52 protein-coding genes and 1 tRNA gene (2 of these 53 only partly in view) are annotated in these 56032 nt (G+C 69.3%); 25 read left to right on the top strand and 28 right to left on the bottom strand.

The window, feature by feature from the left end; translation table 11 throughout:
- On the top strand, positions 1–783 hold the 3' portion of the coding sequence (locus ACX938_RS09420) for a flagellar hook-length control protein FliK (RefSeq protein ID WP_459430846.1). The gene continues 507 nt to the left of window position 1, outside the view; only the last 783 of its 1290 coding nucleotides appear in the window; its start codon lies off the left edge, out of view; the stop codon is at positions 781–783.
- Positions 784–796: 13 nt separating this feature from the next.
- Positions 797–1483 (top strand): flagellar hook assembly protein FlgD, encoded by a 687-nt coding sequence (locus ACX938_RS09415; protein WP_459430845.1) that lies wholly within the window; start codon positions 797–799, stop codon positions 1481–1483.
- 3 nt (positions 1484–1486) lie between these two features.
- On the opposite strand, the gene ACX938_RS09410 is transcribed toward ACX938_RS09415, so the two are convergent.
- The 5 genes from ACX938_RS09410 to flgF form a co-directional block, all read right to left on the bottom strand.
- A complete protein-coding gene (locus ACX938_RS09410; protein ID WP_232752026.1) occupies positions 1487–2077 on the bottom strand; it encodes a hypothetical protein in 591 nt (196 codons plus the stop codon).
- 81 nt (positions 2078–2158) lie between these two features.
- Positions 2159–2914 carry a flagellar basal body L-ring protein FlgH gene (locus ACX938_RS09405; protein WP_232752025.1) on the bottom strand — a complete coding sequence of 252 codons (756 nt, stop codon included), beginning with the start codon at positions 2912–2914 and terminating at the stop codon, positions 2159–2161.
- Positions 2911–3579 carry a flagellar basal body P-ring formation chaperone FlgA gene (gene flgA / locus ACX938_RS09400; protein WP_232752024.1) on the bottom strand — a complete coding sequence of 223 codons (669 nt, stop codon included), beginning with the start codon at positions 3577–3579 and terminating at the stop codon, positions 2911–2913. The genes ACX938_RS09405 and flgA overlap by 4 nt, the downstream gene beginning before the upstream one ends.
- The gene (flgG, locus tag ACX938_RS09395) at positions 3576–4361 is read right to left on the bottom strand and encodes a flagellar basal-body rod protein FlgG (RefSeq protein ID WP_232752023.1); all 786 of its coding nucleotides are present in this window, start codon (positions 4359–4361) and stop codon (positions 3576–3578) included. Before flgG ends, flgA begins: the two co-directional genes overlap by 4 nt.
- Positions 4362–4372: 11 nt before the next feature.
- The gene (flgF, locus tag ACX938_RS09390) at positions 4373–5116 is read right to left on the bottom strand and encodes a flagellar basal-body rod protein FlgF (RefSeq protein WP_232752022.1); all 744 of its coding nucleotides are present in this window, start codon (positions 5114–5116) and stop codon (positions 4373–4375) included.
- 87 nt (positions 5117–5203) lie between these two features.
- Here flgF and ACX938_RS09385 point away from each other — a divergent pair, with 87 nt between their 5' ends.
- The 4 genes from ACX938_RS09385 (at position 5204) to ACX938_RS09370 (ending at position 10948) form a co-directional block, all read left to right on the top strand.
- A complete protein-coding gene (locus ACX938_RS09385; protein WP_459430844.1) occupies positions 5204–6988 on the top strand; it encodes a hypothetical protein in 1785 nt (594 codons plus the stop codon).
- A gap of 131 nt (positions 6989–7119) precedes the next feature.
- On the top strand, positions 7120–8424 hold the full coding sequence (locus ACX938_RS09380; protein WP_459430843.1) for a flagellar hook protein FlgE: 1305 nt from the start codon (positions 7120–7122) through the stop codon (positions 8422–8424).
- A gap of 32 nt (positions 8425–8456) precedes the next feature.
- The gene (flgK, locus tag ACX938_RS09375; RefSeq protein ID WP_459430842.1) at positions 8457–9872 is read left to right on the top strand and encodes a flagellar hook-associated protein FlgK; all 1416 of its coding nucleotides are present in this window, start codon (positions 8457–8459) and stop codon (positions 9870–9872) included.
- A gap of 14 nt (positions 9873–9886) precedes the next feature.
- Positions 9887–10948, top strand: a complete 1062-nt coding sequence (locus ACX938_RS09370; RefSeq protein WP_459430841.1) for a flagellin — start codon at positions 9887–9889, stop codon at positions 10946–10948.
- Here ACX938_RS09370 and ACX938_RS09365 read toward each other — a convergent pair.
- Positions 10905–11663 (bottom strand): response regulator transcription factor, encoded by a 759-nt coding sequence (locus ACX938_RS09365; protein ID WP_459430840.1) that lies wholly within the window; start codon positions 11661–11663, stop codon positions 10905–10907. The two genes, ACX938_RS09370 and ACX938_RS09365, sit on opposite strands and share 44 nt — an antisense overlap.
- Positions 11664–11827: 164 nt before the next feature.
- Here ACX938_RS09365 and ACX938_RS09360 point away from each other — a divergent pair, with 164 nt between their 5' ends.
- From ACX938_RS09360 to ACX938_RS09330, 7 genes are all read left to right on the top strand, one after another.
- Positions 11828–12949 carry a flagellar basal body P-ring protein FlgI gene (locus tag ACX938_RS09360; protein ID WP_459430839.1) on the top strand — a complete coding sequence of 374 codons (1122 nt, stop codon included), beginning with the start codon at positions 11828–11830 and terminating at the stop codon, positions 12947–12949.
- A 1-nt stretch (position 12950) separates the two neighbouring features.
- Complete coding sequence (locus ACX938_RS09355) at positions 12951–13277, top strand: rod-binding protein (protein ID WP_459430838.1); 327 nt, start codon at positions 12951–12953, stop codon at positions 13275–13277.
- On the top strand, positions 13274–13660 hold the full coding sequence (locus ACX938_RS09350) for a hypothetical protein (RefSeq protein ID WP_459430837.1): 387 nt from the start codon (positions 13274–13276) through the stop codon (positions 13658–13660). The genes ACX938_RS09355 and ACX938_RS09350 overlap by 4 nt, the downstream gene beginning before the upstream one ends.
- A gap of 103 nt (positions 13661–13763) precedes the next feature.
- Positions 13764–14630, top strand: a complete 867-nt coding sequence (locus ACX938_RS09345) for a flagellin N-terminal helical domain-containing protein (protein WP_459430836.1) — start codon at positions 13764–13766, stop codon at positions 14628–14630.
- Positions 14631–14734: 104 nt separating this feature from the next.
- Positions 14735–15133 carry a flagellar biosynthesis regulator FlaF gene (locus ACX938_RS09340; protein WP_232752012.1) on the top strand — a complete coding sequence of 133 codons (399 nt, stop codon included), beginning with the start codon at positions 14735–14737 and terminating at the stop codon, positions 15131–15133.
- 3 nt (positions 15134–15136) lie between these two features.
- Positions 15137–15649 (top strand): flagellar biosynthesis repressor FlbT, encoded by a 513-nt coding sequence (locus tag ACX938_RS09335; protein WP_459430835.1) that lies wholly within the window; start codon positions 15137–15139, stop codon positions 15647–15649.
- Positions 15646–16449 (top strand): DUF1217 domain-containing protein, encoded by an 804-nt coding sequence (locus ACX938_RS09330; protein WP_459430834.1) that lies wholly within the window; start codon positions 15646–15648, stop codon positions 16447–16449. Before ACX938_RS09335 ends, ACX938_RS09330 begins: the two co-directional genes overlap by 4 nt.
- A 440-nt stretch (positions 16450–16889) precedes the next feature.
- Here ACX938_RS09330 and ACX938_RS09325 read toward each other — a convergent pair whose 3' ends face one another.
- From ACX938_RS09325 to fliF, 5 genes are read right to left on the bottom strand one after another with little or no spacing between them, the layout of a single operon-like run.
- Positions 16890–17951, bottom strand: a complete 1062-nt coding sequence (locus ACX938_RS09325) for a flagellar motor switch protein FliG (RefSeq protein ID WP_459430833.1) — start codon at positions 17949–17951, stop codon at positions 16890–16892.
- 16 nt (positions 17952–17967) lie between these two features.
- Positions 17968–18780: a flagellar type III secretion system pore protein FliP gene (gene fliP / locus ACX938_RS09320; protein WP_232752008.1), complete on the bottom strand. Its 813-nt coding sequence runs from the start codon at positions 18778–18780 to the stop codon at positions 17968–17970.
- Positions 18781–18784: 4 nt separating this feature from the next.
- Positions 18785–19240 carry a FliM/FliN family flagellar motor switch protein gene (locus ACX938_RS09315; RefSeq protein WP_459430832.1) on the bottom strand — a complete coding sequence of 152 codons (456 nt, stop codon included), beginning with the start codon at positions 19238–19240 and terminating at the stop codon, positions 18785–18787.
- Entirely contained in the window at positions 19233–19928 is a 696-nt protein-coding gene (locus ACX938_RS09310; protein ID WP_459430831.1) for a FliH/SctL family protein, read from the bottom strand. Before ACX938_RS09310 ends, ACX938_RS09315 begins: the two co-directional genes overlap by 8 nt.
- Before the next feature lies 1 nt (position 19929).
- Positions 19930–21630 carry a flagellar basal-body MS-ring/collar protein FliF gene (fliF, locus tag ACX938_RS09305; RefSeq protein ID WP_459430830.1) on the bottom strand — a complete coding sequence of 567 codons (1701 nt, stop codon included), beginning with the start codon at positions 21628–21630 and terminating at the stop codon, positions 19930–19932.
- Between the two features lie 136 nt (positions 21631–21766).
- Between fliF and ACX938_RS09300 the strand changes: the two genes are divergently transcribed.
- The 4 genes from ACX938_RS09300 to ACX938_RS09285 are packed head-to-tail and all read left to right on the top strand — an operon-like array spanning position 21767 to position 24283.
- Positions 21767–22324 (top strand): flagellar basal body-associated FliL family protein, encoded by a 558-nt coding sequence (locus ACX938_RS09300; protein ID WP_459430829.1) that lies wholly within the window; start codon positions 21767–21769, stop codon positions 22322–22324.
- Entirely contained in the window at positions 22321–23241 is a 921-nt protein-coding gene (locus tag ACX938_RS09295; RefSeq protein WP_232752003.1) for a FliM/FliN family flagellar motor switch protein, read from the top strand. Before ACX938_RS09300 ends, ACX938_RS09295 begins: the two co-directional genes overlap by 4 nt.
- Entirely contained in the window at positions 23238–23636 is a 399-nt protein-coding gene (locus ACX938_RS09290; protein WP_459430828.1) for a flagellar motor switch protein, read from the top strand. The genes ACX938_RS09295 and ACX938_RS09290 overlap by 4 nt, the downstream gene beginning before the upstream one ends.
- Complete coding sequence (locus ACX938_RS09285) at positions 23633–24283, top strand: MotE family protein (RefSeq protein WP_459430827.1); 651 nt, start codon at positions 23633–23635, stop codon at positions 24281–24283. The genes ACX938_RS09290 and ACX938_RS09285 overlap by 4 nt, the downstream gene beginning before the upstream one ends.
- Positions 24284–24679: 396 nt before the next feature.
- On the opposite strand, the gene ACX938_RS09280 is transcribed toward ACX938_RS09285, so the two are convergent.
- Genes ACX938_RS09280 through ACX938_RS09245 form a run of 8 tightly spaced genes read right to left on the bottom strand, consistent with a single transcriptional unit; the run spans position 24680 to position 30929 of the window.
- Positions 24680–25804, bottom strand: a complete 1125-nt coding sequence (locus ACX938_RS09280; protein ID WP_459430826.1) for an EscU/YscU/HrcU family type III secretion system export apparatus switch protein — start codon at positions 25802–25804, stop codon at positions 24680–24682.
- A gap of 10 nt (positions 25805–25814) precedes the next feature.
- Positions 25815–26570, bottom strand: coding sequence for a flagellar biosynthetic protein FliR (locus tag ACX938_RS09275; RefSeq protein ID WP_232751999.1), 756 nt, complete (start codon positions 26568–26570; stop codon positions 25815–25817).
- Between the two features lie 5 nt (positions 26571–26575).
- The gene (gene flhA / locus ACX938_RS09270) at positions 26576–28672 is read right to left on the bottom strand and encodes a flagellar biosynthesis protein FlhA (RefSeq protein ID WP_232751998.1); all 2097 of its coding nucleotides are present in this window, start codon (positions 28670–28672) and stop codon (positions 26576–26578) included.
- A 3-nt stretch (positions 28673–28675) separates the two neighbouring features.
- A complete protein-coding gene (locus ACX938_RS09265) occupies positions 28676–29479 on the bottom strand; it encodes a lysozyme family protein (protein WP_459430825.1) in 804 nt (267 codons plus the stop codon).
- Complete coding sequence (locus tag ACX938_RS09260; RefSeq protein WP_232751996.1) at positions 29476–29745, bottom strand: flagellar biosynthetic protein FliQ; 270 nt, start codon at positions 29743–29745, stop codon at positions 29476–29478. Before ACX938_RS09260 ends, ACX938_RS09265 begins: the two co-directional genes overlap by 4 nt.
- A gap of 12 nt (positions 29746–29757) precedes the next feature.
- The gene (locus tag ACX938_RS09255) at positions 29758–30078 is read right to left on the bottom strand and encodes a flagellar hook-basal body complex protein FliE (RefSeq protein ID WP_459430824.1); all 321 of its coding nucleotides are present in this window, start codon (positions 30076–30078) and stop codon (positions 29758–29760) included.
- 8 nt (positions 30079–30086) lie between these two features.
- On the bottom strand, positions 30087–30497 hold the full coding sequence (gene flgC / locus ACX938_RS09250; protein ID WP_459430823.1) for a flagellar basal body rod protein FlgC: 411 nt from the start codon (positions 30495–30497) through the stop codon (positions 30087–30089).
- 15 nt (positions 30498–30512) lie between these two features.
- Positions 30513–30929, bottom strand: coding sequence for a flagellar basal body rod protein FlgB (locus ACX938_RS09245; protein WP_232751993.1), 417 nt, complete (start codon positions 30927–30929; stop codon positions 30513–30515).
- A 71-nt stretch (positions 30930–31000) separates the two neighbouring features.
- Here ACX938_RS09245 and ACX938_RS09240 point away from each other — a divergent pair, with 71 nt between their 5' ends.
- Positions 31001–32347 (top strand): FliI/YscN family ATPase, encoded by a 1347-nt coding sequence (locus ACX938_RS09240; protein WP_255702728.1) that lies wholly within the window; start codon positions 31001–31003, stop codon positions 32345–32347.
- A gap of 787 nt (positions 32348–33134) precedes the next feature.
- Here the strand turns inward: ACX938_RS09240 and ACX938_RS09235 are convergent.
- The 5 genes from ACX938_RS09235 to ACX938_RS09215 form a co-directional block, all read right to left on the bottom strand.
- Positions 33135–34949 carry an ABC transporter ATP-binding protein gene (locus ACX938_RS09235; RefSeq protein ID WP_459430822.1) on the bottom strand — a complete coding sequence of 605 codons (1815 nt, stop codon included), beginning with the start codon at positions 34947–34949 and terminating at the stop codon, positions 33135–33137.
- A gap of 1 nt (position 34950) precedes the next feature.
- Positions 34951–35880 carry an ABC transporter permease subunit gene (locus ACX938_RS09230; RefSeq protein ID WP_459430821.1) on the bottom strand — a complete coding sequence of 310 codons (930 nt, stop codon included), beginning with the start codon at positions 35878–35880 and terminating at the stop codon, positions 34951–34953.
- Positions 35881–35892: 12 nt separating this feature from the next.
- On the bottom strand, positions 35893–36816 hold the full coding sequence (gene oppB / locus ACX938_RS09225) for an oligopeptide ABC transporter permease OppB (RefSeq protein ID WP_232751989.1): 924 nt from the start codon (positions 36814–36816) through the stop codon (positions 35893–35895).
- 69 nt (positions 36817–36885) lie between these two features.
- Complete coding sequence (locus ACX938_RS09220) at positions 36886–38523, bottom strand: peptide ABC transporter substrate-binding protein (protein ID WP_232751988.1); 1638 nt, start codon at positions 38521–38523, stop codon at positions 36886–36888.
- Positions 38524–39022: 499 nt separating this feature from the next.
- Complete coding sequence (locus ACX938_RS09215; RefSeq protein ID WP_459430820.1) at positions 39023–40252, bottom strand: GAF domain-containing sensor histidine kinase; 1230 nt, start codon at positions 40250–40252, stop codon at positions 39023–39025.
- Between the two features lie 406 nt (positions 40253–40658).
- On the opposite strand from ACX938_RS09215, the gene ACX938_RS09210 reads away from it, so the two are divergent.
- A tRNA-Thr gene (locus ACX938_RS09210) sits at positions 40659–40734 on the top strand.
- Between the two features lie 100 nt (positions 40735–40834).
- On the opposite strand, the gene ACX938_RS09205 is transcribed toward ACX938_RS09210, so the two are convergent.
- The 4 genes from ACX938_RS09205 to ACX938_RS09190 form a co-directional block, all read right to left on the bottom strand.
- Positions 40835–43405 carry an HWE histidine kinase domain-containing protein gene (locus ACX938_RS09205; protein WP_459430819.1) on the bottom strand — a complete coding sequence of 857 codons (2571 nt, stop codon included), beginning with the start codon at positions 43403–43405 and terminating at the stop codon, positions 40835–40837.
- On the bottom strand, positions 43402–43980 hold the full coding sequence (locus tag ACX938_RS09200) for a heme oxygenase-like domain-containing protein (RefSeq protein ID WP_459430818.1): 579 nt from the start codon (positions 43978–43980) through the stop codon (positions 43402–43404). The genes ACX938_RS09205 and ACX938_RS09200 overlap by 4 nt, the downstream gene beginning before the upstream one ends.
- Before the next feature lie 110 nt (positions 43981–44090).
- Entirely contained in the window at positions 44091–47165 is a 3075-nt protein-coding gene (locus ACX938_RS09195; protein ID WP_459430817.1) for a valine--tRNA ligase, read from the bottom strand.
- Positions 47166–48176: 1011 nt separating this feature from the next.
- The gene (locus tag ACX938_RS09190; RefSeq protein ID WP_232751983.1) at positions 48177–48386 is read right to left on the bottom strand and encodes a DUF1127 domain-containing protein; all 210 of its coding nucleotides are present in this window, start codon (positions 48384–48386) and stop codon (positions 48177–48179) included.
- Between the two features lie 1221 nt (positions 48387–49607).
- Here ACX938_RS09190 and mraZ point away from each other — a divergent pair.
- The 6 genes from mraZ to ACX938_RS09160 all read left to right on the top strand — a co-directional run.
- Positions 49608–50087 carry a division/cell wall cluster transcriptional repressor MraZ gene (mraZ, locus tag ACX938_RS09185; protein ID WP_232751982.1) on the top strand — a complete coding sequence of 160 codons (480 nt, stop codon included), beginning with the start codon at positions 49608–49610 and terminating at the stop codon, positions 50085–50087.
- Position 50088: 1 nt separating this feature from the next.
- Complete coding sequence (gene rsmH / locus ACX938_RS09180; protein WP_459430816.1) at positions 50089–51084, top strand: 16S rRNA (cytosine(1402)-N(4))-methyltransferase RsmH; 996 nt, start codon at positions 50089–50091, stop codon at positions 51082–51084.
- Positions 51084–51431, top strand: a complete 348-nt coding sequence (gene ftsL / locus ACX938_RS09175; protein ID WP_232751980.1) for a cell division protein FtsL — start codon at positions 51084–51086, stop codon at positions 51429–51431. The genes rsmH and ftsL overlap by 1 nt, the downstream gene beginning before the upstream one ends.
- Positions 51428–53209: a peptidoglycan D,D-transpeptidase FtsI family protein gene (locus tag ACX938_RS09170; RefSeq protein ID WP_232751979.1), complete on the top strand. Its 1782-nt coding sequence runs from the start codon at positions 51428–51430 to the stop codon at positions 53207–53209. The genes ftsL and ACX938_RS09170 overlap by 4 nt, the downstream gene beginning before the upstream one ends.
- A gap of 109 nt (positions 53210–53318) precedes the next feature.
- Positions 53319–54803, top strand: a complete 1485-nt coding sequence (locus ACX938_RS09165; RefSeq protein WP_459430865.1) for a UDP-N-acetylmuramoyl-L-alanyl-D-glutamate--2,6-diaminopimelate ligase — start codon at positions 53319–53321, stop codon at positions 54801–54803.
- Positions 54800–56032 carry the 5' portion of a UDP-N-acetylmuramoyl-tripeptide--D-alanyl-D-alanine ligase gene (locus tag ACX938_RS09160; RefSeq protein WP_459430815.1) on the top strand. It continues 198 nt past the right edge of the window, so the window shows 1233 of its 1431 coding nt (coding positions 1–1233); the start codon lies at positions 54800–54802; its stop codon lies off the right edge, out of view. The genes ACX938_RS09165 and ACX938_RS09160 overlap by 4 nt, the downstream gene beginning before the upstream one ends.

Below are 56032 nucleotides of genomic sequence, written 5' to 3'. Positions count from 1 at the left end.
GCGGAAACCTCCGGCGCGCCCGTCGCCGCCAATCTCTCCGCCCCGCCCTCTGTCCCGCAGAGCCCCGTGCAGCCGGGCCCGGAGCCCCGCGTGCCGCTCGCCGGGTTGGAGACCGCCCGCATCACCGCAAGGCCTGCGCAAAGCGCCGGGCAGGCCACCCCCGCCGAGGCGCTTTTCGGCAGTCCCAAGGGCCCGCAGGCCCCGAGCAACACCTCCATGCCCGCCGCCACGCCCGGCCCGATCCTCACGACCGAGGCGCCCGCAGCCCTGCGGTTCGAGACTCCGGTCCCGGTCCTGCCTGTCACCTCCGCCCCGCAGGGTGCCGCCCTGCCGCCCATGCCTTCCGCCGTGCCCGAGATGGCCATGGCGCCCGCCGTGGAGATGCCGCGCGGGGTGCTCGACCAGATCCGCCGCGCCGGCATCACCGAGGGCCGCACCCGCATCGAGCTTTCGCCCGCGAGCCTCGGCGCGCTGGAGGTCGAACTGGCCACCGACGAGGCCGGGCAGCTGCGCGTGGTGATCCGCGCCGAGAACCCCGCGACGCTGGCCGCCCTGCGCGGCGACCGGCAGGGGCTCGAGGCGATGCTCGCCGAAAGCGGCGTCGAGCTGAGCGGCGAAAGCCTGGACTTCGAGGGCTTCGAGCACCGCGAGGAAGCCTCCCCCGAGGCGCCCGGGGCCAGCGCCCGCACCTTGACCGAGACATCCGAGACCCCGCCCGATACCCCGGAGACGCGGCCCGCCCCGGGCCCGCGCGCCGACGGGCGGCTCGACATCCTGACCTGAAGGGAGACACGCGATGACCACCGATCCCACCGCCCTCAGCGCCGCCAGCGCGGCGGCCACGGGCAGCGGCACCTCGGTCTCGAGCGCGGCTTCGGCCTCTCTCAGCGCCGATTACGAGGCCTTCCTGCAGCTCCTGACGGCGCAGGTCGCCAACCAAGACCCGCTGGAGCCGATGGACAGCACCACCTTCGTGTCGCAGCTCGCGCAGCTGAGCCAGGTGGAACAGGCGATCCAGACCAATTCCAACCTCGAGACCATCGCGTCGCAGCTCTCCTCGGCCTCCTCCTTTGCCGATGTGGCGCTGATCGGGAAGACGGTGTCACTCTCCTCCTCGTCCTTCGAACTGGGCGAGGGCGGCGGGGCGGAGCTGTCCTACCGGCTGGCCGACAACGCGAGCTCCGTCTCGGCCACGATCCTCGCCGCCGACGGCACCGAGCTGCGCCGCATCGAGGGGCTGCCGACCTCGGCCGGAGAGGCCCATGGCTTCACCTGGGACGGCAATGACTACGCCGGCCTGCCGCTGCCGCCGGGCCGCTACGAGGTGGAGATCCGCGCCACGGGCGCCGACGGCAAGGCGGTCAGCTACGAGACCTTCACCCAGGCCACCGTCGACTCGGTGGTCTTCGAGCAGGGCCAGAGCCTCTTGAGCCTCGATAACGGGGAAACGGTGGCGGCCAGCAGCGTGCGCGCGGTCGAATAGGGCTCAGACCCGCGGGACCTCGGTCACGAAGAAGGACAGAAGCAGCATCTCGTCGATGGTGCCGACCTGCATCTCGAGCGCGGATTTGAGCCGCGCCGAAAGCGCCTCGGTGTCGACCGGCATGTCGCGCAGCGCCTTGCCGGTGGCGGCGGTGCGCAGCTCGGCCAGCACGGTGTCGCGCAGTCGGATGCCCGAGGCGACGGTGCGCAGCTCCGAGGCGGCGGCGGCGTCGGGCATGGCCAGCCCCAGGTCGGTCACGATGTAGGCGGTGGCATCCACAAGATCGACGGGAATGGTCATCCGGCCCAGGAAGACGATGCGGTCGATGGCGACCGTGCGCTCGCCCTCACGCTCGAGCTCGCCGGCGGCCATGGCCTCCTTGGCGGCGCGCTCCATCTTCACCTGCTGCATCGAGACCGGCTCGGCCTTGGCCTGGGTCACCGCCTTGGCGGCGCGGGTCTCGGGCGCGGCCTCGGTCATGCCGGCGACGGCGCCTTCGGTGCCCGAGAGCGAGGCCAGCGCGAATCCGCCCCCGAAACCGGCCGTAACCGCGGCGACGGACAGTCCGGTAAGGATTTTCGACAGGCTGGGCATGGGGCTCTCTTGGCTCGGGTGGTCAACTCAGAGCCAAGAGATGTCAGCGAACCGTGTCGAAAACGGGGAAAGACCTGAGGCTTAATAAGGCAATATTACGTCCATCAGCCCTTCGCCGTAGCCGATGCGCTGCTGCTTGGAGAGCTGCCCCTGGCCCCCGTAGGTGACCCGCGCCTCGGCGATCTTGTCGTAGGAGATGGAGTTGTCGCGCTGGATGTCGGCGGGGCGGATGATGCCCGAGACGCGCAGGTCGCGCAGCTCCTGGTTCACCTTCACCTCCTGGCGCCCGGCGACCACCAGGTTGCCGTTCGGCAGTTGCTGCACCACCAGCGCCGCGACGCGCAGGTTGATGCGCTCGTTGCGGTCGATCTCGCCCGAGCCCGAGACCTCCTGCCCGCCGCTCACCGCGACGATATCGGCCTGTTCGAGGTCCTCGGCGGCTTCCTCGTCGCCCAGGAGGCTGCCGAGCTGCTTGCCGAAACCGAAGAGCGAGGGCGTGCCGAAGTTGGTCTTGCCGTCGCGGCTGCGGCTGGTCTCGTTCTTCAGCCGGGCGTTGTCGTCGATCTCGATCACGATGGTCAGCAGGTCGCCGACCTTCTCGGCGCGCTGGTCGGCGAAAAAGCCGCCGCTGCCGGCCTCCCAGAGCGAGGCCCGCTCGGCGCGCAGCGCCGGGGCCTGGATCTCGGGCGGGGGCATCGGCACGGCCACGGTCTCGGCGCCCTGGGCCCCTGTGCCCACCTGCGAGGGCTGCGGGTCCATGTCGAGCGGGCCGCCGCTGCAGGCGGAGAGCAGGCTCAGCGCCGCCAGGGGCGCGGTCAGCCGCGGGGAAAACGTCATCTCAGGATCTCCACATCGCCGTTCTTGGTGGCGTAGCCGGTGACGGTCGTGTTGCTCACGGTGTTCACCACCTTGATCTCTTCGCCCGCATGGGCGTCGCGCAGGGCCCGGCCGGGCGCGGAGAGCACCAGCCGCCCGTCGTTGAGCCGGATCGCCACGCTTTGGCCGCGGCGGATCACCAGGGGCTCCTGCACCGCCTGGGCCATGACCGCGCGGCCTGTGGTCAGAAGGCTGCGCACCTCCATGCCGATCAGCTTGTCCCGGTCGGTCAGGGCGAAGCTGCCGACCCGGGCGCGGGGCAGGGAGATGACCCGCAGGTCGGCCTCGGTCAGGATCTCGCCGGGCAGGATCTGCCGCACCGGCACGGCTACGGGCACGGTGGCGATGGCATAGCCGCCCAGCCGCACCTCCTCGCCGCCCTCGGTCAGCGCATTGGCCAGGAACTGGCCCGACTTGCGGTCGATCCAGAAGGCCGAAAGCAGCATCGCCTCCTCGATGGGGGCGGTGGTCATGGTGACGGTCAGCTCGGCCTCGGCGGGCAGCGCCTCGCCCAGGTGGATGCGCGCCTGTTCCTCGACCAGGGCGGCCACGGCCTCGGCGCGCAGCGCGCCGGGCAGGGCGGTCAGCGCCGCCGCGGCCAGGGTCAGGAGCGCGCGGGGGATCATTTGACCTGGTTCGCGGTCGACATCATCTGGTCGGCCGTCTCGATCGACTTCGAGTTCATCTCATAGGCCCGCTGGGCCGAGATCAGGTCGGTGATCTCCTTGATGATGTTGACGTTGGAGTTCTCCAGGTAGCCCTGGCGCACCACCCCGAGCCCCGGATCGCCGGGGTTGGCGGGCAGGGGATCGCCCGAGGCCTCGGTCGCCTGCAGAAGGTTGTTCCCCAAGGCCCGGAGGCCGCTTTCGTTGACGAAGGTCGTCAGGGTGAGCTGGCCGAGCTCCACCGGCACGGGGTCGTTCTCGACGAAGGCGCGCACGGTGCCGTCCTCGGCGATGTCGAGCTGCACGGTGTTCTCGGGCAGGACCACGCCGGGGTCGACCTCGAAGCCCTGCAGCGTCACCAGCTGCCCCTCGGGCGAGATCTGGAAGGAGCCGTCGCGGGTATAGGCCTGCTCGCCGTTGGGCATCTGCACGGTGAAATAGCCGCGCCCGTCGATCGCCAGGTCGGTCTGGTTCTCGGTCTGCGCGAGCCCGCCCTGGGTGGTCAGCCGGGCCACGCCCGCGGTGCGCACGCCCAGGCCGATGTCGACGCCGGTCGGCCGCGCGGTGCCCTCTTCCGAGGTCTGGGTGCCCTCGCGCTGGCGGTTCTCGTAGATCAGGTCCTGGAACGCCGCGCGGCGGGTCTTGTAGCCGGTGGTATTGGCGTTGGCGATATTGTTGGAGATCACGTCCACATTGGTCTGCTGTGCCAGCATCCCCGTCGCTGCGATACCGAGTGCCTTCATGCCGTCCCCCTTCAGGCTGGCCGCGACAGGCGGCTCAGCGCGTCCTGCCGCAGATCGTCGGCGCTTTGACTGACCGTCTGCGCGCGTTCATAGGCTTTCTGGATTTCCATCAGCCGGGTGATCTCGGTGATGGCCTGCACGTTGCTGCCCTCGACCGCGCCCTGGATCAGGACGCTGCTGTCGTCGAGCTCAGGCGCCACGCCGCCGCCCGGCGGGGCGCGGAACAGCCCCGACCCGGCGCGTTCGTAGGCCTGCAGGTCGTCGATGCGGAAGACGCCGATCTGGCCGAGCGCCGCGCCGTCGGGGCCGGACATGGTGCCGTCCTCGGCGATCTGCAGCCCGGCCACGGCCTCGGGCGCGAGGTTGATCGCCGCGCCGCCCACGTCGAGGATCTGCGCCCCGTCGATGGTGACCAGCGTGCCCTGGTTGTCGAGCGTGAGCCGCCCGTCGCGGCCGTAGGCGACGCCGCCCTCGCGGGTCTCGAAGGCGAACCAGCCCTCGCCCTCGAGCGCGATGTCGAGCGGGTTGCCCGTGGCCTGCAGCCGGCCCTGGCTGTTGTCGAGGTAGGAGCCGCCGTCGACGACGAAATGCACGTCTTCCATGTCGCCGGTGTCCTCGTGCAGGTAGCTCTCGAAGGCCACCCGCTCGCGCTTGAACCCGACGGTATCGGCATTGGCGATGTTGTTGGCGGTCACGTCCAGATCCCGCTGCAGGGCGGAGACCAGGGAGATCGGGATATAGGACGCACTATCCATGCAATAACACCGGTTTGGTGATTTTATTCTTGCTCAAGCCAAGAAATAAGGCGATTTTAGCTACAAAAGCAAGAAGAGATTATGCGCTTGGCATTCAAACCTTGCATCCCGGTGCTTGTGGCGGCGCTGGCCCTCGGGGCGCCCGGCGCGGCCCAAGCCGATGTGCCCGAGGGCGGCGGCGTGCCGCCCCGCGAGGCCGCGCCCCTGGCGGCGCCCGAGCTGCGTCTGAAGGCCCAGGCGCGGGGCGATTTCGTCGCGCGCCGGCTGGCGCTGCTCGACGCGCTTGGTGCCGCCGCGCCCGACGCGCTGGGGCCGCCGCTTCTCGACTTGGCCGAGTTCCACATCGCCCGCGGCCTGGGCTACGAGGCGGGCTCCTACCTGGCGCGCGCCCAGGCCGAAGGGCTGCCCGCCGAGGAGGCGCCCCGCGTCGCCGCGCTAACCCTCCTGCAACGCATCCTGACCGGCCGGGCCGACAGCCTCGGCCAGAGCGATCCGCTCCTGTCGCATCCCGACTGGCCCGCCGCGCCGCATCTACGCGCCATGGTCGCCGTCTCGGGCGGGGCGCGGCTGAGCGAGCTCGCCATGCTCGAGGCCGAGGAGGCCGCCGGGGCGCTGCCCGACCGCATCCTCGAGGTCACCCTGCCGGTGTTGCTCGAGGCGGCGGTGGAATCCGACTACTGGGAGATCGGCCATGCGCTGGCCGCGCGCATGCTGGCGCATTCCGCGCTCGGCGACAGCGCCGCCTTCCATTACCTCCTGGGCCGGGCGGCCGAGCGCGGAGGCGAGGAGGTCGCCGCCTTCGACAGCTACCTGCGCGCCGCGCGCGGCTCGGATGCCTGGGCGCACAAGGGCCGGCTGGCGATCATCTCGCTGGCGGTCCGCACCGAGGCGCTGGCGCCGCGCGAGCGGCTGACGCTCCTGCGCCAGGCACGCTGGCGCTGGACCCGCGGGCCCCTGGGCGCGCGCACGCTCATGGCGCTGGCCGAGGCCGAGATCGCCCTCAGCCACCGGATCGCCGCTCTCGAGGTGTTGAACGCCATCGGCCACAGCTACCCCGAGACGCTGTATGCCCAGAAGGCCGCGACGCTGGCGGAGGCGCAGATGGATGCCTTCTACGCCCATGGGCTGGCGGGCGACCTGGCCATCGCCGATTTTGTCCGGGGCCACGCGCGCATTGCCACGGATTACCGGATGGAGCCCGGCTTTGCCGAACGCGCCGAGGCTTTTGCCGACCACATGCTGGCCAATGGCATCACCGGGCTCGCGGCGCGGGAATACCTCGAGACCGCCGAATTCCTCGCCGTGGGCCAGGATCTGGGGCTCTTCTCCGAGACCGAGGCCATGCGCGACCGGCTGCGGCTGAAGCGCGCCGAGGCGCTGTTCGCCGGGGGGCAATACGCGCTTGCGGTCGAGGTGACGCGCGGCCCGCTGCTGGTGCCCGATCCCGAGATCGCCGCACGGCTCGCGGCCCTGCGCACCGATGTCTATGCCGCCACCGGCCGCGACCGCGAGCTGCTGGACGAGGCCCCCGAGGATCCCGCCCGCGACTACCTGCGCCAGCGCGCCGAGGCGCTCTTTGCGCAAGGTGACTGGACCGCCGCGCTCGCCGCCTACGAGGACGTCTGGGCCGGAGAGGGCGCGGCCATGCCGCCCGCGCTGGCCGCGCATATGCTGCTCGCCGCCCATCGCGCGGGCCAGGCCGAGCGGGTGCGCGAGCTGGCCGAGGCGCTGCCGCGGCTCGACGAGGCGCCGGGCTGGGCCGCCATCGCCGCGCGGCTCGGGCGTGAGAGGCCCGACATCTTCCCGCTGCGCCGGGGCGTGATCGAGGCCGCCATCGGCGAGGGCCGGGACGAGGGCGACACCGGCGGGTGAGTCCTTCCAAGGATAAGAAGAATAAATCCCGTTTTCTTTAACCCGCCCGAAACTGTGCCGGACAATATCATGGAATATGCCGCAAAAGCTTGTTTGCCGGGCAAGGCCGCACAAGCAGAAGGGACAGACAGATGAGCATTTCGCAATCCATGCAGATCGGCGTGAGCGGGCTGAATGCCAATGCCGAGCGCGTCGGCGACATCTCGAACAACATCGCCAACGCCAGCACCGACGGCTACAAGCGCAGCTTCTCCTCCATGGTCTCCGAGACGGTGGGCTCGGACCAGACCGCCGAGGGCGCGGGCGTCCGGGCCGAGCAGCGGCACGATATCTCGACCACCGGCGCGGTGCGCGGCACCACCAGCGCCACCGACCTCGCGATCGAGGGCTCGGGCTTCTTCGTGGTCTCCGAGAACGCCGACGAGGCCAACCAGGCCAATTACGCGCTGACCCGCGCGGGCAGCTTCTCGCCCGACGACGAGGGCAACCTGGTCAACGCCGCGGGCTACTACCTCGCGGGCTTTCCGGTCGACGAGAGCGGCGCCATCGGCGCGGTGGACACCAATTCCTATTCCGACCTCGAGACGGTGAACATCGGCGACCAGACCATCGCGGGCCAGGCCACCAGCGCCATCGACGTGCGCGCCAACCTGCCCTCGCAGGCCACGGGGCTCGCGACGCCCGGCGATCCCTTCATCTCCTCGGTGGAGTATTTCACGCCCCTGGGCGAGGCCGAGCGCATGAGCGTCGCCTTCGCGCCCTCGGGCACCGAGGACCTCTGGACCATGACCTTCAGCGACAACGAGGGCGCGGTCCTCGGCAGCGCGGATGTGACCTTTAACGACAGCGGCGCCAATGCCGGCTCGCCGGCGAGCTACACCAACGTGCAGAACCTCGCGACCGCGCCGGCCGCCTTCGCCTTCGATCCCGCCACCGGGACGGCGACGGTGACGCTCGACACCGGGGCGATCCCCCAGGACGTCGAGATCACGCTCGGCGCGCCGGATGCCTACGGCGGGCTGACCCAGTTCGCGGGCGATTACTCGGGCCTGACGATCAGCTCCGACGGCGCTAGCGCCGGGACGCTGGTCTCGGCCGACATAGATGCCGACGGCATGGTCTACGGGGTCTTCGACAACGGCGCGCGCAAGGCGCTCTACCAGATCCCGCTGGCCGATGTGGCCAATCCCGACGGGCTCGCGCCCGGGGACGGCAATACCTACAAGATCTCGCTCTCGAGCGGGCCTTTGAACCTGCTCTTCTCGGGCGGCGGAGCGGTCGGGCCGATCTCGGCCTTCGCGCTGGAATCCTCCAACGTGAACGTGGCCCAGGAGCTGACCGACCTGATCCAGGTGCAGCGGGCCTATTCCTCCAACGCCAAGATCGTGACCACCACCGACCAGATGCTCGAGGAAACGCTGCAGATCAAACGCTAGGCCCGGGCCGCGCGCTGAAGGGGCGCTGAGACATGACGATTACCTCCGCTTTGACCGCCAGCCGGATGGGCCTCGATTCGATCGGGGTCCGCGCCGAGGTGACCTCGAACAACATCTCCAACGCCGACCGCCCCGGCTACGTGCGGCGCGGCGTCGATCTGACCAGCGGCACCAATGGCAACGGCGTCCGGGCGACCGGCGTCACCCGCCAGGTGGACAGCGTGCTGCAGGGGCGCCAGCGCTCCGAGACCTCGGCGGGCAGCTACCACGACCGCATGGCTTCGGGGCTGTCGATCTACACCGCGCAGCTGGGCGCGCCGGGCGAGCCGGGCACGCTGCCCGACCGGGTGGCGGCGCTGCAGACCGAGCTCGACCTGCTGACGGTCGATCCTGGCGCGCGCAACGTCCAGGCGGGCGTGCTGCGCCGCGCGCAGGACCTGGTCGCGGGTCTGAACAGCGCGCATCGGGCGCTCGGCGACGCCACCGCGCGGGCCGAGGCCGCGATCGGCTCCGAGGTGACCTCGGTCAACGCGCTGACCGCCGAGATCGCCGAACTGAACACCTATATCTCCTCGGCGAGCGCGGGCTCGGTGGAGCGCGCCGACCTCATGGACCAGCGCGACATGGCGATCGACAAGCTCTCCCAGCATGTCGACCTGCGCGTCATCAGCCGCGGCGAGGGCACGGTCGACGTGATGACCGGCAATGGCGCCAGCCTGATCGAGGGCAGCCGCGCGCATCCCTTGGACTACGACCGCGCCAGCGGCACGCTGACCGCGGGCGGCGTCGACATCACCCCGGGCCGCCCCGGCGGGCGCGGGCTGACCAGCGGTGCGCTGGCCGCCGAGATCACCCTTCTGACCGACCGGCTGCCGCAGATGGGCGATCAGCTCGACGAGCTGGCCCGCGCCATGGTCACCACCTTCGAGGACGCCGACGCGAGCCTCGGGCCGGGGCAGGCGGGGCTCTTCACCGATGCCGGCTCCGCCTTCGATCCCACCGCGCAGGAAGGGCTCGCCGGGCGCATCGCGGTCAATACCGCGGTCGACCCCGAGCAGGGCGGCGACCTCTGGCGGCTGCGCGACGGCATCGGGGCCGCGGTCCCGGGCGACAGCGCCGACGGCACGCAGGTCCTCGACTTCGTCGCGGCGCTTGGCGCGCGGCAGGGCTTCGACCCGGCGCGCGGGCTGGGCGACATGATGACGGTTTCGGAATATGCCGCGAACCTCCTGTCGGGCCAGAACGCCGAGGTCAGCGCCGCCGAGCGCAAGGGCGCGGCGGCCGATACCGCTGCGCGCGCCATCGCCAACCAGCGCTCCGCCACCGAGGGCGTGAACGTCGACACCGAAATCCAGACCCTTCTGCAAATCGAACAGGCCTTCGCGGCCAATTCGCAGGTCATCGCCGCGTTGAACCGGATGATGGACGACCTGCTCGAAGCCTTCTGAGGACCGGCGCGCCCATGACCTACGGCATCCTTCCGAAATCCACCTTCCAGGCCTTCACCACGCGGCGCGACATCATCGGCCAGCTCAACGCCGAGGTGAACCGCGCCTCGACCGAGCTGTCGACCGGGCGGCACGCCGATCCCTACGGGGCGCTCGGCTCCAAGGCGGCGCGGGCCTTCAACGTCGGCGCCGAGCTGCAGCGCACCGAGTCCTTCCTGACCTCGAACAAGCTCCTGGAAAGCCAGTTCGACACCACCGCGACGGTGCTGCAGGACCTGCGCACCATCGCCGAGGAGTTCCTGGCCTTCAGCGTCGGCAGCCGCGACAGCGAGGGCGCCACCACCAGCGAGCTGCAGGCGGCGGCCAAGGCGGCTTTCACCCAGATCGCCAACCTCTCGAACACCACCTATGCCGGCAAGAAGCTCTTCTCGGGGGTGGCGGCGGACCAGCCGGCGCTGACCGAATGGAACCGCGACGGCGGGGCGGGGCTCAGCCCCGAGGACGCCATGGCGGCGGTCCTGGGCGGCGGGCTGACGACTGCCGCCGATGCCGCGGCCAAGGCCGACACCGTGGACGCCATGTTCGCGAGCGATCCCGCCGCCCCGGCGGGGCTGCGCTTCGAGGAGGTCTTCTACTACGGCGCTGACGGCACCGGCCCGCGGGTCGCCGCGCAGATCGACGCCGACACGCGACTGAGCTACGGGCTGCAGGCCGACGACCAGGGCTTCCGCGACCTGATGCAGGGGCTTGCCATGCTGGCCGGGACCGACGCCAGCCAGATCGGCGACGAGGGCGCCTACAGCGAATGGGTGGGCCGGGCGGTCGACAAGGTCAGCGAAGGGGTGGGCGGCGTGCTCGATATGGAGGCGCGGCTGGGCTTCTCGCAGAACCGGCTGGAGCTGGCGACCGAACGGCTGTCGGAGCGGCGCAACGTGCTGACCTCGGAGCGCTCCGAGCTGGAGGGCGTCGACGCCTATGACGCGGCGATGCGTCTGACCGAGCTCGAGTCGCGGCTGCAGGCGACCTACACGGTCACCGCGCGGCTCGGACAGCTGAGTTTTCTGAACTACCTCTGAGGCTCCATTCCGCCGTGCCGGCCTCGGTGAGGCCCGGTTCGGTCAGCTTGTAGCCGCGCCCGTGCACCGTCTCGATATAGGGATGGGCGAGGTCCGAAGCCTGCGAGAACTTCTTGCGGATCTTGCAGATGTAGACGTCGATCACCTTGTCGAAGGGCCGGTCTTCGAGCATCCCGTAGACCGCGTCGTAAAGCGCGCTTTTCGACACCACGCGGCCCGCCCCGAGCGCCAGCTCGTGGAAGATCGCGTATTCGCGCCGCGAGAGCGGCACCGGCTGGCCCGAGATCTCGGGGTTGCGGCCGTCGAAATAGATCACCGCCTCGCCCAGCGTCACGCTTTCGGCCGCATGGCCCGCGGCGCGGCGCGCGATGGAGTTGATCCGGCTCTTCAGCTCGATGGATTTCACCGGGATCACCAGGTCGTCGTCGGCGCCTGCGTCCAGCGTCTCGGCGGTGGCGCGGGCGTTGCGCATGTCGCGCATCACCAGGATCGGCGCGTCGCAGCCCGCCGCGCGCAGCTGGCGCACCTGGGCCAGAACCTCGGGCGTATCGGCCAGAAGGAAGGCGGTGCGGTCATGGCTGCGCGCCCGCAGGGTGGTCTGGTCGGTGGCGAAGAAATGCGCGCCGACGGGCACAACGGTGAACCCGCCCTTGGTCAGCTCTGCCTCAAGGCCCGCGACCCGCTCGGCGCGTGGCTCGAATAGAAAAATGTGCATCGGCTGCGCGGTCCGAGGGGACGCCTCCACTTCGTTCCTTTTCAAAACCATGACATCGCGCCCAAGAATTAACAAGAATAAAAGTTATATTTACATATTTATTCTTGTCTAATTCAGCGGGGGCTGTAAGGTAAAAGCCGGATCAAACCCTTGGGGGTTGGCTCATGTGGGCAGTCTTTCGCGCGTGCCGCCTTGCGGCCCGGACCTTTCTTCTTGCCGCGCTGGTCGCAGCGGGCGGGGCCTCGGCGGACGTGCGGATCAAGGACATCGCCACCTTCGAGGGCGTCCGCGAGAACCAGCTGGTCGGCTACGGCCTGGTCGTGGGCCTGAACGGCACCGGCGACAGTCTGCGCAACTCGCCTTTCACCGAGAAGAGCATCGAGGGCATGCTGGAGCGTCTCGGCGTCGGCAACCTCTCCGAGGACAGCATCAACACCAACAACACCGCCGCGGTCATGGTCACCTCCATGCTGCCGCCCTTCGCGCGGCGCGGCTCGACCATCGACGTGGTGGTCTCCTCGCTGGGGGATGCCACCTCGCTGCGGGGCGGCACGCTGATCGTCACGCCGCTCTCCGGTGCCGACGGCGAGGTCTACGCCGTGGCCCAGGGCCCGATCGCCGTGGCGGGCTACGCCGCGCAGGGCGCCAATGCCTCCATCGTCGAAGGCGTGCCCACCGTCGCGCGGATCGAGAACGGCGCCACGGTCGAGAACGAGATCGGCTTCGAGCTTGCCAGCCTCGACAGCCTCAGGATCACCCTGCGCGACCCGGATTTCACCACCGCCATGCGCGTGGCGGAGGCTGTCAACGACGCCATCGGCGGCAATGCGGCCCGGGCGCTCGATCCCTCGACCGTCGAGGTCCGCGCCAGCGCCGGCAAGGGCGACATCATGGGCACCATGGCCCATATCGAACGGCTGCTCGTGACCCCGGACAGCCGCGCCAAGGTGGTGATCGACGCCCGCTCCGGCACCATCGTCATGGGCGCCAACGTGCGGATCTCCGAGGTCGCGGTGAGCCAGGGCGGGCTGACCGTCATGGTCAAGGAGAACATCGAGGTGAGCCAGCCCGAGCCGATCTCCATCGGCGAGACGGTGGTCGTGCCCCAGACCGAGGTGCGGGTCGAGGAATCCCTCGGCCGCTTCACCATCCTCGAAGGCGACGTGAGCCTGCGGCGGCTGGTCGACGGGCTCAATGCCATCGGCATCACCGCCTCGCAGACCATCTCGATCCTGCAGGCCATCAAGGCCGCCGGCGCGCTGCACGCCGATCTGGAGATCATCTGAGATGGGCCCCGAGGGCCCGCTGGGGCTGAACCTCGGCATGCTGCGCGCCGCCGCCGGCTCCGGTGCCACGGCGCGCGGGGCCGAGGCGCAGGGCGATGCCGCCGAGATCGCCAAGGAGTTCGAGGCCGCCTTCCTGTCGCAGACCGTCGACCAGATGCTGAAGACCGCCGATGTCGGCAGCTTCGGCGGCGGCCACGCCGAGGAGATGTGGCGCTCCTTCCTGTCGAAGGCCATGGCCGAGGCCCTGGCCGAAGACGGCTCGGTCGGGCTGGCGAGCCAGGTGGAAACGGCGATCCGCGCCTACCAGGGACGAGGAGAGACGGGATGAGCGACAGCACGCTGGCGCCGCTGACGGCGCTCGAGAAACTGCTGAAGCGCGAGGCCGGGGCGCTGGCCCGCGGCGAGGGCGCGGCGGTTGGCGCCGAGCTTGAGGAGAAGTCGCGGCTTCTCAACGAACTCGAAGCCGGGCAGGGGGCGCTGGCCGAACGCGCCGAGCGCGACGAGAAACTGCGCGCGCGGCTTGCCGCGCTGAAGGACATGCTCTCCGCGAACGGGGTCCGCATCGCGCATCTGCGCGACACCATGGGCGGGCTCGCCCGCGATCTTGCCTCGCTCCAGGAGCGGCAGGGATTGGGCGGTCTCTACGGGGCCGACGGCAGCACTCGCGAGGCCGGTGTGGCCAACCCGCAACGCCTCAACCGGGAGGCCTGAGATTAACCCGGCAGTAACCGCCGCCGGTAATCTCCAACATAGCGGACCAATCCGCAGGACCGTCAGAAGGACGGTCTGTACATAGCAAGAGCAGGAGAAGAACGTGTCTTCCATTCTTACCAACGGCGCGGCGATGAACGCCCTCTCGACCCTTCGTTCGATCACGGGGTCGCTCGACGAAACCCAGGGCCGGATCTCGACCGGTCTCAAGGTGCAGTCCGCAAAGGACAACGCCGCTTACTTCTCGATTTCCACGACGATGAACTCGGAAAGCGGGATGAACAAGGCCGTCAACGAGGGGCTGACCCTCTCCAAGAACTCGGTGTCCACCGCGCGTCTTGGGGCCGAGACCATGGTGGATCTCGCGCAGCAGTTCGTGGATCGCCTTGCCTTCGCGCAAAACGAAGGCGTTGACCAGGTCAAGGTTCAGGCAGAACTGACGTCGCTCAAGGACCAAATGGTTACGGCGATCAATCAGTCCTCGTTCAACGGCGAGAACCTGATCAACACCGCTGGTGCAGGTGCGAAAACGGTGGCTTCGGGTGTCAGCCGCGACGCCGCTGGCGCGATCTCGACCACCAAGATCACCTTCACCACGACCGACCTGCAGTTGCTCGCGGATGATGGTGGCGTGGCCGCGTCCAACACCAGCTTCGCGACGATCAACATCGACAACGCCACGACCGCCGGGGACCTCGAAGCGGCACTGGTTGCAGCGGAAGGTTTCCTGTCCACTGTGACCGATGAGGCCACCAGCCTCGGTGTTGCCGAGAAAGCGATCGAAACTCAGCAAAACTTCCTTATGGAGCTGAGCGATCGTCTCGACTCCGGCGTGGGCTCGATGATCGATGCCGACATGGAATCCGAAGCCGCGCGTCTGCAGTCCCTGCAGGTGCAGCAGCAGCTGGCCACCCAGTCGCTGTCGATCGCCAACCAGGCGCCGCAGAACATCCTGAGCCTGTTCCGCTGATCGCGGAGTAAGGTCACGAGCTTGGAGCGGCCCCTTCCCGGGGGCCGCTTCCCCTCAGAAAAAGACGTGAGATCCTTCAGGGACGTTAGGGCAGGACAGGACCCATGAGCATCGCAGCCTACAAGCAGAACATCCGCGAGAGTGAATCGCCCCGCAGCATCGAGCGGCGCGTCATGTCGCGCGTCACCGCCGAGCTCGACGGCTATCTTCAGGACTACGAGGCCGGCTCGCGCTTCGACCGCATGGGCCTTCTGGCGGGCGGGCTGCGCCGCGCGCTGATCGACAACCAGACGCTCTGGCGGGAGCTGCGCTACGACCTGGCCTCCGAGGGCAACCAGCTGCCCGCCGGCCTGCGCGCGCAACTCATTTCGATCGGCCTCTGGGTCGACCGGCAGACCACCGCGGTCCTTTCGGGCGAGGCCGGGCTGGGCGATCTTGTCGGCGTGAACCGCCAGATCGTCGCGGGTCTCAACGGCGTCGCGCCGCAACCGCAGGAGCTCTGAGCAATGCCGCTGGCCATCACGCTGAAACCGAACGAACGGGTTGTCGTGAATGGCTGCGTCATTCGCAATGCCAACAAGCGGCAGACCATCCACATCGAGAACCGCGCGGACATCATCCGCGGCAGCGATCTTCTGACCGAGAGCCAGGCGGATACGCCCACCAAGCGCATCTGCCTGCTGATCCAGATCGCCCTGGTGCACGCCGACCAGCGGACCCGCGTGGCGCCCAAGATCCAGGCGGGGCTGGCCAACCTGGCCTCGCTCTTCGGGGTGAAGGTGCGCTCGCATTTCTTCGAGGCCGCCAACCACGTCAGCCAGAGCGACTATTACCGCGCGCTGGTGGCGCTGCGGCCGGTGCTGGAACACGAGGCCAAGCTCCTGGCCATGGTCAGCGCGCCGGACGTGGATGCGCCCGAAGGGCAGGCGCCCGAGGCCGGGGCTGGCCCGGACGCCGTCACCGAGACCTCTCCCGAGGTCGCCGCGCCGGAGCGGCGCAGCGCGGCCGACACGCCGTGATCACCGGGCTCAACTCGATCGCCGGGCTGCAGGTCGCCCAGGCGACCGAAGCCAGCTCGCGCGAGATCATCCGCTCCTCCGCCCAGCACGCCCGCGCCATCGAGCATTTCCGCGAGAACATCGCCGAAGTCGAGACCGTCGACGACCTGATGGGGGATCCCGAGCTTTACGGCTTCGTCATGCGGGCCTTCGACCTCGAGGCGCAGATCCCCGGCAAGGCGCTGATGAAGAAGATGTTTCAAAGCGACATCAGCGATACGAGCGCCCTGGTGAACCGCCTCACCGATCCCCGCTTCCGCGAGATCTACAAGGCGCTGGACTTCGGCCCCGACGGGGTCGGCACGACCAACACGCTGAGCCAGTCCTGGCAGGACTGGATGGTCGACCGCTACGTGACCCGGCAGTTCCTCGACGCCCGCGAGAGCGAGAACGAGACGGTGGGCCGGGCGCTCTATTTCCGCGAACAGGCCGGCGGGATCGAGACCGCCTTCGACATCCTCAAGGACAAGGATGTCGCCAAGGTGCTGCGCACCGCCTTCGGCATCCCCGAGGCGACGGTGGGGCTCGATATCGACAAGCAGGCGGAGCTGCTTCTGGAGAAGATCGACCTCGAGACGCTGTCGGACCCGGACGAGGTGACCAAGATCATGCAGCGCTACGTGGCCATCGCCGATGCCCTGAGCGGCGCCGGTGCGGCTCAGAACACCGCGGTGCAGCTCCTGCAACCCCGCGGCAGCTTCGCGCCGGTGACCTTCGATTTCGAGATGCTCTCGGCGGTGCCGCAGAACCCGTATCGGTGAGGTTTGGGGCATTGTGCGGGCTGGCGGGCGTCGAGCGTGCCGGGCCCTTCGCACAACGCCGAAGCCCATCCCCCTCTCAACACATCCCACCAGAGGGCGCGCGCCGGACCGGGGGCCGGCGCTGCTGACCTTTGAGCTCAGCACTTTATGGCAGCAAGGTTAGGACTAAAGGCGATCTATGCGCGCCATCCCAAGAAGCGCCGGCCCAAGGGGCCGGTCCGGCGCGCGCCCGGCACCTTCGGTGCTATTCGGGCGCAAGGAGGGCGCGGGGGGTGGTGGCGGTGCTTTGACCGGAGGATTTGGGAGGTGGCTGGACGCTGAAAAGAGGTGGGCGGCGGCGCTGGCTTCAAGCAAGGCGACACCTCACCCAAGCCCCAAACCGCCCCAGCCGAACAGCGGCACTCACCCGGGCGCTCACCCGAGCCCCACCTTCAGCCGCCTCACTCCGCCTCGTCGTCCGGCGAGGGCAGCTCGATCACATCCTCGGCGGCGAGTTGCCGGGCGCAGTCCAGCAGCGCCCGTTGCGCGTTCTTTGTGTCCTTCCGCTTCGGCTGCTCCATGGTCTGCAGCTCCTCGTCCAGCATGTCGCGCGAGCGCGTCGGCAGGCAGGACAGGAAGTGATCCCGCACGTGGTCCTTCGCGCCCTTGAGCGCGATCGGCAGCGTGTTGCCCTCGACCGTGCGCATCACCCGCACCAGGCTCGTGGCGTCGAGCCGGATCAGGTCGTCGAAGGTGAACATCCGCTGGCGGATCTCCGGGAAGGCCTCGGGCATCCGGTCCTCGAGCGTCGGCGAGAGCTTCTCGAAAAGCTGGTTGTCGAGCCGGTTGAACAGATCCGCCAGCCGCTTGTGGCGCTCGGCCACGGTGGGCTGGGCGGCGACGCTGGCGATGTCCTTCTGCAGCGTCTCCTCGATCTGCCGCATCATGTGGCTCGGCACCGCGTCCATGCGCACCATGCGCTCGATGATCGAGATCATCCGCTCCTCGCCCAGAAGCGGCAGCACGTTGGCGGCGACATTGGCCTCGAGGTTGCTGAGGATCGCCGCGGCGGTCTGGTCGTGCTCGGAGCGCAGGTAATTGGCGATCGAGGTCTCGTTCAGCGCGCTGAACCGCGCCCAGAGGTCACGCTCCTGCAGGGGACCGCGGATCTCGCGCAGGATCGAGCCGACCTGGTCCTCGGGCAGGACCTTGCGCAGCATCGTCTCGGCCATGGAGAAGGAGCCGACCACGCTGCCGCCATTGGCCACCGACTCGCCGAACTCGCGCATGACCGCTTCCACCGCCGCCGCCGGGATCACCCCGAGGCCCGCCATGGAATGCGTCAGGTTGCGGATCTCGGTGTCCGAGAGCCGCTTCATCAAGGCCGTGCCCCGATCCTCGCCCAGGCAGAGGAACAGGACCGCCGCCTTCTCGGCGCCCTTCAGCATCTGCCCCGAGGCCGAGCGCGGCGGCGCGGCGCGGGCGCTGGTGTCGTAGCTGGTGTGCTCGATGGCGGCGTTCATCGGCGCGCTCCTCTCGTCATCCGCCGACCGGCGGCAAATAGCTTTCCATCATGCTGCCCGCGACCATGTACCAGCCGTCGATCAGGACGAAGAAGATCACCTTGAAGGGCAGGGAGACCAGCACCGGCGGCAGCATCATCATGCCCGCGCTCATCAGGATCGAGGCGACGATCAGGTCGATGGCGACGAAGGGCAGGTAGATCAGGAAGCCGATGGTGAAGGCCCGGCGCAGCTCCGAGATCATGAAGGCCGGCACCAGCGAGCGCCAGCTCGCCTCCTCGGCGCTTTGCGGCGCGGGGCCGACCTCGCTGCCCTCGGAGCGGGCGGCGATGTCCTCGAAGAGCTCAAGGTCCTTGGGCCGGGTATTGGCGAACATGAAGCTCTTGAACGGCCCGGCGATGCGCGGCACCGCCTGTTCCTCGGTGATGGAATTGTTCAGGAGCGGCTCGAGCCCGTCCTCCCAGCTGTCGACCAGCACCGGCTGCATGACGAAGAAGGTCATGAAAAGCGCCATGGCCGAAAGCACCATGTTGGGCGGGGTCTGGTTCAGCCCGAGCGCCGAGCGCAGGATCGAGAAGACGATCACGAAGCGGGTGAAGCTGGTCATCACCACCAGGATGCCGGGCGCGACGCTCAGGACCGTCATCAGCGCGATGAGCTGGACGATCCGGCCCGAGAGCTGGGCCTGTTCGTCCGAGCCGGGGGCCGCGTCGCTCAGCGCATCGGAGATGGAGTCGAGCAGCCCGCCGCCTTCCTGCGCGGCGGCCGGCAGCGCCCAGAGCGCCAGCCCGGCCAGAAGCGCCGGGACCAGGAGGCGGCGGGCGCGCATCCCCTCAGCCCTCGCCGATGTGCTCGCGGACGATCTCGGTCAGCGAGACGCCGATGCGTTCCCCGGCCAGCTTGACCAGCTCGCCGCGCGCCACGGTCTTGTCGTTGACCACGATCCGCACCGGGTCGCCGATGCGCTGGTCCAGTTCGACCACCGAGCCGCGGTTGAGCTTCAACAGCGTCGAGATCGGCATCTTGCAGTCGCCCAGCACCACCCGCACGTCGAGGTCGACGTTCAGCATGGCCTCGATGCTGGCCGGGCCCTTGCCGCGCCGGGGGGCGGCCTCGCCCTCGCCGGTGGGGGCGTCCTCGAGCTCAGGCAGGCTGTCGCCGGTCAGCGCGGCAGAGGCGCCCTGGCCGGTCTTGGCGCCGGCCTCACCCTCGGCGGGCTTGGCGGTCTGGCCCGCGCGGCCGGCCGGGCCGGAGGCGGGGGCGGGTTCGGGCGTGTCGCTGTCAGACATGGCTTTCTTTCCGGCTGGTTGCGGCGGCAGAGGAGGAGGAGGCGGCGCTGCCCTCGGAGGCGGGCGGCGCGGTGCGGATCAGGTGCAGGACCCGCTCGCAGACCGCGGCGTAGCTGTATTCCATGAAACCGTCGTCCCAATCGACGCGGCCATCGCCCGCGGCAAGCTCGGCGTCGGCGGCGATGTCGAGCCGGGCGGTCAGCCCCAGCTTGTCGGCCTGGCGGCGGATCTCGGGGTCGAGCCGCTCGATTTCCTCGGCGCTGAGCCGCACCCGCAGGACCGCACTGCCGAGCGCCAGTTTCAGCGTCGCCATGATCTCTTCGCGCAGCCGCGCCTCGCCGAAGGCCGCCAGCGCATGCGGGGTGACCTTCTCGAAGACCGCCTGGATGAAGCCCAGGATCTCTTGCTCAAGCTTGGCGCGATGCTCGGCGTCACCGGCCAGCAGGCGGTCCATCCGCTCGGCGATGGTCATCAGCGCGCTCAGGCGGTTGTGGTCGGCGGTGCTCAGGACCTCGTCCTGGGCCTTCTTCCAGCCCGCTTCCTCGCCCTCGGCAAAGGCCTGGGCGCGGGCGGCGGCCAGTTCCTCCTGCACCTCGGCGGTGGTGTAGATGCGTTCGGGCGGGGGCGCGTCGCCGCGCTCCATGTCCAGTTCCCTGTCGAAATCCCGGTCGAAGACAAACCGCGTCATCTCATCCCTCCGCCAGCCAGTGTCTCAGGACGCGCAGCGACTCGTCGGGCTCCGCATCCACCAGGTCGCCGACGGATTGCACCCGCCGCTTGCGCACGCCGCCGCGGACCGAGGCCAGGGTCACCAGGTCGTCCTGCCCGTCGTCGTAAAGGATGTTGTCGATCGCGGGCTCGATGCGCGCCACTTCGCCCGGGCCGGCCTGGGCGCGCTCGGCCCCGGCGGGGGCAAGCCGCGCGCGCGGCTGCTGGCCCGCGGGCAGTTGCGGCGCCGGGCCGCTGGTGTCGAGCGCGGGCGTCTCGCCTTCCTTGGACTTCTGAGCGCTCAGCGCCTGGCGCAGGGCCGGGCGCACCGCGAAGGCCAGGACCGCGACCACGATCCCCAGCGCCATGAGGCCGCGCAGGATGGTCATGCCGTTCCGCGCCAGGAAGTCGCCGAGCGGCGAGCCGCCCGAGACCAGCGGGTCGTTCTCGAGCGCCATGAACTGCATGCTCTCGACCGAGACGGTGTCGCCGCGCGCGGCGTCGAAGCCGATCGCCGATTGCACCAGCCGCTGGATCTGTTCGAGCTCGTCCTCGGTGCGCTCGCGGTAGACCGGGGCGCCGGTGCCGTCGGCCTCGTAGAGCCCGTTGACCAGCACCGCGACCGAGACCCGCTCGATGTCGCCGGGCTCGCGCACGGTCTCGGAGGTGGTGCTGCCGATCTCGTAGTTGACCACTTCGTTGGTCTGCTCGCTGCGGTTGGTCGAGCGCGGCGCATTGGCGGGGTTGCCGCCGAGTTCCGGGGGCAGATCGTTGGCCACGCCGACCTCGCCGTCGGCGGCCTCGCTGCCTTCGCGCTGCTCCTCGCGGCTTTCGGTCGAGCGCACGACCTGCTGGTCGGGGTCGAAACTTTGCTCGCGGATCACCTGGCGTTCGGTGGTCAGCGCGACATTGGTCTGGACGCGGACGTTCTCGGCGCCGAGCCGCGCGGCGAGCATCTGGCTGACGCGGTTGGAGAAGCGGTCCTCGAGCGTCGCCTGCTGCCCGGCGAGCGAGACATCGCCCGGGGTCTCGCCGTCCTCCGACAGGATCGTCTCGCCGCTCGACGACAGCACCGTGACCTTGCCCGCCGCCATGTCCGGCACCGCCGAGGCGACCAGCGCCCGGATCGCCAGCGCCTGGCGGCGCGAGACCTCGTAGCCCGCGCGGCTCTGGATGATGACCGAGGCGCTGGCCTCGGGGCGGGTGCTCGAGAAGGCCTCGCGCTCGGGCAGGACCAGGTGCACCCGCGCCGCCTCGACGCCCTCGATGGTGCGGATCGAGCGGGTCAACTCGCCCTCGAGCGCGCGCAGCCGGTTCACCCGCTGCATGAAGCTGTTCATGCCGAGCCCGCTGGCCTCGTCGAAAAGCTCCCAGCCGGGCGAGCCCTGGGCCGGCAGCCCCTGGTCGGCCAGCGCCATGCGCGCCCGCGCGAGATCCTCTTCGGGGACCCGCACGACGCGGCCGGTGCTGTCGAGCTCGACCTTGAAGCCGGCCTGTTCCAGGGAAGAGACGATGCGGCTGGCCGCCGCGGGTTCCAGGTCGCCGTAGAGCGGACGGAAGGAAGGGGCGAAGACCGTGCCGAGCCCCAGGAAGACCACCAGCACCAGGCCCAGCCCGGTCGCCGCGAGCGCTGCAAGGCGCGTCGTTCCCAGCGACAGGAGGTTATTCTTCAACTCTTCCACACGTCCCTCGGAGGAGATTGCCCGTAGTTGCCCGGATGGTTTCTTTAATCTTCTATTAATCCTATCTGTGCATCTTTAATCTTGAAGGTCAATCCAATTTTGTTCAAGAATAGCCAAGAATAGATTGAGGCGACCCATGGCGGAGAGCGACAGCTCCTCAGATCAGCCACCCAAGCGGAAGAAGCGTCTCGCGCTCTTTGCGGTGCTGGGCGTGCTGCTCTTTGCCCTGGCCGGGGCGGGCGGCGCGGTCCTGGCATTGGGGCCCGACCGGGTCATGGCGCTTCTGACCGGCGGGGAGGCCGCCGAGGAAGAGGCGACGCCGCCCGAGCCCGGCTCGCCCGAGGACATCGCCGCGCGCAAGGCCAAGCAGGCGCTGGTCGAGATCATGCCGCTCGACGAGATGATCGTGAACATCACCGCGATCACCGCCACCGGGCGGCGCACCTCGCGCTTCCTGAAGCTCAACGTCGCGCTGGCCGTCGACCCCGAGGCCGAGGGCGCCGAGCGGGTCGCCGACCGCGAACCCTACCTGCGCGACAGCGTGCAGGACTTCCTGCGCCACCTGACCGAGGACGACCTGCAGGGCAGCGCCGGGCTGGCGCTCCTGAAGACCGAGATCCTGCGCCGCGCCCGCGAGGTCACCGACAGCGAGGCGCCCCGCGAAGTGCTGCTTTCCGACCTGGTGATCCAATGACCGACGCCACCCAGACCCGCGAATACCTCGAGGAAGAGATCATCCGCGCCTCGGTCGAGAACGTCGAGCGCCTGCCGATGCTCGAGAAGATCTTTGAGCGGCTCCTGCAGGGGCTCTCGGGGGCCTTGCGCAGCTTCTCGGGCGTGCAGGCCGAGCCGACCTTCGAGGATGTGCGCTACCTCAACATGGGGCCGGCGCTGAACGGCATCGACCCGAGCTGGCTGACCGCGATCTGCGACGCCCATCCCTGGGACAGCCGCTTTGTCCTGGCGCTGGAGCCGAAGCTCCTGTTCTCGCTTCTGGAGATCCTGCTCGGCGGGCGGACCGCGGCGCCCTCGGACTGGACGCCGCGCAGCTTCACCTCGATCGAGAAACGGCTGGCCCAGCAGATCACCGACACGGTGCTGCGCGAGTTCGAACAGGCCTTCGCCCCGGTCGAGGCGGTGAAGTTCAAGCTCAGCCATTTCGAGACCAGCCCGCAGTCGGCCATGGTCGCGGCCTCCACCAGTCCCGCCACGCGCTTTGCCTGCACCATCGACCTCGAGGGTCGCGGCGGCGGCCTGGTGCTGGTGATCCCGCATATCGCGCTGGACGAGACCCGGGCCAAGCTCTCGGAGCTCTTCATGGGGGAATCCATCGGCCACGACGTGGCCTGGGAACACGGCATGGAGACCGCGGTCTCGGGCACCAGCGTGGAACTGCACGCGATCCTGCGGCAGCTGCGCGTGCCGCTGATCGAGGCGCTCGGCTGGAAGCCGGGCACGGTGATCGACCTCGGCGTCGGGCCCGAGGACGAGGTGGCGCTGGCCACCAGCGGCCAGGTGGTCGCCCATGGCTCGATGGGGCGGCGGCGCTCGGGCGCGGCCGCGGTGCGCATCAGCCGCACGACTTTCGAAGAGGAGGGGTTCATCCCATGATCGGTCAATTCATCGATATCGCCATCGGCGTGCTCCTGGTCGTCGCCATCGGCTTCGGCGTGGTGCTCGACCGCCGCGTGCGGCGGCTGACCCGGGTGCTGGCCGAGCTCAGGCCCGCCATCGACGACTATTCCATCGCCGTCGACCGGTCCGAGGACACGGTGGTCAAGCTGCGCTCCGCCGCCGGGCCGCATCCGAGCCTTGGCCGCGAGCGTGACCGCGACCGCGCCGAGCCCCGGGTGGAGAAGCCGGCGAGTTCCTCGCCCTTCACCTTCCGCTCGCGCCGCTCGGAGCCCGAGCCCGCGCCGGCCGGGGCCAATGGCGTCGCCCAGATCGACGGCAAATCGGCGCTCGTGCGCTCCTTCTTCGAGACCGCAAGGAGCCGCGAGGCATGACCCTCAGCCGCACCCAATGGCTGCTCGCGGTGCTCGGCACCGCGGCGGTCCTGCGCCTCGGCGTCCTGGCCTTTCCCGCCGCCCCGCCGCCCGCCCCCGAAGAGCGCCCGCGCGGCTTCGTGAGCGCCGCCGAGGCCGCCGAGACCGCGCCTGACGCCGCGCCCGCGGAGATGGAGGTCGGCAGCGCCGCCGACCGCATCCTCGCCGAGGGCTGCGAGATGCCCGAGGTGCTGCTCGACACCATCAAGGAGGAGCGGGCGCTGCTGCGCGCCGAGAAGGACCGGCTCGAGGCCCGCGCCTCCGAGGTCGCGCTCGCGGTCGAGGACATGGAGCTGCGCAGCGTGCGGCTCGAGACCCTGCGCAGCGAGCTCTCGGGCCTGCTCGAACGCGCCGAGGCGCGCCACACCGAGGACGTCGACCGGCTGGTCTCGCTTTATTCCGCGATGAAACCCGACGACGCGGCGCGGATCATGGACGACATGGACCTGGAGGTGACCGTCATGGTCCTGGGCGCCATGCGCGAACGCGACGCGGCCCCGGTCATGGCCGGGCTGAGCCCGGTCCGGGCGCGGGCGATCTCGAAGATCCTGCTCGAACGCGCGCAGCTGCCGGGGGACCAGGATCTGACCGGGATCCGGCTGAAGTGATCTTTTTCTAGGTTTTGGTTTTTGTTGGGGTCCGGGCAGGGGGCTCTGCCCCCTCTGCGGGCCTTGCGGCCCGCATTCACCCCCGGAGGTATTTTCAGCCCGGTCATGCGCAAGGAAGAGGCGCTTGGTTGGGCGGTTTTGCTTGTGGGTGGGGGGGCGGTGTTGCAGGCGCGAATTGGGGGTGAGGTGGCGCGCGCTCTTTTGCGGGTCGTTTGGGCTTTTCTGGGGGGGAGCGGAGTTGGCGCGTCGCCCGGCTGGCAGACTGTTTGGCGGCGGTGCGTGGCAACTGACGCCCGTCTCGCGGTCTTCGGCCGGGGACACTTTGCCATCGAGGCGCGCCGCGCTGTGCCCGGCAGCGGGAGCCCAACGCGCCGGCGCCGCGGCCCCCAGCGCCTCTCAATCCTCGCGCGGGGTGGTGCCGGGTGGCGGGGCGCGGCGGGCGTTCTTCTTCAGCTCCATCACGTAGCGGATGATCTCGGCCACGGCGCGCCAGTGGTCGCCGGGGATCTGCGCGTCGACCTCGACCACCTCGTAGAGCGCGCGGGTCAGGGGCTTGTTCTCGAGGACCGGCACGCCGTGTTCATGCGCGAGCTTGCGGATCTGCGCGGCCATCAGGTCGGCGCCCTTGGCCACGCAGACCGGGGCCGCGTCGCGGCCCTGTTCGTAGCGCAGCGCCACGGCGAAATGCGTGGGGTTGGTCAGCACCACCGTGGCCTCCGGCACGGTGGTGGCGATCTGCTGGCGCAGCCGCTTGCGGCGCAGCTCCTCGCGGCGGCGCCGGATCATCGGGTCGCCCTCGCTTTCCTTCATCTCGTCGCGCAGTTCCTTGATGGTCATGCGCTGCTTCTCGCGCCACTGGAAGCGCTTCCAGATGATGTCGAGGATCGCCAGCGGCACCAAGAGCGCCGAGGTCCAGAGAAAGACCTTCGCGGTCTCGCGCAAGAGGAGCGGCGGCAGCGCTTCGGGGGCGAAGCCGGTGCCCTGCCAGATCCGCGTCACCGCGCCCTGGGTCACGAAGAGGCCGATCATCGCCACCGCGCCGATCTTGGCGAGGTTCTTGCCGAACTCCACCAGCGTGTCCTTGGAGAAGAGCCGCTTCAGCCCCTCGGCGGGCGAGATCTTCGAGAGTTTGGGGCGGATGCGCTCGGCCGAGACCACCACCTCGCCCTGGATCAGCACCGCGAAGACCGCCAGCGCCATCATCGTGCCGAAGACCGGCACCAGGGTCACCGCCGCCGCCCAGAAGAGCCGGCTGGTGAGCGCCCCCACGTCGCGCAGCCCTTGGGCGCTGCCGCCGACCTCCACCGTGCCCGCGAGCGAGAGGATCTTGGTCAGCGTCGCGGTGAGCTGCGGGCCGGTCAGCGGCAGGATCAGCACCGCCAGCACGAAGAGCGAGAGCGCCACCATCATGTTGCCGGGCTCCTTGGAACTCGGCACATCGCCTTTCTCGCGGGCCTTGGCGAGTTTTCGCTCTGTCGGCTCCTCGGTGCGGCTGTCGCGGTCCTCGGTGTTCTCGGCCATCCCCGCCCTTTCAGAACCTGAGCATGCCGAGCCAGTCGGCCAGCGCGCCGACCACGCCCGAGAGGAGCGAAGGCACCGCGACGGCGGTGACCAGGAGGCCCGCGCCCAGGAGCACCGGCATGCCCACGAAGAACACCGGCAGCGTCGGCATCAGCCGGTTGGCGAGCCCCAGGCCCACCTGCAGCACCACCGAGAGCACGTAGAAGGGCGCCACGACCGAGAGGCCCACGTAGAAGCTGGCCTTGGCCGCGCCGATCATCTGTTCGGCCATGTCGCCGGGCATCAGCCGGCCGAGGGGGAAGACCTCGTAGGACATCACCATGGCGCCGATGATGACGTGGTGCAGGTCGATGGCGAAGATCAGCGCCGTGCCCGCCAGCATCAGGGCCGAGGCCAGGAGCGTCGCGCCCTCGAAGGCGCCGACATTGGGCGAAAGCGCATTGGCGAGCCCCGAGATCATGCCGATCTGGTATCCCGCGAAGTCGAGCGCGCTCATCACGATGCGGCCGGTCAGCCCGAACCAGAGGCCCAGCGTCAGCTCCAGCGCCAGAACCGGCAGGAGCGCCCCGGGGGCGGCGATGTCGAGCGGGCCCACCGGCAGGGCGGGGGCCAGCGCGATCGACAGGACCAGCGCCAGCGCCAGCCGGTGGCGCACCGGGATCGCGCTTTCGCCGAAGCCCGGCATGAAGAGGAAGATGCCGCCGATCCGCGCGAAGACCGCGAAACTGCCGAGGATCTGCGAGGTCAGGAAGGTGGAAAGCTCCATGGGGCCTAGCCCCCGATCTGCCCGACCGTGCGCAGCGAGACCTTCCGGTGGATCTCGGCATGCGACAGGATCGGCGTGCCCGGGCTGACCCGGTCGAGCATCGAGCGGACGTAGCCGCGGACCTCGGCGGCGACCAGGATCGCCGGCCATTTGTTCGACTGGGCGTGGGTCTGGATCTCGCGGCGGGCGTCGAGCACGAAGTCCTGCACGCGCTTCGGCGACATGGTGAAGCTGGTCTCGTCGCCGCGGGTCGAGAGCGCCTCGATCAATTCGCGCTCCCAGCTCGGGCCAAGCGCGATGACCGGCACATAGCCCTCGGCGTCGGTCAGCCCGGCGCAGATCTGCTTGGAGAGCCGCTGGCGCACGTGTTCGACGATCTTGCGCTCGTTCTGGCTCGAGCGGCAGGCCTCGGCCATGGCCTCGGCGATCAGCGGCAGGTTGCGGATCGAGACCCGCTCGGAAAGGAGGCTCTGCAGCACCCTCTGCAGCATGATCACCGGGCTCGGCACCGAGAGGTCGGTGATCAGCTTCTGGTAGTCGCGGTCGAGCCGCTCCACCGCCTCCTTGGTGTCGGCGAAGGTCAGGAGGTCGGGCATATGCTCCTTCACGACCTCGGTCAGATGGGTGGTCAGCACGCTTTCGGGATCGACCACCGTCAGGCCCATCTCCTCGGCGCGGCGGGCGTTCTCCATGTCGACCCAGAGCGCGTCGAGCCCGAAGGCGGGGTCCTTGGCGGGGGTGCCAAGAATGTGGGTCGGCGGGCCCTCCGGGGTCAGCACCATGCGGCCCGTGGGGCGCACCTCGCCGCGCACCGCCGAGACGCCATGCACCAGGATCCGGTAGTCGTTGAGCGGCAGGCTCGCGTCGTCGCGGATCCGCACCGTGGGCAGGACGAAGCCGTAGTCGCGGGCGAAGAAGGCCCGCAGGCTCTTGATCTTGCCCGGCAGCGCCGCCTCGCCGGTGTCCGAAAGCGGCACCAGCGCCTGGCCGAGCTCGAGGCAGAGCGCGTCGAGCTTCATGGTCTCCTTGAGGCTGTCCTCCTCGGTCTCGGGCTGGGCCACCTTGGCGCGGCGGGCCTCCTCGGCGGCGCGGCGCTCGGCGGCCTGGGCGTTGCGCTGCATGACCACGCCGAGGGTCGCCATGCCGGCGGCCAGAAGCGCGAAGATCGGGATCGGGAAGCCGGGCAGGAGGCCCATCAGGAGAAGCAGCGCCGCCGCCATCATCAGCGCCTTGGGGAAGCGGCCGAGCTGCGACAGGACCACCTCGTTGGCCGCGCCCACGGTGCCGCCCTTGGTCACGATCAGGCCGGCGGCCATGGAGACGATCAGCGCCGGGATCTGCGTCACCAGCCCGTCGCCGATGGTCAGCGTGGTATAGGCATTGGCCGCGGCGCCGATCGACATGCCGTGCTGCAGGATGCCGATCAGGATGCCGCCGATCACGTTGATCAGCGTGATGATGATGCCTGCCACCGCGTCGCCGCGCACGAATTTCGAGGCACCGTCCATGGCGCCGAAGAAGCTGCTCTCGTCCTCGAGCTTGCGGCGGCGTTCCTGCGCTTCCTTCTCGTCGATGAGCCCGGCGCCGAGGTCGGCGTCGATGGCCATCTGCTTGCCCGGCATGGCGTCGAGCGAGAAGCGCGCCGAGACCTCGGCAATCCGGGTCGAGCCCTTGGTGATGACGATGAAGTTGATCACCACGAGGATGGTGAAGATCACGATGCCGATGGCGTAGGAGCCCGCGACGATGAAGCGCGAGAAGCCCTCGATCACCCCGCCGGCGGCGCCCGCGCCGGTGTGCCCCTCGGACAGGATCAGCCGGGTCGAGGCCACGTTCAGCGACAGCCGCAGCATGGTCACGACCAGGAGAAGCGTCGGGAAAGCGTTGAATTCCAGCGGTTTGCGGATCCAGAGCGCGACCATCAGGATCAGGACCGACAGCGAGAGCGAGACCGCCAGCCCGAAGTCGAGCAGCATCGGCGGCAGCGGCACGAAAAGCACCGCCAGGACCAGCGTGATGCCGATGGCGAAGGCCACGTCGCGGTTGGCGAGCCCGCGTTCGAGGGCGCTTGCGGCGCGGCTCTGGCTGGTGGTGTCGGCCATGGCTCAATCCCCCCGCGTCAGCGTCGGCAGGATCGGCGCCAGCCGGTAGACGCCGTAAGGCGTGTGGCGCGCCTCGCCGGCCTCACCGCCGGTCGACCAGAGCGTCGCGCCGCGGGTCACCTCAGGGGCGGGCCGGGCTTCGGGGGGCGGGGTGCGGCCCGGCTCATGGCCCCGGGCCAGCGCCCGGAAGGCGGCGATGCGCTCGTTGGCCACGCCGATGTTGCGCAGCGCCGCGCGGGTGTAGCTGTCGTGCTTGTCGGGCGTGCGCGAATGGTAGTTGCCGAGCGCCCGGTGCCAGTGGCCGGTCTCCTGGTAGAGCCGGACCAGGAAGCGCGCCGCGTAATCGACGTTGCGCGCCGGGTCGAAGCCCGCCTCGACCGAGGGGAAGGCCTCGGGGTGCCAGCGCAGGTTGACCTGCATGCAGCCCACGTCGATCGACCGGGCGCCGCGCGCGCGCTCGGCGGTGACGAAGCGCAGGGCCGCCTCCTTGGTCTGGAAGATCCGGCCCTGGCCTTCGGAGTTGACCGCATAGGGCCAGACCGTCAGCGCGCCGTTGCGGGTGGTGCCGGCCTCCTGCAGGCCCAGCCCCAGAAGGATGTTGTCGGGGATGCCGTAGCGGTCCTGCGCGGCGAGGATCTCGGCGACGCACAGGCTTTCCGCTGGGCCGCTCGCGCCACGGCGCGGGGCGGCGGGCGCCGGGGCGGGGCGGGTCGAGCGGTAGAAATCGCCCCAGCCCGCCGCGGGCAGCGGCGGGGCGGGGGCAAGCGCCAGGAGGCAGGCCGCAAGGAAAGGGGCGGCCGCCCTCACAGCCCGCCGCTCGCGATGGCGTCGAAGCCCCGCGTCGAAAGCCGTTCGAGCGTGGCGTAGATGAAGGGCGTGGTCGCCAGGAGTGCCACGAAGATCACCAGGATCTTCGGCACGAAGGTCAGGGTCATTTCCTGGATCTGCGTCAGCGCCTGCACGAAGGCGATCACGAGGCCGGTGACCAGCGCGATGATCAGCACCGGGGTCGAGGCGATGAGCACCGCCATGAACATCCCGGACGTGAATTCATAGACCTCGGCCTCGGTCATCCTGCCCCCCGGTCAGATCGGCATCCGCATGATGTCCTGGTAGGCTTCCACCAGCTTGTCGCGGATCGAGACGGTGAGCTTCACCGTCTGTTCGAGCTCCAGCGTGGCCTGCACGACCTCCTGGGTGGTGCGCTCGCCCAGGAGGCCCTCGGCCATGACCTGCTCGACCTCGCGCACCTGGTCGATCGCCGAGGTCGAAGCCTCGGAGAGCAGGCTGGCGAAATCCCCCGAGGGGCCGGCGACCGCCTCGCCGCCATCGGCCTCGGCGGGCATGGTCTGGGTCGACCGGTAGGCCCCGAGGGCGGCATTGGCGGAATAGATGCTGTCGGTCATGGCTCAGCTCACTTCAGCAGGTCGAGCACGCGATTGCGCATCCGCCGCCCGGCCTCGAACATGTTCATGTTGGCCTCGTAGCTGCGCGAGGCCTCGCGCAGGTCGGCCATCTCGATGAAGGTGTTGACGTTGGGCACCTTGACGAAACCGTCGCCGTCGGCGGCCGGATGCGAGGGGTCGTGCACCATGTTGAAGTCGCCCTCGGCGCGGCCGACGTTGGAGACCTCGACCATGGAGCTGCCGCTCGGCCGGTCGACCCTCTCGGAGAAGGAGACGGTCTTGCGGCGGTAGGGATCGGCGCCGGGGGTGGTGCCGCGGGTGTCGGCGTTGGCGACGTTCTCGGCGACCACCTTGATCCGGGTGCCCTGGGCGCGCATGCCGCTGGCGGCGATGGCGGTGATGGATTTGAGCGGGTCCATGTGCCGGTCCTCCCCTTACCGTCCGCCGGTCGCGGCGAGCGAGATCAGCTCGTGCGCCTTGCGGTAGAGGTCGGCCGCCAGGCGGTAGCTGTCCTCGGTGTCGGTGGCGCGGATGACCTGCTGTTCGAGCACCACGGAGTTGCCGTCGATGCTCTGTTCCCAGGCCACCTCGTCGACCTCGGAGGCGAAGCCCTCGGGGCCGGAGCCGAAGGAGCTGGACAGGTGACCCGCCTGGGTGGTGGCCACCGCGCCCGAGACCGAACCGCCGAGCGAGCCGCCCTCGAGCAGCTCCTCGAAGGGCCGCAGGTCGCGCGCCCGGTAGTCGGGCGTGTCCGCATTGGCGATGTTTTCCGAGATCACATGCTGGCGCGCCGCCAGCCAGTTCATCCGCTGGGAGGCGAGATCGAAGAACGAAAGCGAATCTGAACTCATGACTGTCCCCACATCTTGGCCAAGTTTTAACATGGACTTAACCTTGCGTCTACTGTATCTATTCTTGTGAAATGCTGCTTTCTAATCTTGCCTGTCAGGTCCGGGAGATGCCCGCCGCGCGCCGCGTGGGGCGGGTCCGAGAGGTCATCGGCCTGCGGCTGACGGTGGCCGGGCTCGACCGGGCGCTGGGGGTGGGCGCGATCTGCGCGGTGCGCGGCGCCCATGGCGAGGTGGCCGGCGAGGTCGTCGGCGCCGACCAGCGCGGCGCGCATCTTCTGCCCTACGGCAGCTGGGAGGGCGTGGGCCCCGGCGACGAGGTCGAACTGCTGCCCGCCAGCGCCTCCTTCCGGCCCGGGCCGGGCTGGATCGGCCGGGTGGTCGATGCGCTTGGCCGGCCGCTCGACGGACGCGGGCCGCTGCCCACCGACGCCCCCCAGCGCGCGCGCAACGCCTCTGCGCCCGAGGCTTTCGCCCGGGGCGAGGTCGGCGCGCGCATCGAGACCGGGGTCAAGGCGCTGGACGTCTTCGCGCCGCTCTCGGCGGGCCAGCGCATGGGCATCTTCGCGGGCTCCGGCGTCGGCAAATCGACGCTTCTGGCCATGCTCGCCAAACAGGCCGAGGCCGATGTGATCGTCGTGGCCCTGGTCGGCGAACGCGGCCGCGAGGTGCGCGACTTCATCGAGACGGCGCTTGGCCCCGAGGGCATGGCGCGCTCGGTCCTGGTGGTGGCCACCGGCGACCAGGCGCCGCTGATGCGCCGGCAGGCGGCGTTGACCGCGACCAGCGTCGCCGAGGCTTTCCGCGACGCGGGCCGGAACGTGCTTCTGATGGTCGACAGCGTGACCCGCTTCGCCCATGCGCATCGCGAGATCGGCCTCAGCCTTGGCGAGCCCCCGGCGGCGCGGGGCTATCCGCCGACGGTCTTCTCCGAGCTGCCCCGCCTGATGGAACGCGCGGGCCCTGGCGGGCCGGGGCAGGGCGCGATCACCGCGCTCTACACCGTGCTGGTCGATGGCGACGATCTGAACGACCCGATCGTCGACGCGGTGCGCGGCACGCTCGACGGGCATATCGTGCTGTCGCGGCGGATCTCCGAACAGGGCCGGTTCCCGGCGGTGGACGTGGAGAAGAGCCTCTCGCGGATGCTGCCCGGCTGTCACAGCCCGCAGGAGAACATCGTGCTGAACGCCGCGAAACGCGCGATCTCGCGCTATTCCGACATGGAGGACCTGATCCGCCTCGGCGCCTATAGCACCGGCACCGACGCCGAGCTCGACCGCGCGATCAAGGTGGCGCGGGCGGCGGAGGGGTTCCTGAACCAGGACAAAGGCGGGAAGGTGCCCGCCGCGGAGGCCTTCGCGGGGTTGGCGAAGATCCTCGACGAGGCGGGATGGCCGCTGGAGGCGCCCGCGGGGTAGGGGGGCTGGGTTGGCAGGCCAGACGCTCCGCGCCGACTGACAGGACTAATCCTGGCCCCCACTTGCGCCCGAACAGCACCGAAGGTGCCGGGCGCGCGCCGGACCGGCCCGACGGGCCGGCGCTCCTGTGAGTGGCTCGCCTAGCTGTCCTCCAGTCCTGACCTTGCCGGGATAAAGCGCTTAGCCCGGAGGTCGGCAGCGCCGGCCCCCGGTCCGGCGCGCGCCCTTTGGTGGGCGGGGTTTGAGGGTCACTCAGCACGGCAGGAGAGGTGCTTTCACGGCAGGTGAGCCGAAGACCCTCACCACCTCCACGGCTGCCTAACTTCCTGACCTGACATCCCACGCACCTCCTTGCGCCCGAACAGCATCGAAGATGCCGGGCGCGCGCCGGACCGGCCCCTTGGGCCGGCGCTCCTTGGGGCGGCGCTCCTTGGGGCGGCGTACTTAGCTTGCCACTAGTCCTGACCTTGCCGGGATAAAGCGCATAGCTCGGAAGTCGGTAGCGCCGACCCCCGGTCCGGCGCGCGCCCTCTGTTGTGCGGGTTGGGAGGGGCGCTCGGCACGGCAGGAGAGGTGCTGCCACGACAGCTGCGCCTAAGACCCTCACCACACCTGCGGCTACCTACTTCCTGACCTGGCATCCCACGCACCTCCTTGCGCCCTCTGTTGCGAGGGTTGGGAGGGGGGGCCGGGGCGCTTCACCGGGGTCGGCGCCAAAGGCGCCGACTTTGGCTTATCTAGCCCGGGCCTGAACTGCCCCGGCGCTGCGGGCCCAGCCCCGCCCCCCTCAGGCGGCGGCCTTCTTCTCCCGCGCCATGATGTCCTCGAGCGCGTCGTGCTCGGCGACCATATGGCCCGGCGCGACCTCGGTCAGCCGGGGCACGTAGTCCTCCTCGCCCGCGGCGAGCTTCGAGGGCAGGAAGCGCAGCGCCGCGCGGGGATCGAGCGGCGAGGGCAGCTCGCCCGGCAGCCGGATCCGGGCGCGTACGCGCTCGGCCACCGGGTCGGGGATCGGCACCGCCGAGATCAGCGACCGGGTATAGGGATGCACCGGCGCGGTGCAGATCGTGTCCGCGTCGCCCATCTCGACCACCCGGCCGAGGTAGAGCACCATGATCCGGTTGGAGATCTCGCGCACCACCGACAGGTCGTGGCTGATGAAGAGCATCGACATGCCGAACTCGGCCTGCAGCTCCTTCAGAAGCGTCACGATCTGCGCCTGGATCGAGACGTCCAGCGCCGAGACCGCCTCGTCGCAGATAATCAGCTTGGGCCGGTTGATCATCGCCCGGGCGATGCCGACGCGCTGGTTCTGACCGCCCGAGAGCTCGTGCGGGTAGCGGTTGTATTTCTCGCGCTCGAGACCGACGCGCTCCATCATCGCGACCACCTCGGCCTGGCGCTCGCTTTTCGACAGCTCCGGCCGGAAGGTCTTCAGCGGCTCGGCGATGGAATCGGCGATGGTCATCCGCGGATCGAGGCTCGCCAGCGGGTCCTGGAAGACGATCTGCAGATCCTTGCGCTCGTTCTTCAGCGCCTTCTTGTCGAGCTGGTTCAAGGGCTTGCCGAACCAGCTCACGGTGCCGTCGGTGGGCTCGACCAGGCGCAGCACGGCGCGGGCGAGGGTGGACTTGCCGCAGCCCGACTCGCCCACGATGCCCAGGGTCTCGCCGGCGCGGAGGCCGAAGCTCACCCCGTTCACCGCCTTCAGCGGCACCGTGCGGCCGAAAAGCCCGCCCTCGACGCGGATCGGGAAATGCACCTTCATGTCGTCGACGGTCAGGATCTCCTCGCCGGTCTCGGTGCGGTTGGCCTCGCCCTTGTCGATGCGCGGCATCGCCTCGAGCAGGCGCTGGGTATAGGCATGCGACGGCGCGTCGAAGATCGCCTTGGCCTCGCCTTCCTCGACAAACTCGCCGAGCCGCATGACCTTGATCCGGTCGCACATGCGCGCGACCACGCCCATATCATGGGTGATGAGCGCGATGGCGGTGCCAAGCTCGTCCTTCAGCCGGTCCATCAGGTCGAGCACCTCGGCCTGCACCGTCACGTCGAGCGCGGTCGTCGGCTCGTCGGCGATCAGCAGCTTCGGCTCGCAGAGCATCGCCTGGGCGATCATCACCCGCTGGCGCATGCCGCCCGAGAGCTCGTGCGGATATTGCTTCAGCCGCCGCCGCGCCTCGGGGATGCGCACCCGGTCGAGCCAGTCGAGGCACTGGGCGCGCGCCTCGCGGCCCGAGAGCCCCTTGTGGACCTTCAGGACCTCGGCCATCTGCTCGCCGATCTTCAGATGCGGCGTCAGCGCGGTCAGCGGGTCCTGGAAGATCATGCCCACATCGGCGCCGCGGATGCGGTTCAACTTGGAGACCGGCAGGTTCAGGATCTGCTCGCCCTGCAGCTCGACCCCGCCGGTGGCGCGGCCGTTCGGCGGCATCAGGCCCATGGCGGCCATGAAGCTCTGGCTCTTGCCCGAGCCGGATTCGCCCACGATGCCCAGGCATTCGCCGGCGCGGATGTCGAAGGAGACGCCCTTGACCGCCTGGACGGTGCCATCGGGCGTGTCGAAATCGACTTTGAGGTCGTTCACGGAGAGGATGGTCATCTCAGCGGTCCTTCGGGTCGAGCGCGTCACGCAGGCCATCGCCGATGAAGAACATCGTGATGATGATGGTGACGTAGAAGAAAAGCGGGAAGGCGAGCTGCCAGATCGTGCCATAGGCCATGGTCCCGGCGCCCTCGGCGATCAGCCGCCCGAGCGAGGTCATGGGCTCGGAGATGCCGAGGCCCAGGAAGGAGATGAAGCTCTCCGCCAGGATCATCTCGGGCACCAGGAGCGAGGCATAGACGATCACCACGCCGATCAGGTTCGGCAGGATGTGGCGGAAGATGATCTGCCCTTCGCTGACGCCGCCGGCGCGGGCGGCCTCGATGAACTCGCGGGTCTTCAGGGTCAGCGTCTGGCCGCGCACGATGCGTGCCATGGTCAGCCAGGAGACCGCGCCGAGCGCGATGAAGAGCGTCACGAAATTCCGCCCCGCGACCACCAGGATCAGGATCAGGATCAGCGTCAGCGGGATCGCCAGCAGGATGTCGACCACCCGCATCATCGCGGTGTCGAGCCGGCCGCCGTAGAAGCCCGCGATGACCCCCCAGGCGGTGCCCACGAGCAGCGCCATGGCGGCCCCGATCAGCCCCACGAGAAGCGAGGTGCGCGTCGCCTGGATGGTGCGCGAGTAGAGGTCGCGGCCTAGCTCGTCGAGGCCGAAGAAATGCCCGGATGCGATCGAGGGCGCGCCGTTGCGCAGGATGTCCCCCATGTTGGCCCAGTCAATCTCCTCGTTGTCCCAGACCGCGATCAGCGGCCCGAAGACCACGAAGAGCACGATCAGGCCCAGCACGAAGACCGAGGCCATGGCCGCCTTGTTGCGGACGAAGCGGCCCATGGCGTCGCGGAACAGCGAGCGCCCGCGCACGGCCGTGAAATCGGTGATGTCGGCGGCGAGCTCGGCCGTCTTTTCGGAGCGTGCGAACATCGTCTGGCCCCCTCAGTAACGGATTTTCGGGTCGAACCACGCATAGGCGAGGTCGGTGAGAAGGTTCACGATCACGGTCAGCGCGCCGTAGAGGATGGTGATCCCCAGAAGCACCGCGTAGTCGCGGGTCAGCGCCGAGCTGACGTAGGACTGCCCCAGGCCGCCGGTCGAGAAGTAGAGGTCGACGAAGACCGAGCCGGTCAGCACGTAGACGAAGACCGGGCCAAGGTAGGAGATCACCGGCAGGAGCGTCGGCTTCATCGCGTGGCGCCAGATGATCGCCCGGTCGGGCAGCCCCTTGGCGCGGGCGGTGCGGATGAAGTTGGAGTTCATCACCTCGAGCATGGAGGAGCGCGTGATCCGCGCGATCGACCCCATGTAGGAGGTGGAGAGGGCGATCACCGGCATGATCAGGTATTCCCACTGACCGCCGTTCCAGCCGCCGCCGGGCAGGAGCCCCAGCCAGAGCGTGAAGGTCAGGATCAGGATCGGGCCCATGATGAAGTTCGGCAGCGCCTGCGCGGCGATGCCCAGCGACACGGCCACGTAGTCGATCCAGGTGTTGTGCCGGATGGCGGCAGTGATGCCGAGGCTCACGCCCACCAGGGTCGCCGCCAGGAAGGACAGCGCGCCATAGGTCAGCGAGATCGGGAAACCGTTGGCGATGATCTCGTTCACCGAGCGGTCCTTCTGCACGAAGGAGGGCCCGAAGTCGAAATGCACCACGATGTTGTAGAAATAGTCCCAGAGCTGCTTCCAGAGCGGCTGATCGAGCCCGTATTGCGCCTCGATATTGGCCAGGACCTCGGGCGGCAGCGGCCGCTCGGAGGTGAAGGGGCCGCCGGGGGCGACATGCATCATCAGGAAGGAGGCGACGACCAGCAACATGATTGTCGGGATCGCGACCAGGAGGCGGCGAAGGACGTAGAGAGCCATGATGGGTGACCTGAAATTAAAGCCGCTCCCGCCCGGGTCGGGGCAGGAGCGGCGCTGGGTTGCGTCTGGTTATTCCGCGGTCTTGTAGAGGTCGCGCGAATACCAGTTCTGTTCCACGTTATCGACGGGCCAGCCGCCGACATCGCTGTCGAGCATGTAGACGCCCGCGTAGTGGTAGATCGGGATCACCGGCATGTCGCGGGCGATGATCTGCTCCGCCTCGGTGTAAAGCGGGGTGGTGTCCTCGGCGGTCTTCGCCTCCTTGAGAAGCGCGTCATACTCCTCGTTGGCGTATTTGCCGTCGTTGTAGCCCGAGCTGGTCTGCAGCAGGTCGAGGAAGGTCGAGGCCTCGTTGTAGTCCCCGCACCATGCGCCGCGCGCCAGTTCGAAGTCCTGGTTGCCGCGGGTGTCGAGGAAGACCTTCCACTCCATGTTCGACAGGTTGGTCTGCACACCGAGCTTCTGCTTCCACATCTGGCTCAGCACCACGGCGATCTTCTCGTGCGCCTGGTCGGTGTTGTAGATCATGTCGAAGCTCAGCGGGTTGTCGGGACCGTAGCCCGCTTCCGCCATCAGCTCCTTGGCCATGGCGTCGCGGTCTTCCTGCGACATCTCGGCCATCTCGGTCTGGGGCGGGGTGAAGCCCGCGACCGCCTCGGGGGTGAAGGTATAGGCCGGGGGTTCGCCGCCCGCCTTAATGTTCTCCACGATCACGTCGCGGTCGACGGCCAGGGCCAGCGCTTTGCGGACGTTGGGGTCCTTGAAGGCCTCGGGGCCGCTGTCGCTGAGGTTGAAGGTGTAATAGTAGTTGCAGAGCCGCGGGAAGCTGATCGCCTCCTCGGGGTTCTCTTCCTTCAGCCGCGGGAACTGGCCGGCGGGCACTTCGGTCCGGTCGAGCTCACCGGCCATGTAGCGGGTCAGCGCGACGTTCTCGTCGTTGATCACCAGCGCGACGGTCTTGTCGAGGATGGTGTTCTCGTTGTCCCAGTACTCGGTGTTGCGCTCGCGGACGATGCGCTCGCCGGGGCTGTATTCGGTCAGCACATAGGCGCCGTTCGAGACGATGTTGCCGGGCTGGGTCCAGCTGCTGCCATGCTCTTCGATCACCGCCTGCGGGCTCGGGAAGGTGGTCGAATGCGTGGTCATCTGCGGGAAGTAGGGCAGCGGGGTCGAGAGCGTGACCTCGAAGGTCTTCTCGTCCACCGCGCGCACGCCAAGGGTGTCCGGCGCGGCATCGCCGGCGATGATCTCGGAGGCGCCCTCGATGGACATCAGCTCCATGAACCACTGGTAGGGCGAGGCGGTCTCGGGATCGACCGCGCGGCGCCAGGCGTAGACGAAGTCACCGGCGGTGACCGACTCGCCGTTCGACCAGGTCGCCTCGTCGCGCAGCGTGAAGGTATAGGTGCGCTTGTCCTCGCTCAGCTCGTAGCCGGTGGCGACGCCCGGGATCAGGTTGCCCTCGGCATCCTGGTTCATCAGGCCCTCGAAGAGGTCGCGCACCACGTCGGAGCCGTTCACGTCCTCGACGATCTGCGGATCGAGCGAGCTGACGTCGTCGAGCAGGCGGTAGGTGAAGGTCTGGTCCTCGGCGAGCTCCTCGCCGGTTTCGGGATGCGTCGCCGCGGTCGCTGCCGAAAGGCTTGCCGCGGTAAGGACGGTGCTCGACAGGAGCGCCGTCAGGGTCAGTCGCGTAAAGCGGGTCAAGGTTGTCTCCCTGTAGTTGGTACCCGCGGGAAACCCGCGGGGTCGTGCTGACCGATGCGCCGCGCCGGGCGCAGCCGCACCGGGAATTTCCGGAGCATAACTTCACGAGCCGTGCCCGCAATGCGTGCGAAGCCTCTGACCCCACGTCGAAACCGCAGATCCCGGCAAGTATTTGCCGTTGTTTGATCAAAACTTCGGGACGGACGCGGGATTTCCGCCGATCACCCCCTTGCGCCGGGGATCCGGCGCGGGGCAGGCGGGGGTCTTCGGGCGCGATCGGGGGGTGCGGCGCGAATCTCTTGGCGACTCAGGTGCGGGCCGAACTTGCGGGGTTTGGGCTCAAAGGCGCGCCAATATGCGCAAATCCCGCAGGCTGTTGCCAGAATGACGCGGCGGCTCGACGCTCCGGGCCAGGGGCCGCATTGGCGCCCTGCCACGAAAAACGCGCCGGGGCGAGGGCCCGCGGCGCGCTTAGTGATCTACTTCAGCGGGTGGGGTCTCAGCCCGCGGTATCGACCACCTTGGCCCCCGCCAGCGCGCGCCAATGGGGCAGGCGGATCACCGCGGTGGTCTGCGCGGGCTCGGCCTCGACCAGGAACTCGCCGCCGTGCAGCTCGATCAGCTTGCGGGTCAGCGGCAGCCCCAGCCCGAGCCCGCCGCGGGTGCCCCGCGCCGACATCTCGTCGCCCACCACGAAGGGTTTGTAGAGCTCGGCCAGGTCGAGCTTCTCGTCGAGCGCGCCGTCGTCGCTGACCCGGATCTCGATGTTGCCCTGAGCGTCGTGGCGGGTGGAGAGCCGCATGTTCTGCCCGCCGTGGAAAAGCGCGTTCAGCGCCAGGGCGGTCAGCGCCAGCTTCAGATGTTCGGCATCGGCCAGGACCGGGCACGTCACCTCGAGCGCGCCCAGCTCGGCGCCTTTGCCTGCGTCCTGGGCGCCGGGCAGGTGGATCTCCACCGCCTCGCGCAGAACCTCGGAGAGGTCGGTCTCGGTCTCGTTGAGGTGGATCTCGCCGGTCGCGGCATTGCTGTAGCGCATGATCGACTCGACGAGCTGCGACAGATGCGCGGCCGAGCGATGCGCCGACCGCGCGAGCTTCTGGCTGGCGGGGTCCTCGGCGCGCATCTCGATCAGCCGCAGCCCGCCCAGAAGCACCGTGAGCGGCGTCTTCAGCTCGTGGCTGACCAGCGTGACGAAGGCCGATTGCCCGCGGTCGGTGTCGCTCACCGCCTGCACCGCCGGGGTCTTCTCGAGCGCCGCCTCGGCGGCCTTTCCCAGCGCCTTCAGAAGCTCGATCTGGTTGTCGCTGGGCATCTCGTGCGGCTTCAGGTCCAGCGCGCAGAGGCTGCCGATGCGGTATCCCGAGGACAGCACCAGCGGCACGCCCGCGTAGAACCGCGCGCCCGGGCCGCCCTCGGCCACCATCGGGTGGCGTTCGAACTTCGGATCGGCGCTGAGGTCGGGGATCACCATGACCTCGTCGGACATGATCGCATGGGTGCAGAAGGACTGGTCCTTGGGCATGGTCGGCAGCTCCATGCCAACCACGGATTTGTACCACTGGGTCTCGTCCTCGATCACGCTGATATGGGCGATCGGACAGTCGAAAAGCTTGCGTGTGGCGTCGCAGAGGTGGTCGAAGAGGGCCTCGTTTTCGGGCGAGAGCCCGGGAATCTTGTGCATCGCGCAGAGGCGCGCCTCTTCGTTGAAGGGGATCGGATAGGTTCGCATGGTCTCACCGCTCGATGTTACTCGTTCTCAGCCGAGGATCGCGCGGGCCTCATCCGCGCTTGGGCCGCTGGCCGACCGAGGCGGGCGGGGGCGTCTTCCGGCCCTCTCGCGCCGCCGGCAAAGCCGGGGCTATTCAGCATGGCGAATATGAAAGGTCGGCGGTCGCCGCCAAGTCAAGCCGCGCCGCAGCAAGGCCGCGCGACGGGCCGGGATTGCGGCGCGGGGGCCGCAATCCATGCGGGAATTGCAATCTGAGGCTGTATTTGGCGCGTCCGGCGCACCTTGTTTGGGCCGGGCCGTGTGACGGCCCCGGCGCGCGCCCCGGTTTTGACCACTTGCGCCCCGCCGCGCCCCTGCGCTACGAGACGGCCACGATCCGGGCGCGCTTCGCGTCCCCCCGGATCACGCCGGTATAGCTCAGCTGGTAGAGCAACTGATTTGTAATCAGTGGGTCGGGGGTTCGAGTCCCTCTGCCGGCACCACGTCTCCCCTCAGCGCAACGCCCGCCAAGGCGGTTTGACCATGCCAACCGCGCGGAGCGCTTTCTTCCCGGGCCACACAGGCGGGCCCGAGAGGCCCCCCTCACTCCGCCACCAGCCCCAGGTCCACCAGCGCCGCGGCGATGGTCTCGTTGGAGAAGGGCTTCTGCACCACCTCGCAGGGCGGGTAGCTGTCCTCGAGCGCGGCGCTGTCGCCGTAGCCGGTGGTCAGCACGAAGGGCACGCCCATCTCGGCCAGCTTCTCGGCCACCGGCAGGGACTGCTCGGCACCGAGGTTCACGTCCAGAAGCGCGACCTGCAGCTCGGTCCCGGCGATGATGGCCAGCGCATCCTTCACGGTGCCGGCGGTCTCCACCTGGGTGGCGCCGAACTCGGCCAGGATGTCGCCCGCGTCCATGGCGACGATCATCGAATCCTCGACCACCAGCGCCGCGCCGGAAAGGGCCGCGGCGCGCGGCGGGGCGCTGTCGCGACGGCTGTCGAGCGGCACCACCCGCTCGGGCTCGGCGAGATAGGAGGCGGGGATGCGGAAGCGCGCCTCCACCCCGGTCTCGGGATAGGCGATCTCGGCCTCGCCGCCGAGCTCATAGGGCAGGCTGCGCTCGATGATCGCCGAGCCGAAGCCGCGCCGTTCGGGCCGGGTGACCTTCGGCCCGTCGACCTCGCGCCAGCGGATCTCGAGCGCGCCATCCTCGGGGCGCGACAGCTCCAGCGCGATATGGCCCGCGGTGTCCGACAGCGCGCCGTATTTGACCGAGTTGGTGACCATCTCGTGCACCACCAGCGCGAGGCCGGTGTAGGCCTCGGAGGCCAGGAGCACGTCCGGCCCGCTGATGCGCACCTGCACCGAGCTGTCGCCCAGGTAGGCCGCGAACTCGTGGTGCAGCAGCTCCGAGAGCGCCGCCGGGGCCCAGTCCTCGCGGGTGAGCTGGTCGTGGGCGCGGGCCAGCGCGTGGATGCGGGCGTCGAGGTTCTTGGAGAAATCCGCGACGCTGAGGTTGTCCTTGCCCGACTGGGTGATCAGCCCGCGCATCAGGTTGAGGATGTTGCGCACCCGGTGGTTCAGCTCGGAGATCAGCAGCTCCTGGCGCTCCTGCGCGCGGGCGCGGTCGGCGGCCTGCTGGTCGCTGATCTTCAGGAAGATCTCCAGGAGCAGCGTGCGCAGGTCCTCGGCGTTCTGGTGGTCCTCGGGGCTCCAGGGCGCGGATTGGCCTTCGACCGTCTCCTTCCAGACCTCGAAGCTGCGGCGCGGGTTGATCTGCAGGCCGGTGGGGCCGGGCTCGGCGGGTTTTTCCGGGTTGCCGGCCCAATGCACGGTGCTTTTCAGCTCGCGCCGGCAGAGCATCAGGTAGTCGCGCGGGCTGCGCGAGATCGGGATCGCGAGGACGCCGGCGCAGTCCCTCGCGTAATCCGCGGCGGCGGGCAGGTCGTCGCCCAGCCGGTCGCTGGCGTAGACCCGCGAGGCGGCGGCGGTGTTGAGGTAGCGGGTGATCTCGCCCACCGCCTCTTCGGGCGGGGTGCTGCCCCAGAGCGTCGCCTTGCCCTCGGTCACCAGCACCGCGCCGTCATGCGGGATCGCGGCGGCCAGCTCGTCCGAGAGCGCGCGCAGGCTCTCGGCCAGGCCATGGCCCTCGGTCATCCGCAGAAGCAGCTTCGACTGCAGCGCCTGCACCTCGTCGCGGGCGCGGCGGCGCTCGGCCTCCTCGAGGCGCACCAGCTCGTAGGCGAAGAGATGGGCGAAAAGCTCGATCGCGGTGCGGGTCTCGAAGGGCACGAAACGCGGGCTGCGGTTGTGGCAGGCAAAGAGCCCCCACAATTCGCCGTCCTTCAGGATCGAGACCGACATGGAGGCCTTCACGCCCATGTTCTTCAGATACTGGATATGGACCGGCGAGACCGCGCGCGTCACCGCCAGCGACAGGTCGAGCGGCGCGCCCTCGGGGGCGCGGGGCGGCACGATCGCGGCGCCGGGGTCCGAGACATCGGCGATGAGCCGCAGAAGCGACTTGGTGTAAAGCGCCCGCGCCTGGCTCGGGATGTCCGAAGCCGGGAAGCGCAGGCCCAGGTAGCTCGGCCCGTTGCCGCGCTGGCTTTCGGCGACGACCCGGCCCGAGCGGTCGGGCTCGAAGCGGTAGACCATGACCGAATCGAAGCCACAGAGCGCCTGGATCGCCCGCGCGCCCTCGGCGCACATGGTCTCGAAGTCCTGCGCCTGGCGCACCCGGTCGAGCAGCGGATAGGTTTCAGACAGAGCGTCGCTTTCCGACCGCGCGCCCGCGGGTTCGAACTCCAGCACCAGGTGCCGCCCGCTCTGGTGCACCGAGAGGTCGAAGCGCGCCGCCCCGAGCGCCATGCCGAAGAGCCGCAGCGTGCCCTGGCCGCCGCCCTGCTGGCGCAGCTTGTCGCGGATCTGGCGCTGCGCGGCCTCCGAGATGACCTCGGCGAAAGGCCGGCCCAGGGCCGCCTCGGCCTCGGGGCCGAGGACCCGGGCCAGGTTCTCCGAGGCGTGCTGCACGATCCAGTCCGAGGAGACGGCGATCAGCGCGCCGTAGGACTGCACGCGGCCGAGAAGATGGATCTCCTCGCGGTCGCAGGTGCTGAGGTCGATCTCGGGCGCCGTGGCGCGGGCGCTGTTGGCGGGGTCTGGGCTCATCCGGCCTCCTGCAGCGGGGTCAGGCCGGCGCGTTGCGCGGCGGCGGAAAAGAGGGCGAAGCCGCGGCGCGCGTCCTCGGCCAGGGTCGCGAAGGCGGGCGAGGCGGGGTCCCAATGCGCAAGCCGGTCGCGGAAGGCGCGCCAGCCCTCGGCGGGGGGCGCGGCGCGGAAGGCCTGCGGACAGGGCAGGCCGTGCGCCGCGAGATGGCGCTTGATGACCTCGGTCCCGAGGCGCGAGCCCAGCGTCAGATAGGCGGTGGCCATGGGCGAGATTGGCGCGGGGACGGGCAGGGCCAGCGGCGGGTGGTCGGCCAGATCGGCGCGGAGCCCCGCGAGCATGGGCGCCAGCACCTCCGCCTCTTCGGGCAAGGGCGGGCCCGCCCGCGCGGCGTCGAGCGCGAGAAAGGCGGCCTCCTGGGCGCGGAGAAAGGCGGTCAGATGCCGGGCAGGGCGCGCCATGAAGGGGGCGAAGCCCGCTTCGACGGCGTCATGCGCCGTGCCGGTGGCGCTGCGCAAGGCGCGGCTGGGGTTGATCCTGCGGCACCCCTGGGGCGGGGCCACATTGTCCTGCGGCATACGGGCCTCGATGTTCCGGACAGGGTCATCTGTCCGATATCATTGCGCCGAAGCCCGAGAGATTTCCAGAGCTTCGGCGATTTCGAGCCGCCCGCCGCGGCTGGACCTCTCTAGCCGATTTCCTTGAGCCTTGCGAGGGCCGCGTCGATCGCCGCGAGATCCTCGTCCCGGGCCACCAGGTTGGCCTGGGTTTCCTCGACTACCTCCTCGGGGGCGCTTTCGACGAACTTGGGGTTTTTCAGCCGTCCCCGCAGGCCGTTGGCCTCTTTCTCGAGCTTGCCGCGCGCCTTCTCGAGCCGGGCGATCTCTTCGCCGACGTCGATCAGACCCTCGAGCGGCAGCCCGAAGGAGGTGGCGCCCACCGGGATCGTCACCGTGCCGCGCGGGAAGCTCTCGACCTCGTCGAGGCGTTCGATTCGCGCCAGCCGCTTGATCAGGTCGGCGTTGCGGTCCCAGGCGCCGCGCTCCTTCTCGCCGAGATCGGCGACCAGCATCGGCGCATAGAGCCCCACCGGCACCCGCATCTGCGTCCGGGCCGAGCGCGTGCCCTCGATCAGCGCGATGACCCAGCGCATCTCGGTCTCGGCCTCGGCGTCGATCAGATCGGCGGCGCGGTAGTCGGGCCAGTCTGCATGGACCAGCATGCCGTCGCGCTTGGCCGACAGCCCCCAGAGCTCTTCGGTGACGAAGGGCATGAAGGGATGCAGCAGCACCATGCACTGATCGAGCACCCAGCCCATGGTCGCGCGGGTCTCGGCCACGACCTCGGCGTCCTTGTCGAAGAGCGGCTTGGAGAACTCGACGTACCAGTCGCAGACCACGCCCCAGACGAAGCTGTAGAGCGTGTTGGCCGCGTCGTTGAAGCGGTAGCCCTCGAGCGCCTCGTCCACGGTCTCGCGGACGCGGGCGGTCTCGCCGATGATCCAGCGGTTCACCGTCTCGCGCGCCTGGGGCGGCGTGGCGCTGGCCTCGCGGCCCTCGAAGACGCCGTTCATCTCGGCGAAGCGGCAGGCGTTCCAGAGCTTGGTGCCGAAGTTGCGGTAGCCCGCGATCCGGTCCTTGGAAAGCTTCAGGTCGCGGCCCATGGCGGCCATGGCGGCCAGGGTGAAGCGCACCGCGTCGGCGCCGTATTCCTCGATCAGGTCGAGCGGGTCGAGCACGTTGCCCAGCGACTTCGACATCTTCTTGCCCTTCTCGTCGCGGACGAGGGCATGGACATAGACGGTGTCGAAGGGCCGTTCGCCGACCACGGCGTATTGCATCATCATCATCCGGGCGACCCAGAAGAAGATGATGTCGAAGCCGGTGATCAGCACCGAGGTCGGGAAGTAACGCTTCAGTTCCTCGGTGTCCTCGGGCCAGCCCAGCGTGCCGATCGGCCAGAGCCCCGAGGAGAACCAGGTGTCCAGCACGTCGGGGTCGCGGAAGACCGGGATCGCCTGCGGGCGCCGGCGCTGGTCGACGCCGGTGGTGTCGGTCATGTTCTGGAAGTAGCCGGCCAGCATCTCGGTGGCGGCGGCCTCGTCCTCGACCATGATGAACTCGGCGTCATCGCCGAAGGTGGCGTGCATCTGCTGCAGCGCCTCTTCCTCGGTCGCCGCGCAGAAAGAGCGCCATTCGTCGCCGAAGCCGGGCGTGTGCCAGACCGGGATCTGGTGGCCCCACCAGAGCTGGCGCGAGATGCACCAGGGCTCGATGTTCTCGAGCCAGTGGAAATAGACCTTCTTGTCGCGCTCGGGCAGGATCTCGACGGTGCCGTCGCGCACCGCCTCGAGGGCGGGGCCGACCACCGCCTCGGCGTCGACGAACCACTGGTCGGTCAGCATCGGCTCGATCACCACCTTCGAGCGGTCGCCGAAGGGCTGCATGATCAGCTTTTCCTCGATCAGCGGGACCAGCGCCTCTTCGGGGGGCGTGCCGCCTTCCTCGGGCTGGGCCTTGCGGGCGGCCTTCTTGCCGAGCCGGGGATCATGGGCGGGGACCATGACGGCCAGCCCCTCCTCGGTGATCTGTTCGACCACGCGGCGGCGCGCCTCGAAGCGGTCGAGCCCGCGCAGGTCGTCGGGCACGAGGTTGATCGCGTCGACCTCGCTCTCGCTCAGGGTCGTCTCGCCGCGCGCCACGGCCATGGCGGTCTCGGCGGCCTCGGCGTAGGCCGCGCCGTCGGCGCGCATCTGCGCGCCCATGTCCATCAGCCGGTAGCAGGGGATGCCGCCGCGCTTGGCCACCGCGTAGTCGTTGAAGTCATGCGCGCCGGTGATCTTCACCGCGCCCGAGCCGAAGTCCGGGTCGGGGTATTCGTCGGTGATGATCGGGATCAGGCGGCGGTGTTCCTTGGGGCCGACCGGGATCTCGCAGAAGGCGCCGACGATGGGCGCGTAGCGGCTGTCCGAGGGATGCACCGCCACCGCGCCGTCGCCCAGCATGGTCTCGGGGCGGGTGGTGGCGATGGAGATGTAGTCGCGCTCTTCCTCGAAGAGCACGGTGCCGTCCTCGTCCTTCTCGACGTAGGTATAGGTCCGGCCGTCGGCGAGCGGATACTTGAAGTGCCACATCTGGCCCTGGGTCTCGACGTTCTCGACCTCGAGGTCCGAGATCGCTGTCTCGAAATGCGGGTCCCAGTTCACCAGCCGCTTGCCGCGGTAGATCAGGCCCTTCTCGTACATGTCGACGAAGACCCGGATCACCGCGTCGTGGAAGTTGCCGTCCTCGCCCTCGGGGGCGTTCGGCGCGCCGGACATGGTGAAGGCCTCGCGCGACCAGTCGCAGGAGGCGCCGAGCCGCTTGAGCTGGCCGATGATCGTGCCGCGCGACTTGATCTTCTGTTCCCAGACCCGCTCGAGGAAGGCGTCGCGGCCCATCTCGCGGCGCGAGGGCTCGCCGTTGGCGGCCATCTCGCGCTCGGTGACCATCTGCGTGGCGATGCCCGCGTGGTCGGTGCCGGGCTGCCAGAGCGTGTCGTGCCCGCGCATCCGGTGCCAGCGCACCAGGATGTCCTGCAGCGTGTTGTTGAAGGCATGGCCCATGTGCAGGCTGCCGGTCACATTCGGCGGCGGGATCACCACCGAGAAGGCCTCGGCGCCGGGCTTGGCATTGGCGCCCGCGCGGAAGGCGCCGGCCTCTTCCCAGCCGTCATAGATGCGGGTTTCGGCGGTTTTCGCGTCGAACGTCTTGTCCATCGCCATGATGCCTCGGGCCTCCTTCGTCACTGGCGCCACGCTCTAGCGCGGCAGGGCGGGAAGGGAAAGCGCAAGGCCGCGCAAAAACCGGGTGCCGGAACGAAAAGCGGCGGTGCCCCAGGGAGGAGGAGGGGGACACCGCCGCATAGGCCAAAGGTCAGGGAGGAGGAGAGACCTTTGTGCTCTGTCCGGGCCGTCGGGCCCGTATTTTGGGGACGACGCGCCTCCAAGGGAGGAGGAGAGAAGGCGCGCCGCCCGATCCGAAGGCCCCAAGGGAGGAGGAGAGGACCTTCAGCTCTGTCGCGACGGGGGTGCTTGGCCCGTGCCGCGTATCTCGGGGCGACGACCCTCCAAGGGAGGAGGAAAGGAGGGCCGCCGCCTAATCCGAAGGCCCCAAGGGAGGAGGAGAAGGACCTTCAGCTCTGGTGCGGTGCGGGACGCTCAGGGTCCGCGCCGCGGTATTTCGGTGGCGACGACCCCCAAGGGAGGAGGAGAGAGGGCCGCCGCCTAACCGAAGGTCCCAAGGGAGGAGGAGAAGGACCTTCAGCTCGGGTGCGGAAAGGGACGCTCGGGTCCGTTCCGCTGTATCTCGGTGGCGACGACCCCCAAGGGAGGAGGAGATGAGGGCCGCCGCCTTATCCGAAGGCCCCAAGGGAGGAGGAGAAGGACCTTCAGCTCTGGCGCGGAGAGGGGCGCAAGGCCCGTTCCGCGGTATGTCGGTGGCGACGACCCCCAAGGGAGGAGGAGAAGAGGGCCGCCGCCTTATCCGAAGGTCCCAAGGGAGGAGGAGAAGGACCTTCAGCTCTGGTGGGGAGTGGGGTCTGGCGACCCGATCCCCGGAAACTTTGCGGCGACACCAGGGAGGAGGTCGGTGTCGCCGCGGTCGCATGAGGGCCAGGGAGGAGGAGGGCCCTCAAACTCGTTTGGGAACGCCTGTCCCCTTGTTTGGTTGCAAGGCGCTGAATATTTTATTCGCGCCGTTGCGGAGCGGGCGCGGCTCGCGCGCCCTGCCGTGCCTTAGCGGTCGTAGGCCGCCTGCCATGCGACACCGCGGATCATCGAGCGTGCGATGCCGAGATCGCCCAGCTCGCGATCGCTCAGGACCGACAGTTCGTTGACGGTCTGGCGGTAGATCCGGCGGCGCTCGAGGCGCTCACGGATGTCTGCGTTCAGGCGGGCGAAAAAGCCGCCGGCGGCGGGAGTGTTTTGCGTGACTGCGTATGCCATCAGTCTGTGTCCATCTGTCTATCGTCGCTTCGTTGACCCTTAATTGGGCCTGATGCTGCAGATGCACAATGGCCATATGCTCAAAGCTGCTATGCATCATGTGCAACATTAAAATGGCGCAAAAACAGGCGGTTGCGTGACGAAGCTTTTTGTTCCGAGAATGTAACGCGGCGTCACTTCGAGGGATGGCAGCGGTAACGCAAGCGCTTTGAGCCCTGAGTGGCGCCGCAGCGCAGCACATATGCGACTCTCTGAATGGCCTGGGCGTTGGCAAGGGTGGGTGTCGCGCGCGGGGCTGGGTGGCCGGGCAGGGTGCTCCTCTGCCTCGCGCGGGCGGGGCGTGCGGAGGGTCTGGTCAAGCGCGCGCCCCAGAAGCCGCGCGGGCGGCCTGACCCCCGGTCTCTCGCCTGCTCACGCGTGTGCGCGCGTGCGCGTGCGCGCGGGCGAGAATAATCGGTCGGGCGGGGCGCAGGACGCGGCACCGCCCCGGGATCGCCCTGGGAAACCATGGGCGCGGCTGGGCGCGGGGCTGAATATCGGCGCATTTTGGGAATTCATGGGCAGCCCCTGGCCGCGCCTGGGGCGCCGCAACCGCGCGCGCCCTCGGACCTCAAGGATTCAAGGCGCTTGCCGTATCCCCGCATTCGTGATTCGAGAGGCGGAAGGGGCCCAACGCCGGGATTTTGGCCCCGAGTTCCAGAGGCGCGCAAAAAAATCCGGGAAATCATGGGCCATATGCGACAGCCCAAATCCTCGCTAGATGTGGTGCTGATTGGCAGGTTCCCGCCTAGATAGGCTAAAATTTGCGTGATCTCCCACCCCAATATCTAGTTTTCCACATGCCCTGTGGACAACATTCGGTGGTGGCAGCGTAAAAAAATCGTTGCGTCCCACAAATTCCCATGCCATCCATAATTCATCGACGAGGGCAGGGAAGACAGCGGACGACAAAAGAGCCGCAACGACTTCTCCCGAAAAACAAAACAGAGCGGGTTTCATACAGGCACCTCGCTCTCGTCGGACAAAACGGAATTCCGGCGCGCGGGCGAGCAGACATCCCCCCAGGTGGCGCGCGCGATCGGGATCCTCCCGCCCAAGCGGGACCAAGGTGGCGGGTTGATCGATGGCAGCGGATCAACCCGCCATTTTCGTTCGGGGGCAAGGTGAAGGGGCCGGGCAGTGGGCCGCAGGCTGAGGTTCAGAGGATCGGGTCACCAGAAGGTGGACAAGAAGGGGCGGGTCTCCATCCCGGCCTCTTTCCGACGTGTCCTCGAGGCCGGCGACCCCAACTGGATGTCCGGCCAGACCCCCGAATTCGTCATCGTCTACGGCGACCACCGGCGCGACTACCTCGAGTGCTACACCATCGCGGCCATCGAAGAGGTCGAGGAGCAGATCGAGGAACTGCCGCGCGGCTCCCAGGAGCGCCGCATCCTCGAACGCATCTTCACCGGTCTCAGCACCACCGCGACGGTCGATGACACCGGCCGCATCGTGCTGACCCAGATGCTGCGCGAGAAGATCGGCGTGCCGGCGGATTCCGAGGCCTTCTTCATCGCCTCGGGCGACACCTTCCAGATCTGGAACCCGACCACCTACGACGAGGTCGAGAAATCGCGCGTCGACGAATATCTCGACGCGCTGCCGCCGGATGTGGATCCGCTCACGCTGCTGCCTGAAAAGCGAAAGCGGGAGGACTGAGATGAGCCAGGGCTCGGCTGCCAATCCTGATGCCCCGCACATCCCCGTTCTGCTGCGTCCCCTGCTGGCGGCCTGCGCCCCGGTTCGCGGCACCTGGATCGACGGCACCTTCGGCGCGGGCGGCTATGCCCGCGGGCTGATCGAGGCCGGCGCCGAGCGCGTGATCGGCATCGACCGCGACCCCCAGGCGCACGAGATGGCGGCGGGCTGGATCGGGGAGTATGACGGCCAGATCGTGCTGGAACGCGCCAATTTCGCCGAGATGGACGAGATCGCCAGCGGCGTCGACGGCGTGGTGCTCGATCTCGGGGTCTCCTCCATGCAGCTCGACGAGGCCGAGCGCGGCTTCTCCTTCATGAAGGACGGCCCGCTCGACATGCGGATGTCCCAGGACGGGCCCTCGGCGGCGGATATCGTCAACAAGGCGGGCGAGGTGGCGCTGGCCGAGATCCTCTTCACCTTCGGCGAAGAGCGCGCCTCGCGGCGCATCGCCAAGGCGATCCTGCGGGCCCGCGCCGAGGCGCCGATCACCACCACCGGCCGTCTGGCCGAGATCGTCGAGGGCTGCCTGCCGCGCCCCAAGCCCGGCCAGTCCCATCCCGCCACCCGCAGCTTCCAGGCGCTGCGCATCGCGGTGAACGACGAATATGCCGCGCTCTACGAGGGGCTCATGGCCGCCGAGCGGGCGCTGGCGCCCGGCGGCGCGCTGGCCGTCGTGACCTTCCATTCGGTCGAGGACCGCATGGTCAAGCGCTTCCTGCAGATGCGCGCCGGCCAGACTGGCCGCGCCAACCGCTTCCAGCCCGAGCTGACCCCGCCCGACCCGCAGTTCACGCTGGTGTCGAAGAAGGCCATCGGCCCCGACGCCGAGGAGCTCGAGGCCAACCCCCGCGCGCGCTCGGCCAAGCTGCGCGTGGCGCATCGCACCGAGGCCCCGGCGGGCCGGGTCGATGCGAAATCCCTGGCCATGCCGGAACTCAAGAAAGGGGGAGGCTGATGCGCACCTTCCTGTATATCCTGACCTTCCTGTCGGTGATCGGCCTGGCCTTCTGGGCCTACCGCGAGAACTACAAGACCCAGGAGGCGCTGACCGAGGTGCAGGACCTGCGCCGCGACATCGGCGGCGCCCGCGAGCGGCTGGCGGTGCTGAAGGCCGAATGGGCCTATCTCAACCGGCCCGACCGGCTGCGCGACCTCTCCGAGGTCAACTTCGAGCGGCTGCGGCTTCTGCAGTTCCGCCCCGACCAGTTCGGCCGGGTCGATCAGATCGCCTATCCCGCGCCGCCGATCCTCGATCTCAGCACGCCTATCGAGCTGTCCAGCGACGGAGACGACCGGCCATGATCCGCACGCCCCTGCGTCCGCTCGCGCGGATCCTCGACGCCCGCCAGAAGGGCGAGAACCCCGATGCCATCGAGCGCGAGAACCTGCGCATCCGCCACGAGCAGATGCGCGACCGCTCGCGGGTGCGCGCCGAGGGGCGGCTCCTGGTGCTGGGGGTGGCCTTCTTCTGCGCCTTCGCGGTGACCGGCGCGCGCATGGCGACGCTGGCCGCCTCGGAGCCCGCCGAGCCGCGGGCCTATACCCAGGGCGCCTCGATCGTCTCGCAGCGGGCCGACATCGTCGACCGCAAGGGCCGGATCCTGGCCACCAACATGGAGACCCATTCGCTCTACGCCCATCCCCAGCAGATGATCGAGCCCGAGCGCGCCGCCGAGGAACTGGCGCGGATCTTCCCCGAGCTCGACCGCGAGCGGCTGGTCAAGGACTTCACCGGCAAGCGCAAGTTCGTCTGGGTGCGCAAGAAGCTGAGCCCCGAGCAGAAGCAGGCGGTGCATGACATCGGCGAGCCGGGGCTTCTCTTCGGGCCGCGCGAGATGCGGCTTTATCCCAACGGCACGCTGGCCGCCCACGTGCTGGGCGGTGCGCGCTTCGGGCAGGAGGGCGTGCATTCCGCCGAGGTCATCGGCAGCGCCGGGATCGAACGCTACTTCGACAAGGAGCTGCGCGACCCCGCCCGCAAGGGGGCGCCGCTCGAGCTGTCGATCGACGTCACCGTGCAAAGCGCCATGGAGCGGGTGCTGGCCGGCGGCATGATGCTGATGAACGCCAAGGGTGCGGCGGCGGTGCTGATGGATGTGGACACCGGCGAAGTGGTCTCCATCGCCTCGCTGCCGACCTTCGATCCCAACGACCGCCCGGCGCCGCCGACCGAGGGCACGCCGGCGGACAGCCCGCTCTTCAACCGCGCGGTGCAGGGGGTCTACGAGCTGGGCTCGACCTTCAAGATCTTCGCCGCCGCCCAGGCGATGGAGCTGAATCTGGTGCGCCCCGACACGGTGATCGACACCCGCCCGCCGATGCGCATCGGCGGCCATGGCATCGGCGAGTTCCGCAACAAGAATTACGGCGACCTGACGGTCTCCGAGGTCATCGTGAAAAGCTCCAACCGGGGCACCGCGAAAATGGCGCTCGATATCGGCATCGAGCGCCAGCAGCAGTTCCTCGACACGCTCGGGTTCTTCAAGCCGACGCCGCTCGAGATCACCGAGGCTGAGGGCGGCAAGCCGCTCCTGCCGAGCCGCTGGACCGACCTGTCGAGCGTGACCATCTCCTACGGGCACGGGCTCTCGGCCTCGCCGCTGCACCTGGCCTCGGCCTATGCGGCGATCGCCAACGGCGGCTTCGCGGTGAAACCCACGCTTCTGAAGCAAAGCGGCCCCCGGCACGGGCCCCGCGTCATGTCGGATTACGCCGCCGAGGAATCGCGCAAGATGCTGCGCCGGGTCGTCACCGACGGCACCGCCAGCTTCGGCGAGGTGCCGGGCTACCACGTCGGCGGCAAGACCGGCACGGCGGACAAGCCCAAGGAGCGTGGCGGCGGCTATTACGAGGACAAGGTGATCGCCACCTTCGCCACGATGTTCCCCGCCCATGACCCGAAATACGTGCTGATCGTCACCCTCGACGAGCCGGTCGAGACCATGGGCGAGAAGCCGCGCCGCACCGCCGGCTGGACCGCCGTGCCGGTCACCGCCGAGATGATCGGCCGGATCGCGCCCTTGCTGGGTCTGCGGCCCGATTACGCCCCGCGCGAGCTTCTGCAGCTTACCGCCAATTGACCCCTCTCGGGCCTTGAACCCGGCCCGCAAAACGGGGCAACAGGAAGGCAGGGGGCGCGCATCCGCGCCCCTGGCCCGAACCCGAGCGCGGAAGGAGGGGGACTTGTCTGTGAGCGCGACCTTCAAGACCTTGGGAGAGCTGGGCCTGACCGCCCGCGGCGGCCGCGAGGCCCGGATCACCGGGCTGACCGTCGACAGCCGCGAGGTGCGCGAGGGCGCGCTTTTCGCCGCGCTGCCCGGCACCCGCGTGCATGGGGCCGAGTTCATCCAATATGCCCTGCGCATGGGCGCCGCGGCGGTCCTGACCGACGCCGAGGGCGCCGAGATCGCCGCCGAGGCGCTGGCGGGTTCCGAGGCGGCGCTGGTCGTCGCCGCCGAGCCGCGCCAGGCGCTGGCCTATTCGGCGGCGCTCTGGTTCGGCGCCCAGCCCGAGACCATGGTCGCGGTGACCGGCACCAACGGCAAGACCAGCGTCGCCGCCTTCGCGCGGATGATCTGGCAGGAGCTGGGCCTGCGCGCGGTCAACCTCGGCACCACCGGGGTCGAGGGCGACTGGTACGCGCCCCTGAAGCACACCACGCCCGAGCCGATCACCCTGCATCGCGCGCTGTCGGAAGCCGCCGCGGCCGGCGTCGATCACGCCGCCATGGAGGCCTCTTCGCACGGGCTCGAGCAGCGCCGTCTCGACGGGGTGCAGCTCAAGGCGGCGGGCTTCACCAACTTCAGCCAGGACCACCTCGATTACCACGCCAGCTTCGAGGATTACTTCGACGCCAAGGCCGGGCTCTTCGCCCGCGTCTTGCCCGAGGACGGCACCGCGGTCGTCAACATCGAGGATGCGCGCGGCGTCGACATGGCCGCCATCGCCCATGCGCGCGGCCAGGATCTGGTCACCGTGGGCCGCGACGAAGGCGCCGACCTCTGCCTCATGGCGCAGCGTTTCGACGCCACCGGCCAGGAGGTCCGCATCCGCCACGAGGGCGTGGTGCGCCAGCTCCGGCTGAACCTCATGGGCGGCTTCCAGGCCGAGAACGTGCTGGTCGCGGCGGGCCTCGTGATCGCCTGCGGCGAGCCCGCCGAGCGGGTCTTCGAGGTGCTGCCGCGCCTCGTCACCGTGCGCGGGCGGATGCAGCTGGCCGCCACCCGCGCCAATGGCGCCGCGGTCTTCGTGGATTACGCCCATACCCCCGGCGCGGTGGAAACCGCGATCCAGGCGCTGCGCCCGCATGTCATGGGCCGGCTCATCGCCATCGTCGGCGCCGGCGGCGACCGCGACGCGGGCAAGCGGCCGCTGATGGGGCAGGCGGCGGCGGATCACGCCGACCTGGTGATCGTGACCGATGACAACCCCCGCTCCGAGGATCCCGCCGCGATCCGCGCGCAGGTCATGCAGGGCGCGCCCGGCGCGCTCGAGGTCGGCGACCGGGCCGAGGCGATCCTGCGCGGCGTCGATGCGCTGGGGCCGGGCGACGCGCTCCTGATCTGCGGCAAGGGCCATGAGACCGGCCAGGTGGTCGGCGACACCGTCTATCCCTTCGACGACGCCGAACAGGCGAGCGTCGCGGTGACCGCGCTCGACGGAGGGCAGCCGTGAGCCTCTGGACCAGCGCCGAGGCCGCCGAGGCCACGGGCGGGCGCGCCACCGCCGACTGGCAGGCGCGCGGCGTCTCGATCGACACCCGCACGTTGAAGCCCGGCGATCTTTTCGTGGCGCTGCGCGCCGCGCGCGACGGCCATGACTTCGTGGCCGACGCCCTGGCCAAGGGCGCCTCGGCGGCGCTGGTCGACCATGTGCCCGAGGGGCTGCCCGAGGATGCGCCACTTTTGATCGTGCCGGATGTGCTCGAGGGGCTCGAGGCGTTGGGCCGCGCGGGCCGGGCGCGCAGCGCCGCGCGGGTCGTCGCGGTCACGGGCTCGGTCGGCAAGACCTCGACCAAGGACATGCTGCGCCGGGTGCTCTCGGCCCAGGGCCGCACCCATGCTGCCGAGGCCTCCTACAACAACCACTGGGGCGTGCCGCTGACCCTGGCGCGGATGCCGCGCGACACCGAATACGCGGTGATCGAGATCGGCATGAACCACCCCGGCGAGATCGCCCCGCTGGCGCGGCTCGCCCGTCCGCATGTGGCCATCGTGACCATCGTCGCCCCGGCGCATCTGGCCGCCTTCGAGAACATCGAGGGCATCGCCCGCGAGAAGGGCGCGATCTTCGAGGGGCTCGAGCCCGGCGGCACCGCGATCTACAACGGCGACGTGGAGACCGCGCCGATCCTGGCCGAGAGCGCGGAGCGCTTCGCCGCCCGCAGCCTCAGCTTCGGCGAGAGCGGCGGCTGCCACCACCGGGTGACCGATGTGCGTGTCGGCGATGTCTCGACCGTGGCGCATCTGCGGGCCTGGCGCGAGAAGGTGCTCTACAAGGTGGCCGTCCCGGGCCGGCACTTCGCGGTCAATGCCGCGGCGGTGCTGGCGGCGGTCTGGGCGCTGGACCTCGACCGGGCGCGCGCCTTGATCGACCTCGGCACCTGGACGCCCGGCGCGGGCCGCGGCCACCGCGAGGAGATCCAGCTCGACATCGCGCAAAGCGAGGCGCTGCTCGAGCTGATCGACGACAGCTACAACGCCAATCCCGCCTCCATGGGCGCCGCCCTCGAGGTGCTGGCCGGGGCAGAGCCGCGCGACGGGCTGGGACGGCTCGGGCGCGGGCGGCGGATCGCCTATCTCGGCGACATGAAGGAGCTCGGCCCCTCCGAGGTGGCCTTGCATGCCGCGCTCGCCGATCTGCCCGCCATGGCCAAGATCGACCGGGTGCATTGCGTGGGCCCG

The sequence above is a fragment of the Roseivivax sp. genome, assembly GCF_054552075.1.
This window is presented reverse-complemented; position numbering and strand designations above follow the sequence as displayed.

Coding starts and splice junctions, on each gene's coding strand:
- ACX938_RS09300 (WP_459430829.1), top strand. CDS start 21,767: ATGGCGGAGAGCGACAGCTCCTCAGATCAGCCACCCAAGCGGAAGAAG.
- ACX938_RS09415 (WP_459430845.1), top strand. CDS start 797: ATGACCACCGATCCCACCGCCCTCAGCGCCGCCAGCGCGGCGGCCACG.
- ACX938_RS09285 (WP_459430827.1), top strand. CDS start 23,633: ATGACCCTCAGCCGCACCCAATGGCTGCTCGCGGTGCTCGGCACCGCG.
- ACX938_RS09275 (WP_232751999.1), bottom strand. CDS start 26,570: ATGGAGCTTTCCACCTTCCTGACCTCGCAGATCCTCGGCAGTTTCGCG.
- rsmH (WP_459430816.1), top strand. CDS start 50,089: ATGAGCCAGGGCTCGGCTGCCAATCCTGATGCCCCGCACATCCCCGTT.
- ACX938_RS09410 (WP_232752026.1), bottom strand. CDS start 2,077: ATGCCCAGCCTGTCGAAAATCCTTACCGGACTGTCCGTCGCCGCGGTT.
- ACX938_RS09215 (WP_459430820.1), bottom strand. CDS start 40,252: ATGCGAACCTATCCGATCCCCTTCAACGAAGAGGCGCGCCTCTGCGCG.
- ACX938_RS09370 (WP_459430841.1), top strand. CDS start 9,887: ATGACCTACGGCATCCTTCCGAAATCCACCTTCCAGGCCTTCACCACG.
- flgG (WP_232752023.1), bottom strand. CDS start 4,361: ATGAAGGCACTCGGTATCGCAGCGACGGGGATGCTGGCACAGCAGACC.
- ACX938_RS09355 (WP_459430838.1), top strand. CDS start 12,951: ATGGGCCCCGAGGGCCCGCTGGGGCTGAACCTCGGCATGCTGCGCGCC.
- ACX938_RS09205 (WP_459430819.1), bottom strand. CDS start 43,405: ATGAGCCCAGACCCCGCCAACAGCGCCCGCGCCACGGCGCCCGAGATC.
- ACX938_RS09240 (WP_255702728.1), top strand. CDS start 31,001: ATGCTGCTTTCTAATCTTGCCTGTCAGGTCCGGGAGATGCCCGCCGCG.
- ACX938_RS09405 (WP_232752025.1), bottom strand. CDS start 2,914: ATGACGTTTTCCCCGCGGCTGACCGCGCCCCTGGCGGCGCTGAGCCTG.
- flgK (WP_459430842.1), top strand. CDS start 8,457: ATGACGATTACCTCCGCTTTGACCGCCAGCCGGATGGGCCTCGATTCG.
- ACX938_RS09230 (WP_459430821.1), bottom strand. CDS start 35,880: ATGTTCGCACGCTCCGAAAAGACGGCCGAGCTCGCCGCCGACATCACC.
- flgC (WP_459430823.1), bottom strand. CDS start 30,497: ATGGACCCGCTCAAATCCATCACCGCCATCGCCGCCAGCGGCATGCGC.
- ACX938_RS09310 (WP_459430831.1), bottom strand. CDS start 19,928: ATGACGCGGTTTGTCTTCGACCGGGATTTCGACAGGGAACTGGACATG.
- ACX938_RS09255 (WP_459430824.1), bottom strand. CDS start 30,078: ATGACCGACAGCATCTATTCCGCCAATGCCGCCCTCGGGGCCTACCGG.
- fliP (WP_232752008.1), bottom strand. CDS start 18,780: ATGCGCGCCCGCCGCCTCCTGGTCCCGGCGCTTCTGGCCGGGCTGGCG.
- ACX938_RS09245 (WP_232751993.1), bottom strand. CDS start 30,929: ATGAGTTCAGATTCGCTTTCGTTCTTCGATCTCGCCTCCCAGCGGATG.
- ACX938_RS09325 (WP_459430833.1), bottom strand. CDS start 17,951: ATGAACGCCGCCATCGAGCACACCAGCTACGACACCAGCGCCCGCGCC.
- ACX938_RS09170 (WP_232751979.1), top strand. CDS start 51,428: ATGATCCGCACGCCCCTGCGTCCGCTCGCGCGGATCCTCGACGCCCGC.
- ACX938_RS09280 (WP_459430826.1), bottom strand. CDS start 25,804: ATGGCCGAGAACACCGAGGACCGCGACAGCCGCACCGAGGAGCCGACA.
- ACX938_RS09195 (WP_459430817.1), bottom strand. CDS start 47,165: ATGGCGATGGACAAGACGTTCGACGCGAAAACCGCCGAAACCCGCATC.
- ACX938_RS09360 (WP_459430839.1), top strand. CDS start 11,828: ATGTGGGCAGTCTTTCGCGCGTGCCGCCTTGCGGCCCGGACCTTTCTT.
- ACX938_RS09295 (WP_232752003.1), top strand. CDS start 22,321: ATGACCGACGCCACCCAGACCCGCGAATACCTCGAGGAAGAGATCATC.
- ACX938_RS09315 (WP_459430832.1), bottom strand. CDS start 19,240: ATGTCTGACAGCGACACGCCCGAACCCGCCCCCGCCTCCGGCCCGGCC.
- ACX938_RS09365 (WP_459430840.1), bottom strand. CDS start 11,663: ATGCACATTTTTCTATTCGAGCCACGCGCCGAGCGGGTCGCGGGCCTT.
- ACX938_RS09260 (WP_232751996.1), bottom strand. CDS start 29,745: ATGACCGAGGCCGAGGTCTATGAATTCACGTCCGGGATGTTCATGGCG.
- oppB (WP_232751989.1), bottom strand. CDS start 36,816: ATGGCTCTCTACGTCCTTCGCCGCCTCCTGGTCGCGATCCCGACAATC.
- flhA (WP_232751998.1), bottom strand. CDS start 28,672: ATGGCCGACACCACCAGCCAGAGCCGCGCCGCAAGCGCCCTCGAACGC.
- ACX938_RS09380 (WP_459430843.1), top strand. CDS start 7,120: ATGAGCATTTCGCAATCCATGCAGATCGGCGTGAGCGGGCTGAATGCC.
- flgF (WP_232752022.1), bottom strand. CDS start 5,116: ATGGATAGTGCGTCCTATATCCCGATCTCCCTGGTCTCCGCCCTGCAG.
- ACX938_RS09350 (WP_459430837.1), top strand. CDS start 13,274: ATGAGCGACAGCACGCTGGCGCCGCTGACGGCGCTCGAGAAACTGCTG.
- ACX938_RS09235 (WP_459430822.1), bottom strand. CDS start 34,949: ATGACCATCCTCTCCGTGAACGACCTCAAAGTCGATTTCGACACGCCC.
- ACX938_RS09340 (WP_232752012.1), top strand. CDS start 14,735: ATGAGCATCGCAGCCTACAAGCAGAACATCCGCGAGAGTGAATCGCCC.
- ACX938_RS09200 (WP_459430818.1), bottom strand. CDS start 43,980: ATGCCGCAGGACAATGTGGCCCCGCCCCAGGGGTGCCGCAGGATCAAC.
- ACX938_RS09290 (WP_459430828.1), top strand. CDS start 23,238: ATGATCGGTCAATTCATCGATATCGCCATCGGCGTGCTCCTGGTCGTC.
- ftsL (WP_232751980.1), top strand. CDS start 51,084: ATGCGCACCTTCCTGTATATCCTGACCTTCCTGTCGGTGATCGGCCTG.
- ACX938_RS09190 (WP_232751983.1), bottom strand. CDS start 48,386: ATGGCATACGCAGTCACGCAAAACACTCCCGCCGCCGGCGGCTTTTTC.
- ACX938_RS09335 (WP_459430835.1), top strand. CDS start 15,137: ATGCCGCTGGCCATCACGCTGAAACCGAACGAACGGGTTGTCGTGAAT.
- flgA (WP_232752024.1), bottom strand. CDS start 3,579: ATGATCCCCCGCGCGCTCCTGACCCTGGCCGCGGCGGCGCTGACCGCC.